Origin of the sequence: Micromonospora jinlongensis, from assembly GCF_013410645.1 — a bacterium.
In the GTDB taxonomy this organism is placed as follows: Bacteria; Actinomycetota; Actinomycetes; order Mycobacteriales; family Micromonosporaceae; genus Micromonospora; species Micromonospora zamorensis.
Genome location: NZ_JACCHK010000001.1, coordinates 1,368,918 through 1,424,962, shown reverse-complemented (window position 1 = coordinate 1,424,962; position 56,045 = coordinate 1,368,918). Strand labels below are relative to the sequence as shown.

Sequence of the window (56,045 nt, the reverse complement as noted above, 5' to 3'; positions counted from 1 at the left end):
GCTGGGCCGGCCCCGCGGTGCTCGGCGGCGCACCGGCCACCGGCTCGCTGCTGGTGGTCGACCCGTCGCGGCAGGCCGAACCGGCTGCCGTCGACGGGACCGTCGCCCGACTGCCGCTGGTCGGGGGCCCGGCGACACTGTGGACCGCCACCGCGCCCGACGCGCACACCCTGCGCGCCCACCTCGCCGTGTGACGCGAGCGCACCCGGCACGCCGGCGTCACTCGACCCCGGCACGTCGTGGGCTTTCGTGTTCGCCCATCCCGGCCCGGGACGGATCTGTGGCCCATATCCTCGGAAGGCCATGGCAACCGGGGCGACTGCCGTTCCCGCGACGGCTCACAGGAGGCCGTGATGAGTGGAAAAGATCGGCCCGAGGGCATCAGTCCGACGGCGGTGGAGGCGGCGCCGGGGCTGTGGCGTGTCGATCTTCAGAAACACGATCTCAGCATCCCGGGACGTGAGGTCGTCCAGAGTCGCGTGGAGTTCACACCGGACTCGCCGCCGTTCAAGCACTTCCACCCGGGCGAAGAGATCATCTGCGTGCTCCAGGGGTCTCTGGAGTACACGCTCGAAGGTCGGTCGCCGATGGTGTGCAACGTCGGTGATGCGCTGACCGTGCCGTACGGCGTCCACCACCAGGCCCGCAACGTCGGCGACGGTGTCGCCGTCGAACTGGCCACGTACGTCGTCGAGAAGGGCAAGCCGCTCCTCACCAGGGTGGACTGAGCCTCGTCACCGGTGTGGGCCGATCGCGTCGACGCGGCGGCGGGCCGGGTCGAGACGACCGATCAGGTCGGCGAGCTGAGCGGTCAGCTCGTCGACCTGTGGCACGCCCAGCTCGGCGAGGTTGGCCCGGACCCGCTCATCGAGGCGATCGTGCTCCCGACGGCCGCGGGCCGTGAGGTAGGCGCGGATCCGTCGACGGTCCATCGGGTCTATCCGGCGGAAGACGAGGTTACGGTCGACGAGCTGGTCGACCAGTTTGGTGAGGGTGCCGGGAGGCAGCGACGCCTCGGTCGACACCTCGCTCATCGGGTGGCCCTGGCCGTCGGCGAGCAGGCAGAGCACCCGCCATGCCTCGATGCTCAGCGCGTCCTCGGCGAGGACGGCGCCCAGCCGGCGAGAGAGCAGCCGTTCGGCGCGGGTGAGCGAGCGCAGCAGGTCGGCTGGCGCCCCGGGCACGTCTGACATGGAACTCCCTGGTCCGGTGGCCCTGCCATGGTAGCGAGTGTCCCGGTCCGTGGTGAGTTCTGGCCTTCGGTCGTGGGCCGGGCAATCATGTGCTCATGTCCGCGCCGGCACCGCCGTGGCTGACCGTCGACCGTGCCGTGGTCAGCATCGCGTTGGTCTACCCGATGCGCGGGCCGGCCGGCATGTTCGGCCCCACCTGCGAGCTGTGCGCGCAGCTCGCGGTCGAGGAGATCAACCGGTGTGGTGGTGTGCTGGGCCGGGAGGTGCGGCTGGTGCCGGTCGACGGCGGCGCACCGCCGGCCGAGGTGGCCGCCGAGGTCGAGGCGTTGGTGTCGGTGGGGGCGGTGCAGGGGGTGACGGGGTGGCACATCTCGTCGGTGCGCCAGGCGCTGGCGCCCCGCGTCGCGCACCGGGTGCCGTACGTCTACACCGCACTCTACGAGGGTGGTGAACGCACCGAGGGGGTCTTCCTGACCAGCGAGACGCCGGATGCCCAACTGTGGCCCGCGATGCGGCTGCTCGCGGGGGAGCAGGGGGTGCGTCGCTGGTTTGTGGTCGGCAACGACTACGTGTGGCCGCGCCGTACCGCGCGGGCGGCCCAGCGGTACGCGTTGCGCGGCGGTGGCCAGGTGGTGGGCCTGCACTTCCTGCCGTTGGACACGCACGACTTCACCGAGGTGCTGCGCCGCATCGAGCACAGCGACGCCGACGGTGTGCTGATGCTGCTGGTCGGTGCGGACGCGGTGCGGTTCAACCGGGCGTTCGCCCGATCCGGCCTGGATCAGCGGTGCCTGCGGCTGAGCACGCTGATGGACGAGAACATGCTGCTCGCCAGCGGTGCCGGTGCGACCCGGCGGCTGTACAGCACGGCGGGCTTCTTCGCCGGGCTGGTCACCCAGGAGAACCTCGACTTCCACGGCGAGTTCGTCCGTCGCTTCGGGGTGGAGGCACCACCGTTGGGCAGCCTGGGGGAGTCCTGCTACGAGGGCGTGATGCTGCTCGCCGCGCTGATCGGCCAGGCCCGCACCCTCGACGTGCGGGCCATCGAGACGGCCGCTGACACGGTGGCCTACCAGGGGCCACGCGGGCGGTTGCGGTTACGCCAACGGCACGTCCGCCAGCGCATCTACCTGGCCGAGGCCGACGGCCTCGACTTCACAGTGCTCGCCCAGCTCTGAAACCAGGCGCGCCGGCCCGCCCACCTGGACCCTTGACAGCGCCACCCGATCCCGTCCTAAGATGCTTCCTGGGTGAAGTATCTGGCCTCGGGTCAGATGTCACCACTGTGTCCCCACCATCGACGGAATTGTCCGTCGACCATTGTGGTGACACCAATTCTGCGTCTTTCCGAACGGCCGGCACCGTTTCCTCCCCAACGGTGCCGGCCGTTTTTTCGTGCGCATCGGATCGACCGCGCGGAAACAGTCAATTAAGGGCCGGGAAACATGAGCGCAATCATGTCGGTCGACGCTTTCGGTGCCCATGTCCGAGCCGGTGCCCCGAGCGGCGTCCACCCGTCGACCTCGGCATCGCCCACGTCAGCTCCACCGGACCGCACCGACCGTCCTTTCGCCACCTAGTGCACCGCAGGGAGAGTAGATGTCACCATTCCGGGGCCGCCGCATCCTGGCGGGCGCCATGACCCTGATCGCCGCGGCCGCGATGACCGCGTGCGGCAGCAAGACCACCGACGAGGGCGGCGCGACCGGCGTCACCGCCGACGTCTCCGGCGACACCGTCAAGGTGGGGCTGCTCAACTCGCTCTCCGGCACCATGGCGATCAGCGAGGTCACCGTCCGCGACTCCATCATGCTCGCCGTCGAGGAGATCAACGCGGCCGGTGGCGTCCTCGGCAGGAAGATCCAGCCGGTTGGCGAGGACGGCGCATCGGACTGGCCGACCTTCGCGGAAAAGGCCGAGAAGCTCATCTCCGAGGACCGGGTCGCCGCCGTCTTCGGCTGCTGGACGTCGGCCAGTCGCAAGGCGGTCAAGCCGGTGTTCGAGAAGAACAAGGCGTTGCTGTTCTACCCGGTGCAGTACGAGGGCCTCGAACAGTCGCCCTACATCTTCTACACGGGTGCGACCACCAACCAGCAGATCGTTCCCGGGCTCGACTACCTCAAGGCGCAGGGTGCGAAGTCGGTCTATCTGGTCGGCAGTGACTACGTCTTTCCCCGCACCGCGAACAAAATCATCAAGGCGTACGCCACCGCGAACGGGATGACAGTGCTCGGTGAGGATTACGCCCCACTCGGATCCACCGAGTTCGGCACCATCGTCAACAAGGTCAAGTCGTCCGGCGCCGACGCCGTCTTCAACACGCTCAACGGCGACAGCAACGTGGCCTTCTTCAAGGAGTACAAGTCGGCCGGCCTGACCGCCGCTGCGATGCCGGTGGTGTCCGTCTCGATCGCCGAGGAGGAGGTCAAGGGCATCGGCACCCAGTACCTGGAGGGTCAGCTGACCGCCTGGAACTACTACCAGACCACCCCGGGGGCGGCGAACTCGAAGTTCGTGGCCGCGTACAAGGCGAAGTTCGGCGCGGACAAGCCGACCAGCGACCCGATGGAGGCCGCGTACGTCGGCGTGTACCTCTGGAAGGCCATGGTCGAGAAGGCCGGCGCCTTCGACGTGGAGAAGGTCCGAGCCGCCTCGGACGGCATCACCTTCGACGCGCCGGAGGGCCTGGTCACGGTGGACGGGAAGACCCAGCACATCGCCAAGACCGCCCGGATCGGCAAGATCGGCGCCGACGGTCTGATCACGGAGGTGTGGAACTCCGGCAAGCCGGTGCAGCCGGACCCGTACCTCAAGACCTATCCGTGGGCGAGCGGCCTGAGCTGACGACGCCGGCCCGGGCGGGCTGCGCGGTGACGCGCCCCGCCCGGGCCACCCGACCAGCAGTTCGGAGTACCCACCGTGGCAGTCCTCTTCGGTCAACTCTTCACCGGCATCAGCATCGGCGCGGTGCTGCTGCTCATCGCGCTCGGCCTCGCGCTGACCTTCGGCCAGATGAACGTGATCAACATGGCGCACGGCGAGTTCATCATGGCCGGGGCGTACACCACCTACGTCCTGCAGCAGAGCATCTCCGGGGCCGGCTGGTCGCTGGTTGTCGCGCTACCGGTGGCGTTCGTGGTCGCCGGCACGATGGGCGCGCTGCTGGAGATGCTGCTCATCCGCCGGCTGTACGCCCGACCACTGGACACCCTGCTGGTCACCTGGGGTGTGTCGCTGATGCTGCAACAACTGGCCCGCGACGTTTTCGGCAGCCCGAACGTGCAGACCCGCGCGCCGGAGCTGCTGACCGGCAACGTGGCGCTCCCCGGTGGGCTGACCATCGCCAACAACCGGCTGTTCATCCTGGCCCTGGCGCTGGCCGCCGTCGCGGCGCTCACCCTGGCGCTGCGGCTCACCCCGCTCGGGCGTCGCATCCGCGCGGTCGTGCAGAACCGCGACCTCGCGGCGGTGTCCGGCATCGCCACCTCCCGGGTCGACCGGACCACCTTCTTCGTCGGCTCCGGCCTGGCCGGGCTCGCCGGTGTGGCGCTCACCCTGCTGGGCCCGATCGGTCCGACCATGGGCACCAATCTGATCATCGACGCCTTCCTGGTCGTCGTGGTCGGCGGGATCGGCCAGCTCAAGGGCAGCGTGATCGTCGCCTTCGCCCTCGGCGTGCTCCAGGCCACCGGGGAATACCTCACCACCCTCAGCGTCGCCAAGGTGATCGTGTTCGTGGCGATCGTCGCGTTCCTCCAGTGGCGGCCACAGGGCCTGTTCACGCTGCGGACCAGGAGCCTCGCATGACCGCCGTCACCCCCGCGCCGCCCGACACCGCCGTCGACCCGGCACCCGTCAGCGCCGTACCGCCGAGGCGGCCCGCGAGCCGATCGCGACTGCGGACGGCGGCCGGCTTCGCGTTCGGCGCGGCGCTGCTGTTCGCCGTCGCGCCGCTGGTCTTGTCGGACTTCCGGCTGTCCCTGCTCGCCAAGTATCTCTGCGTCGCCATGGTCGCGGTCGGCATCGGGATCGCCTGGGGTCGGGGCGGCATGCTCACCCTCGGCCAGGGCGTCTTCTTCGGCCTCGGCGGCTACGCGATGGCCATGCACCTCAAGCTCGCCGACGCGGGCCCGGCCGGGATGCCGGACTTCATGCAGCTGTACGGGCAGCTCGACGAACTGCCGCTGTGGTGGAGGCCGTTCGCCAGCCCGTGGTTAGCGCTGCCCGCGACGGTGCTGCTGCCGATGGCGGTCGCCTTCGGGCTCGGCTCGCTGGTGTTCCGCCGCCGCGTGCGCGGCGCGTACTTCGCCATCCTCAGTCAGGCCCTCGCCGCCGCGATGGTGATCCTGCTGATCGGCCAGCAGGGCACCACGGGCGGGACCAACGGGCTCACCGACATCAAGGGCTTCTTTGGCTACGACCTGGACGACCCGGTCAACCAGCGGATGGTCTACTTCATCATCGCCGGCACACTGCTGGCGTTGCTCGCGCTGACCCGTCAACTCATCCACAGCCGCTACGGCGAGCTGCTGGTGGCGGTCCGCGACGGCGAGGAGCGGGTCCGCTTCCTCGGCTATGACCCGGCCTCGGTCAAGCTGGTCGCGTACGTGGTCGCGGCCGGGATGGCCGGCCTGGCCGGGGCGCTGTTCGTGCCCGCGGTGGGCATCATCTCGCCCGCGCTGATCGGTATCGTCCCGTCGATCGAGTTCGTCATCGGCGTCGCGGTGGGTGGTCGGGCCACAGTGCTCGGGCCGGTGCTCGGCGCGGTGGCGGTGGCCTGGGCGCGTACCGCCCTCTCGGAGCGGTTCCCGGGCACCTGGACGTACCTTCAGGGGTTGCTCTTCGTGGTCGTGGTGGCGTTCCTTCCCGGCGGCCTGGCGTCGCTGTGGGCGCTGGCACGTCGCCGCGACGGCAGCACGGCGCCGGCCCGGCGCGGGTGGTTGCCACCGGCCCGACGACGCGGCGCGCGGGGGACGGAGGTGCCGGCGGCATGAGCGACGACCGGCTGAACGGCTTGTCCGTCCGTGACGTGCGGGTCAGCTTCGACGGTTTCACCGCCGTCGACGGCGTCTCGTTGGAGGTGCCCGCCGGTGACATCCGGTTCCTGATCGGGCCCAACGGAGCCGGCAAGACCACGCTGGTCGACGCGATCACCGGCCTGGTCCGGGCCACCGGCTCGGTCCGCTTCGGCGCCGACGAGCTGCTGGGCCGTCCGGTGCACCGGATCAGCCGGCTGGGCATCGGGCGTACGTTCCAGACGTCCTCCGTCTTCGAGGAGCTGTCGGTGCTGCAGAACCTCGACATCGCGGCCGGCGCCCGGCGTGGCTGGGCGACCCTGGCCCGCCGCCGTCGCGGCGTCCCCGACGAGGTGGCCGCGGCGCTGGAGACCATCGGTCTGGCCGAACGGGCCGAGCACCTCGCCGGGACGCTCGCGCACGGGCAGAAGCAGTGGCTGGAGATCGGGATGCTGCTGGTGCAGGACGCGCGGCTACTGCTGCTCGACGAGCCGGTCGCCGGCATGAGCCACGAGGAACGCGACGCCACCGGGGCCCTGCTGGAGACGGTGAGCAGGGACCGCACCGTCGTGGTGATCGAGCACGACATGGACTTCCTGCGCCGGTTCGCGCGCAGCGTCACCGTGCTGCACGCCGGCCGGGTGCTCAGCGAGGGCACCGTGGCGCAGGTCCAGGCGGACCCGCGCGTGCAGGAGGTCTATCTTGGCCACCCGGTCGACGCCGGGTCGGCCCCCACCGGTCTGGAGGCATGATGCTGACGCTGCGCGGGGTGCACGCCGGGTACGGGCGCAGCCAGGTGCTGCACGGGGTCGACCTCACCGTCCCGCCCGACGGGGTCGCCGCGGTCCTCGGGCACAACGGCGCTGGCAAGAGCACAGTGCTGCGGGTCGCGGCCGGCCTGCTGCGCCCGAGCGCCGGCACCGTCGAGCTGGACGGCGAGAACGTCACCCGCCTCGGGCCGCACGAGCGGGTGGCGCGGGGGATGGCGTACGTCCCGCAGGGGCAGCAGTGCTTCCCGCACCTGACCGCCGCGGAGAACCTGCGGCTGGTCGCCGACGGTCGACGCGACGGGGCGGTGGCGACCGCTGAGGTGCTGGACCTCTTTCCGGCGCTGCGCCCGCTGCTGCGACGCCGGGCCGGACTGCTGTCCGGCGGTCAGCGCCAGCAACTGGCCATCGCCCGTGCGCTGATCACCCGGCCGAGGCTGCTGATGCTCGACGAGCCGACCGAGGGCATCCAGCCGTCGGTGGTCGCGGAGATCCAGGAACGGATCGTCGAGTTGACCAGGCAGTCCGGGTTCAGCGTGCTGCTCGTGGAGCAGCATCTGGGCTTCGCGCTGCGGGTGGCGAGCCGCTACCAGGTGCTGGAATCCGGCCGGGTCACCTCGCAGGGGGACGGTGGTGTCACGGCGGAACGGGACGTCCGGGCGGCCCTGGCCGTCTGACCCGCGACCACCCGTTCAGGGTTGGAGACGGGTGAGGAAGTCGCGGACCAGCCGGACCACCTCGTCGAGGTGCGTTTCGAGCAGCCAGTGCCCGCCGTCGAGCAGGTGGAGCTCGGCATCCGGCAGATCCCGTCGGTAGGCGTGGGCCGCGCCCGCCGGCATGTACCCGTCGTGCGGTCCCCACACGATCAGCGTGGGCGGCCGGTGAGTCCGCAGGTACTCCTGCTGGCGGGGGAACCAGGCGACGGTGGTGCCCTGGTCGGTGAGGAGCCGTAGCCAGGCCTCCCGCCGGCGCGGATCCGTGACCAGCGCACCGGAGAGCCGCCACAGGTCGGGGCTCACCCGGTCGGTCAGCCGGTCCGGCAGCTCGCCCAGGAACTCGCGCCGGAAGCCCTCCTCGCTGATCGCCGCGGCCAGCTGCTCCCGGCCCTCGTCGGTCGGGTCGCGCCAGAACCGCTTCAGCGGCTCGTACTTGGGCCCGTGCTGGTCGGGGTAGATGTCCCCGTTCTGGATCACGAGACCGGCGACCCGCTGCGGCGCGGTCATCGCGAGGCGGAGCCCGAACTGGCTGCCGTAGTCCTGAAGGTAGATCACGTAGCGGGTCAGCCCCAGCGTGTCGACGAAGCGTCGGAGCAGGTCGGCGTGAGCGTCGAAGGTGTACGCGAACCGGTCGGGGCCGGGCAGGTCGCTGTAGCCGAAGCCGGGGTAGTCGGGCGCGATCACGCGCCACCGGTCGGACAACGCGGGCAGCAGGTGGCGGAACTGGAACGACGACGACGGGTAACCGTGCGGCAGTAGCACCACCGGCGCGTCGGCGGGGCCGGCCTCCCGATAGAAGATCGCGATGCCGTCGACGTCGACCGTCCGGTGTCGTACGGCGTTCTCGGCCATGACCTCTCCTGACCCAGTTACGGGGTGGACTTCTCGACCGTGCCAGAAGTCCGGCCGTCGCGGTGTGGCATTGCGGTCAGGTCGTCGGCGCGGGCCCGGTCGAGTCGCGGACGACCAGCAGGTGCCCGGTGGGACGGCGGCGGGGGCGGGCCGAGCGGGGCTTCAGGGCGAGGGTGAGCGCCGTGCGGCCCATCTCGGTCATCGGCAGGCGGATGGTGGTGAGGCTGGGCGCGAGGTCGGCCGCCACGGAGACGTCGTCGAAGCCGACCACGGACATCCGCGCGGGCACCGGCACGCGGCGGGACCGCAGCGTGGACAGCACGCCCATGGCCATCACGTCGTTGAGCGCGATGATCGCCGTCGTCTCGGGATGTTCGTTGAGGATCTGCTCGGCGGCGGCGCGCCCACCGCCGCGGGTGAAGTCGCTGTGCACGACGACGAGGTCGGCGGGGGACCGCCCGCGCTGCCGCAGGGCCGACGACACCCCGGCCAGCCGGTCCGCGACCGTGGTGAGCCCGGCGCTGCCCGCGGCGACCGCGATCCGCCGGTGACCGAGATCCATCAGGTGCTGGGCGAGGGCGTGGCCGCCGGCCTCGTTGTCCGGTAGGACGGCGTCGACGCCGAGCGCGTGCCGACCGATGGCGGCGGCCCGTCCGCCGTGGTCCTGGAACGCGGCCAGTTCGGCGCGGGCCGCGCTCTCCATGCGTGGGTCGTCGTAACCGGAACCGCTGATCAGGACGATGCCGACCCGCTGGGCGATCAGGTGGCGCAGCTGTTGCAGCTCGTAGCCGGGGTCGCGGCCGGACTGGCAGATCTGCACCAGCAGCCCCTGCTCGGCGGCGAGTTGGATGACCCCGGCGGCGATCTCGGCGAAGTACGGGTCGTCGACCTGGTGGACGATCAGCCCCACCGTTGAGCTGGCCCCGCCGGCCAGGGTGCGAGCGTACGGGTTGGCGACGTAGCCCAGCTCACGCGCGATCTGCCGGATCCGGTCGGCCACCTCGGCGCTGACTCCCTCGCGACCGGCGAGGGCTCGGGATGCGGTAGCCAGCGAGACGGCGGCGTGTTCGGCGACGTCCACGAGGCGCGGCCGCTGGTTGGTCCTGGGCATCCGCAACCCTCCGGAAACATCCATGTCACCCGATCTATTGCGAGCGCCATTCATCGGAGCCTAGGGTACGTAAGCGCTTACGTAAGCGCTTACGTGACCGGCATGCCGCGAAGCGAGGTGACAGCCATGTCCAGGGCCCGCCAAGCCGCCGTGTCCCTCCTGGCGATCGGCGCACTGACCGGCGCCGCTGCGCCACCCGCGCAGGCGGACCGGAGCATCCCGCACGACGTCCACCCGGCGCTGCGCGCACACCTGGTCGCCGCGTACGACTTCGACCACCCGGTGCCCGGAGATCCCGCGTTGGAACGCGACCAGGGCCGCTCCGGAACCGAGATCGAGCTGATCAACGGCGGTGCCGCCATGCGGGTGCCGGACCGCGCCTACCGGGGCAGTCGCAACGCGGTGCAGACCCGGCAGGTCGCCCCCGACGTCGCCGGCAACGACGACTGGAAGGCCGGCACCTGGTCGGCCAGCGGGGTGCGGACGCTGCGCGCCTTCAGCGCCACCGCGGGCACCACCGTGATGGGCTGGTTCAAGCTCAACATGGACAGCCCGCTGCCCAACTCCGCCACCGCCGACCCCGCCGACCGGTACAACGCGATCGGGCTGGCCGGGGTGCTGACCGGCGACTCCGACGGCCACGGCGTGCGGGCCCTGCTGGAGCTGATCGACGTCGACGGGGAACTGCGCCTCGTCGCGCTCGGGCGGCGACTCGACGGCGGCAACTCGCAGACCTTCGCCGCCAACCAGGACTGGCGCGAGCTGTTGCCCGTGGGGGAGTGGGTGCACCTCGCCGCCACCTTCGACTTCGACACCGGCGGCCTCGCCCTCTACCGCAACGGCGAGCCGGTGGACGGCTTCTACACCCGCACCGACGACCCGTGGCTGGTGTCCGGGCCGGGCCCACACCTCACCACGGCCTCCGACCCGCGCGGCATCAAGATCGGCGGGAGCTTCCCCCAGGACACCCTGGAGCGCAACCCGTGCGACTGCCGCATGGACGGCCTGATGTTCCTCGACAGTGTGGTCTCCGCGAGCGACGTGCGGAGGCAGTACCACCACCTGGCCCGCTGACCACCCTCGGCACCGTCCCACCGAGAAGGAGACACGCGTGCGCACCCTGCACCGCCGCGCCGGCACAGTCCGCCGGCACACAGTGAGGGCCGGCCTCACCGCCCTCGTGCTGATCCTGTCCACACTGGTCGCCGCGCCCGCGCGGGCCGCCGACGCGGTCGACGACCCGATTCCCGAGATGCCGGTCCAGTCCCGGATCGGGCTGGTCCTGCGCGAGTACGCCAGCTTCCCGCAGTCGTACCCCACGCCCGCCCCGACCGATGCGCGGCTCATGCGGACCGCCCGGATCAACACGGTGATGGAGCTGCCCGACGGCTCCGGCCGGCGGGCGGTGCCGGACCTCAACGGCAACCTCTACCTGGTCGAGGGCGGTGTGCCGCACGTCTACCTGGACGTGGCGGCGACGTTCGCGCCGCAGTTCTTCTCCGGTCGTGGGCTGGGCCAGGGCTTCGGCTACGTCGCCTTCCACCCGGAGTTCGGCGTCAACGGCCGGTTCTACACCATCCACACCGAGTTGGCGTCCACGACGACCGCCACACCCGATTACGCCCAACCCAACTCGCTCTTCCACGGTGTCATCACCGAGTGGACGGCGACAGATCCAACCGCCGCCACCTTCGCCGGCTCGCACCGCGAGGTGCTGCGCATCGGCTTCGGTGGCCAGGTGCACGGCATTCAGGAGATCAACTTCAACCCCACGGCCAAGCGCCACGACCGCGACTACGGCCTGCTGTACCTTGCGGTCGGCGACGGTGGCCAGGGCGCCCGCAACATCGACCCGCAGAATCTGGCGCTGCCGCACGGCAAGCTGTTGCGGATCGACCCCCGGGGCACCAACTCCGCCAACGGGCGCTACGGCATCCCACAGGGGAACCCGTTCGTCGGCCAGACCGGCGCGCTCGGAGAGATCTACGCCGTTGGTTTCCGTGACCCGCACCGGTTCAGCTGGGACCGGGCGACCGGCCGGATGTACCTCGGACACATCGGTGAGCACGCCGTCGAGGCGATCTACGAGGTCCGCGCCGGCGACAACTTCGGCTGGAGTGAGCGCGAGGGCTCCTTCGTCTTCGACAAGGCCGCCACGAGCCCCTGCGACCGCCTGCTCCCACTGCCCGCCGACGACGACCGGTACGGCTACACGTATCCCGTTGCCGCGTACGACCATGACCCCGCCCCGGGCTGGAACTGCACCGACGACGTCGGTGTCGCGGTGGCCGGCGGGTTCGTCTACCGGGGGCGCACGCTGCCCGCGCTGCGCGGCAAGTACGTCTTCGGTGACCTGGTCGACGGCCGGGTGCTCTACACCGAGGCGAACGAGATGCGCCGTGGCCACGGACTGGCCCCGATCCACCAACTCGCGCTCTTCGACGCGGCGGGCGGCCCGGTCCGGATGCGGGACCTCTCCGGACCCGGCGCGCCCGGCGACCCCAACCGGGTGGACCTGCGCTTCGGCACCGACGCCGCCGGTGAGCTCTACCTCGTCGCGAAGGCCAACGGGAAGATCTGGAAGGTGACCGGCACGAGGGAGTTCGCCAGCGGCGACGTCGGCGACACCACGGTGCGCCGCACCGCCGGGGCGTCGAACTGGGCACCGGTGACCCCGGCGAAGTGGCAGTTCACCCGCGACCAGGTCATCCTCGCCGAGGCCGGGGAGAGCCGGCCGGGTCCGCGCCGGCCATTCGAGTACGCCGTGCTGACCGCCGGCCCGGCGTGGTCGTCGGTGCAGGTCGACGCCCGGGTACGGCTCGACACGCCGGTGGAGGTCAGCAACCGCGACGTGATCATTGTCTTCGGTTGGCGCTCGGACACCGAGTTCTACTACGCCCACCTCTCCACCGACAACACCATCTATCCGCACAACGGCATCTTCAAGGTCGACAACGCCGACCGGGAGCGCATCGACCACCAGTGGAACGGCCGCTCCCGGGGCGCCAACCCGGCGATCACCGACGCCAACTGGCACCGCGTCCGGGTGGTGCACCTGCCGTCCACCGGCGAGATCGCCGTCTACGTCGACGGAAACCGAGACCCGCTGATGACCGCGACGGACACCACGTTCGGTTCGGGGCGGGTGGGCTTCGGCTCGTTCGACAACGTCGGCCGGGTACGGAACCTGACCGTGACCGGCACGCCGGCCTGAGCCGTGCCGCGGCGGGGACGGCGACACATTCGCCGCCGTCCCCGCCGGGTCATCCGTCGACCTGCCCCGGACGACCCGATCCGCTTCGTAGACTTCCTGCCATGCCGGAGATCGTCGAGTTGCTGGCCTCGCCCGTGCACCGTTTCCTGGGCCGACCCGCCGACGGCCCGGCCCCGGCCCCGCCCGGTGAGCTGGTCGACGCGGTCCGGATCCGGGCCGGCCTCGGCATCGTCGGCGACCGGTACTTCGGCCAGCAGGCACACCGCGACGCCAGCGTCACCGTCATCGCCCAGGAGTCGCTGCCGGTCGGCATCGGCCTGGCGGAGGTCCGGCGCAACATCCTCACCACCGGGATCGCCGTGGACGAGCTGATCGGCAGGGTGCTGGTGCTGGACTCCGGCAACGGCCCGGTCAGCCTGCGGGTCAACCGGGCGGCCCGGCCCTGCGCCTGGATGGACGTCACCGTCGGCCCGGGAGCGTGGAAGGCGCTGCGCACCACCGGTGGCATCCGCTGCACGCCCCTCAACGACGGCACCCTGCGCGTCGGCCCGGTCGACGCGGTCGTCAGCTGAGGAAAGGGCTCGACGCCAGCGGCTTGGGCGGGCATGGTGTGCGTCGACCTGACCGGCGTCGTCGCCGAGCAGCCACGCCCGTTGGTGTTCGCCACCGTGAGCGCCGCCTCACCACCAGATCCTGGACAGTTTCCGTGACGTCCTGACGGAACTGTCCAAGATCTGCGACTCAGACCGACCTGCGCGCCGCCGGTCGAGAACTCAATGAGCTGGTGGTGTCGGCCCGGTTGGCGGATTCGGCGAGGTGACGCCCCGGCGAGCTGCCGCGTGGTAGAACCAATCCGCACATCGGCTCGCAGGTCTGCGGGCAGCCGGGAGCTTTGCCGGACAGGACCTCATCCGAACAGAGGTGGTGCAGTGAATCCCGAGCTGCGGCAGCTCATCGAGGAGCTGCGAGCCGATCTGGCCGACCAGCCGGCGAGCCTGGCGTACGCCGAGTTCGGCGAGGGCGCCGCCATCGATGTCGTGCCGGCGAGCCTCCCGGCCGACCTGCGCGATCTCCTGCTGGTGGCCGACGGGCTGCGGGCGGGTCGGCTCGAGCTGGCGTCCACGTCGACCCTCGCCGGGATCCAGTACCACCTCGACTACGCGCCCGACTTCTCCACCATCCCCGAGGACCGGGCTGGCTGGCTGGTGGTGGGCACCCGCAGCGACGAGCCGATCTTCATGGACCGTGGCACGGGAGCCATCTGGTACTTCCCGCCCAACGGCACCGAGTGGTTCATGTCCGACGCGTTCGAGGAGCTGGCCCCCGACCTCGGATCCTTCGTGGACTACTACCTGCTCGGCCCGGGCTACGCCGACCTGACCCCGGCGGACGACAGGTGGTTCGCGTTCCTCGACGAGCAGGGCCTGCTCGACGACGAGGACGAGGACCTGAGCTGAGTCAGACCGGGCTGATGTGTGCGGCGAGGACCCGCCAGCCGTGCGGGTCGTCGTGGACCCAGGTCCGGGTGTAACGCAGGCGAGCGGCGAACGGCGCCCCCTCGAACACACCGGACACCCGGCCCAGGAAGAACGTCACCCCGGTCTTTCCGACGACGAGCAGGTCCAGCTCCTCCTCGACCAGCTCGTGCACCACCGAACGGCGGTCCCGGTGCGCGGCCAGGTCGTCCTGCTTGGTGCCCGGACGGCCGTCCGGGCCGATGGCTATCAGCTGGTCGACCAGCAACTGATCGAGAGCATCGACGTCGCCGGCCCGTTGGGCGGCCTGCAGGGTGCGTTCGGCATCGAGCAGCTCTGCCTCGCGTGCGCTGTCCGGCATCGTGCCGTCCTCCCGGTCGGGTCCGACCCGGGGTCACCGTCCACCCGGGCTGTCCGCATTGTGGCAGGCGACGCGGCCCGAGCGGGCATGGATCGCCGCCCGGCTCACAGGCTCAGGCGAATCCGTACGACGGTCTCCCCGGGTCCGGTGAGCACGGCGACCTCATCGCAGACCTGCTCCACGATCGCCAGCCCCCGGCCCCGGATCGAGTCGGTGGACGGCATTCCCTGGCCGAACTCCCGCGCCGGCCCCCGGTCGACGACGTCGCAGAACAACTGGCCGGACTCGGCCCAGAGCAGGACCCGCCCGCCGCCGGTGGTGTGCTGCAAGGTGTTGCTGGCCAGCTCGCTGACCGCGAGTGTCAGCAGCTCCACCCGATGCGGTGGCAGGCCCCGGGCCAGCGCCCCGGCGCTGACGAACGCGCGCAGCGCTCGCACGTCGGTCGCCACCTGGTACGCCATGGTGTCCGTGACATGGGCGGGGGTGCTCTGCTCGACCACGGTGTCGCGCCGCTCGGCCGGCATCAGCCCCCCGGCCGCGGGTCGCCGGTCAGTGTCACCACGATCCGCCCGGGTGCCGTGGACGTGTTCGCCTCGACGTGCGCCATCGGACACCAGCAACCCTTTTCCGTAGCGACAGCCGTTGTCGCCACATCATGTCATCCGCCGACCCCTGGGCCGTCTCGTCCGTTCGGCGGTTGATCACGCGCGGGCCGGGCCGACCAGGCATCCGGCACCGGGCGGTCGGGCCGCTGCGTCGGCGCCCGAGCAGCAGCCGCTGCTACGGGCGGATGTCGAGGGCACCGATCAGGTTGTCGCGCAGCGTGAACCGGTACCGCAGCTCGATCGGGCTGCCGGGGAAGTCGCCGGAGACCCGGGTGAGGGCCAGGTACGAGTCGCCCGCCTCGGGTGTGACACGTACCGGTTCGGCGGTGTAGGAGTAGGCATCCATCGTCTTCTGCCGCCACGCGCGGATGGAGGCCCGTCCGTCGTACAGCCGGTCCTCGTCGGCGACGCTCGCGGTGTCCGCGAAGCAGGCGACGAAGGCGTCCAGGTCCCGGTCGTTGATGGCCCGGAAGTACCGGTCGATCACGTCGGGTAGGTCGACGGCCATCTGCTCCTCCTGCGGCACGGGCCGCCGTCGGGCAGCCGTCGGGTTCCCGGTCCGACCTCACCGTACGAGACTCCGACGGCGCCGCGCGGAGCAACCACCAGACCCGTCCCGCTCCGGCCGCCGGGTTTGCCGTGGACGGGCCCGGGTAGCCACGCATCTCCGAAACGAAGGGCGGGGGAATGGCCGAGCTGGGGTTCGTCGACAAGGTCGCGGCACGGGCGGGCGTCCCGCCGGAGCAGGCGCGCCCACTGACCGAGGCCGTTCTGCGGACCCTCACCGAGCGGCTCAGCGGCGGTGAGGCGGGCGCGTTGGCCCCCCACCTGGCCGACGAGTTGAGCCCATTGCTGGTCAAGGCCGCGGAGCCACCGGAGGCGTTCGGCTACGACGAGTTCCTCCGCCGGGTCGCCGACCGTGCCGGGATCGACCGTCCGGCCGCCGAGCGGGGCACCCGGGCGGTTCTCCAGACCATGCACCGGGTGGTCGGGCACCGGGAGTTCGAGGACGCCCTGGCCCAGCTCCCATCGGAACTCCGCGCCCTGGCGCAGCCGCTGCCGCACGGTCCCTGACCGACGGCAGTCCGCACCGCCGCGCTGGCGCTGTACGCCCGGCGCTGGTGACGCTGCGCCAAACGGTCCGGGGCGCGGCCCGACCGGGAGGTCGGACCACGCCCCTCGTCCGACGTCAGCCGGTTACCCCGCCACTGACCACCCACTTCTGGTGGGCGCCGCCCGAATACGTGCCGAGCTGGATCTGGGTGCGGTCGGCGCTGCTACCGCCTGCGGCCTCCAGGACCTTGCCGGACTGCGGGTTGCGGATCGACCCGTCGGCCTGCGGCTGCCAGACCTGCGCGCCGCTGCCGTTGCAGGTCCAGAGCTGGACCTTCGTGCCGTTGGCGGTGCCGCCGTTGTCCACGTCCAGGCACTTGCCCAGCACCCGGTACGTGTCACCGACCTTCGTCCACGACTGCGCGGTGGTGCCGTTGCAGGTCCAGAGTTGGATCTTCGTGCCGTCGGCGGTGCCCGCGTTGTCGACGTCCAGGCACTTGCCACCGACGCCGGTGATGGTCCCACCGGTCGGCGGCGGGGGGCTGCCCGGGATCGAGTTGAGCGTGTACCACGCCTCGGTGCTCCACAGGGACTGGCCGCTGGTGGAGGTGAACGGGCGCGGTGACCGCAGGTGCACCACCCTGCCGGCCTTGCGTCCGGGCACCGTGAGGCTGACCTTCTTGCCGTCCGACGAGAGGGTGGCCGAGGTGACGGTCAGCGTCTCCTCGTCGATCTTCGGACCGCCGTAGTTCGAGGTCGCCACGTACCGCCACTGCTTGAGCTTGTACCGCGCGGCCAGGTCGGTGGCGGTCGCCGTCGACACGGGCTGGGTGTACTCGACCTCGAAGCCGGTCGTGGTGGCGCGCATGGCGAGCATCTCGAACGTGGTGGCGGTGTTCGGGGTGAGCTTCTGCAGGCCGTACGACAGCTTGCCGGTCTGGCCCCAGTTGCCGCCCGCGCCGAGCCCGCCGACGTAGATCGCGCCGTCCGGGCCGATGTTCACCTCGGAGACGCCCGCCTCCAGGCCCTGGGTGAGCCGGAACAGGGCGCCCTGGTACTCGCCGTTGACCTTCTCCACGGAGGCCCGTTGGAGGCCGCCGTACGTCACGTCGCCGATGACGAACTGGCCGGCGTAGCGGCCGGTGGTCAGGTACAGCGGGGTGCTGGGCGAGTTGGCGATCTCGTTCTGGGGCATCCAGAGCACCGGCGGGGTGACCGGGTTGGTGTCGAACGGACCGGCCGGGTTCGTGTAGTGGTTGAAGAACCGGCCCTGCTTGACGTGCACCAACTTCGACGAGGGCAGCCAGCCGCCCTGGTTGTCGGTGACGAAGATGCCGCCCTCCGGGCCCCAGCCGATGCCGTGCGGGGTGCGCAGCCCGCCGGCGACGTAGCTGACCGCGCCGGTGTCCTTGTTGATTTTGAGGGTGCTGCCCCGGTTGGCGGCGGGCTGCGGGTTGGTGGTGGCGCCGCCGGAGTTGATCGACACCGACAGGTTCAGGTAGAAGAACCCGTCGGCGTAGAGCAGGCCGAACGCGAACTCGTGGAAGTTGCCCCCGTACGGCCAGGTGGCGACGGTCTCCAGGCGCTCGGCCACCTCGTCGCCGCCGGTGTTGACCAGCCGGGTCAGCCGCTGCTTCTCCGAGACGTAGACCACCCCGTCGACGATCTTCAGCCCCATCGGCTCCTTCAGCCCGCCGGCGATCTTCTTGGTGGTCACGGCGCCCGGAGTGGTCGCGCCGCCGGTGTTGCCGAGGATCCAGACCTCACCGTCCTGGGACGTGCCGGACTGGTCGCTGCCGCCCCAGGTGGAGACAACCAGCCGCCCGTCGGCCAACCAGTCCATCCCGGTGACCTTCGGCTGGAAGCCGCTGGGCCGCAGGTTGGTCAGCGTGTAGCCCGGGTGCACCCCGGTCAGTGGCAGGCCGTCGCCGGGAGTGTCGGCGATGCCCTCGCATTCCTTGCGTCCCGGTGCGGTCACCCGGACGACGCCCGCGTCGGTGCTCAGCGCCGAGTTCGGTACGACCACGAAGGACGACGAGCCGGGCGTCTTCCATTCCAGGGTGATCTGCTGCCCGCCGCCGCGTTCGAAGTGGTCGATGCGCAGCGGGTGCAGCCCGGCGGTGAGGGTGACGGTGCCCTCCTTGGGTGGGGTCGCGCCGTGCAACCCGTCGTGGTCGATCACCACCGTGTTGTCGATCGCCAGCTTGGACCCGTCGTCGCTGCTGAGCCGGAACGTGTAGCTGCCGGCCTGGGTGGTGGTGATGTTGCCGAGCACCTGCGAGACGAAGTTGTCCTCGAAGCCGAAGTCGGCCGCCGAGGTCCAGTTGATGGTGGACATCAGCTTGTCCACGTTCGGGGTCTGCGCGGGTTTGAGTGTGCAGAGCGTGGAGAGCGGCACCTGCACGTCGAAGACGCGCAGCGTGACACCCGGTTCCTGCGCGGGTGCGGCGGTGGCCGGAGCGGCCCAGAGGCCGGCGGTGAGGACGAGTGCGAGCGCACCCAGTGCGGGTTTGTGGAGTCGGCGTAGCAGGCGTGTGCCCATCGTTCCTCCAGGAGGCGGTGGAGTGTCCGACGGCCGGCGCGGAGCAGCGGTGAGGATGGCCGTCGGCCCGGGTCCGTAACGTCCTCGACGCCGACGAGTGACGTTGCGGAAACACGGGGTGGATGGATCGAGACATTAAGGCGTTTCGATTGGACTGTCCATGGCTTCGCCTCGATGCATCAAAAGTTCTTCGTGTCCGTGCGAAAGTTCGCGATGGTACGCGAAGAATGTCGGCTGCGGCCGACTATCGCCGTCCGCCTCGGGATCGGCCGCCCGCCCGGTTGCCGGGCTTGCGGGCCGTGTTCGCCACCTTGCGCGCTTCGGGCGCCTTGCCCGCCCTGCCGATGGGTCGGCGGCTCGCGCTGACGGCCCCCCGCGCGACCGGTCGACGGCGGGCCGCCACCAGCACGATCGCGGAGACCACGACGACGATGAGGGCCGGGACCAGCCATGCCGGGAACCCGCCGTCCCGCTGATCGTCCGTGGCGCCAGCCGGATCGGTCGCCGGGGCGCCAGTGGCGTCCGCCGGGCCGCCAGTCGCCCCGGGGCTCGCCGGCCCCTCGCCCTCGGCCTGGGCGAGCAGTGTCGCGTCCGGCCCCGCCGTGGGCACCACCCAACCGGCCGGCGCCCGCGTACTCGGCCCCTGGTAGTCGAAGGTGACGTTGCCCCGCACCGCCTCACCGTCCGAGGCGACGGAGAGGTAGCTGGCGGTGTAGCGACCCTTCGCCGGCCAGTGGGCGACGGTCACCATGGCCGGGAAGCCGGTGTGGTAGAGCCGTGGCTCGAACACACCGTTGACCATGAAGTACTCCTGGACCGGCTTGTCCAGGCGCTTCGGCTCGCCGAACGACCAACCGTTGTCCACTCGCGACCCGTCCGGCCCGGTGACGGTGAAGTGGGCGTTCGAGGCCGGTTTCTCGGTGAAGTACAACCCCAACTGTGTCAGCGGCTCGCGCACGACGGTGCCGGTCAGCGGGGTGCTGGTCGCCAACTGGCCGTGCGCGGACGCCGGTGCGACCGGCAGCAACAGCGACACCACCACCGTCGCGGCCAGGGCCGACAGGGTGCGGCTCAGGATGTGACGCATAGTGACGAGCCTCGATCGCATTGGTTCATCATGGTCATATCCCCGCCGCCGAACAAGACGTACAGTTCTCCTCCCCGACGATCAACCCGACACCCGTCCCCCTCGCGTCGTTCGGAGTCCGCCCGTGTCCGTCCGTACCCCCGCCGGCCGCACTACCGCCGCCCTCGCCGCCACCGCCCTCACCGCCCTGCTCCTCGTCGGGTGCGGCCAGGACGACGATCCCTCCGTCGCCACCCCCTCGGCGGCATCGACGTCCGCCGCGCCGCCGAGCGTCACCGCGTCGACCCCGACGGCCGGTGCCACCCCGAGCGCCGCCGCCAGCACCCCGGCCGTGGACCGGGAGATCACCGTGACGATCGCGAAGCGGCGGGTCGATCCGCCGACCGGACGAATCACCGTGGGTAAGGGCGAGCTGATCCGGATCACTGTCACCTCCGACGTGTCCGACGAACTGCACGTGCACGGCTACGACCTGGGCGCTCGATTGCCGGCCGGCACTCCCGGGTTGGTGGAGTTCCGGGCCGACAAGACCGGGCTGTTCGAGGTGGAGACGCACGAGACCGAGCTGGTGCTCTTCCAGCTCGTCGTCCGCTGAGCGACATGACCGCCGCTCCCACGCTGCTGGCACACGGGGTCGGTGGTCGCCAGGACCTGCCGATCACGCTGCCGCAGCTCGTCGTCGCCGCCGCGCTGACCCTCGTCGTCACGTTCCTCGCCCTGGGCCTGCTCTGGCGTGAGCCGCGACTCGACCGGGACGCGACCGGGGGCCGACCGGTGCCGGGATGGCTCGCCCGAATCGTCGACGCGCCCGCCTTCCGGTGGGTGCTGCGGGTGCTCGGTCTGCTCGCAGCCGCCTGGTTCTGCCTGGGTCTGCTGGGCGGGCCGGACACCGCGAACAACCCGACGGCCGGCGCGCTCTACGTGCTGCTCTGGGTCGGGCTGGCACCGCTGTCGCTGCTGCTCGGCCCGGTCTGGCGAACGGTCAACCCGCTTCGTACGGTGCACCTGCTGGCGGCGCTGGCCGCCCGGCGCGACCCGCACCGAGGGCTCCGTCAGCTACCGGCCGGCGTGGGGTGGTGGCCGGCCGCCACCACCCTGTTCGGCTTCGTCTGGCTGGAACTGGTCGCACCCGATCGCGCCACCCTGCCGGTCATCACCGCCTGGCTCGCCGCGTACGCGGTGGTCATGCTGGCCGGCGCTGCGGTGTTCGGGGCCGGCTGGTTCGACCACGCCGACCCGTTCGAGGCGTACAGCGCCCTGATCGGTCAGCTCGCCCCGATCGGCCGGGCCGCCGACGGCGTGCTGGTGTGGCGCAACCCGCTCGACGGGATCGCCGGGCTGCGGCCCCGCCCGGGACTCGTCGCCGTGGTGATCGTGCTGCTCGGCTCCACCATGTACGACAGTCTCTCCAACGCGCCCGGCTGGCTGCGGTTCAGCCAGGAGAACGGCCTGCACCCGGCGGTCACCGGCAGCGCCGGGCTGACCCTGGTTGTCGCCGCCGTGGCGGTGGCGTACCTCGCCGCCACCGGAGCCGCCGCGCGCATCGGTCGCGCCGACCCGGCCGACGCCCGGGGCGTGCCGGGCGAGATCGCCCACTCGATCGTGCCGATCGCGGTGGGCTACGTGGTGGCGCACTACTACTCGCTGCTGATCCTGGAAGGCCAGCGCACCGTCGCGCTGCTCTCCGACCCGTTGGGCACCGGCGCCAACTGGCTCGGCACCGCCGGCTGGGAGCCGCACACCGGGCTGGTCACGCCGTCCGGGGTGGCCACCCTCCAGATCACCGTCATCATCCTCGGGCACCTGCTCGGCACGCTGCTCGCCCACGACCGCGCCCTGTACCTGTTCCCCCGGGCCCGGGCGGTGGCCGGCCAACTGCCGCTACTGGCGCTCATGGTCGCGTATACCGTCGCCGGTCTGCTGCTGCTCTACGCGGGGTAGTCCCGCCTGGTTCCGACCCGTGCGTCATGATGGCCCGTGGACTCCGATCTTCAGCGCTACCTCGATGACCTGGTCGCCGCCGCCCGTGACGTCCTCGGGGCCGACCTGGTCGGCGCGTACGCGGCCGGCTCGGTGGGGCTCGGCGCGTACCAGGCAGGCCGCAGCGACGTGGACGTGGCGCTGGTCAGCGCCGGTCCGCTCACCGAGACCGCCAAGCGGGCGCTGGTGGCGCGGCTGCGGCACGAGGCGCTGCCCTGCCCGGCGCGAGGGCTGGAGCTGGTCGCCTACGACCGGGCAGTGGCCGCCTCGGGCACCCCGGAACCCGGTTTCGAGGTCGAAATCAACACCGGGGCCGGCATGCCGTTCCGGTGCACCCTCGACCCGGCCGACCGGCCCGCCGCCGACGGCCGCTTCTGGTACGGGCTGGATCGCAGCATCCTGCACCAGAGCGGGCTGCCGCTGCTCGGGCCGCCAGCGGGGGAGGCCTTCGCCGACCTCACACCGGCCGATCTGCGTCGACTGCTCGTCGAGGCGCTGTCCTGGTGGCTGGCCCTGCCGACACCACCGGGCGACCAGCCCGCGCCCGGCACGGAGGACGCGGTGCTCGGCGCGTGCCGGTCGCTGGTGCGGCACCGCGACGGCGTCTGGCTCGCGAAGGTTGCGGCCGGCCAACGACTTGTCGACGCCGGTTACCGGGCCGAGGTGATCGGCCAGGCGATCGCCGCGCGGCACGGCGGGCCGCCGCCCACCGGGGCGCAGGCACGAGCCTTCCAACAACGGGTACGCGACGAGATCGCCGCCGCGTAGCCGGCCCGGTGCCGACGTGAAGACGGTCAGCGGACCGGGCTGGGCTGCAACGAGGCGAAGAGCAGGTTGAGACCCTCGGTCATGGTCGGGTGGGTGATGACCGCGTCGCGCAGGGCGGTCCACGGCATCCCGGCGAGCATGGCCAACTGCACCGAGGTGATCACCTCACCGGCCTCGGCGCCGAGCAGCGCCGCGCCGAGGATCCGGTCTGTGCTGGCGTCGATGACCGCCTTCCACATGCCCTTGGTCTGGCGCAGGGTGCGCGCCCGGGGGATCGCGGCGACCGGCAGGTGAGCGACCTGGACGTCGTACCCGGCGCGGCGTGCCTCGGTCTCGGTGAGCCCGACCCGGGCCAGCTCCGGGGTGGTGAAGACGGTGTACGGGATCAACCGGTCGGCGGTACTGCGCTGTCCACCCGCGAGGTTCGCCCGGATGATCCGGTAGTCGTCCAGCGAGACGTGGGTGAACTGCGGGCTGCCGGCGACGTCTCCGGCGGCCCAGGTCCGCTCGGCGCTGGTCTGCAGGTGCTCGTCGACCTCCACGAAGCCCCGTTCGCTGAGGCGTACGCCGGCGGCGGCCAGGCCGAGCCCGTCGGTGACCGGTGCCCGACCGGCCGCCACCAGCACGTCGTCCCCGGTCACCAGGCTGCCGTCGTCCAGCGTCACTCGGACCGTGCCGTCGACGTCGCGGTCGACCCGGGCGACCGCGACGCCCACCCGGACGTCGATGCCGTCGTCGACGAAGACGCGCATCACCGCGTCACTCACGTCGGGGTCCTCGCGGGTGAGCAGTCGCGGACCGCCCTCGATCAGCGTCACCGCGCTGCCGAACGACGCGAACATCTGCGCGAACTCCACCCCGACCGTGCCGCCGCCGAGCACCACCAGCCGGCCCGGCAGCCGGTCCAGGTGCAGCAGGCTGTCGCTGGTCAGCACCCCGGCCTCGGCCATCCCGGGCACCGAGGGCAGATGCGGACGCGTACCCGTGTTGATCACCATGTCGTCGCCGCGTAACAGCCGCTCACCGCCGTCGGCGAGCGACACCCGTACGGTCCGGGGGCCGACGAACCTCGCCTCACCGATCACCAGGTGCAGACCGGAGTCGAGGAACTGCTGCCGGTTGGCCGCGACCATCCCCTCGACGACGTCCTGCTTGTGCGCGCGCAACAGGTCCACGTCGACCCGGCCGCCCTCCACCACCAGGCCGAGCGCGGACGCGTCACGCAGCAGGCGGGCCGCCCGCGCGCTGGTCACCAGCGCCTTCGTCGGGATGCACGCGACGTTGATGCAGCTGCCGCCGATCATGCCGCGTTCGACCATGGCGACCCGCTGCCCGGACCGGGCGACGTCCATGCTCAACGTTTTCCCGGCCTTGCCGCCGCCCACGACGAGCAGGTCGAACTCCTCCGGTCGGTCGGTCACCGGGTGCTCCTCTCGGTCGCCGGCGGGCCGGCGGCCACCGCTGGTGCGCGGCGGCCAGCCCAGCCTGCCAGCTGCACGGAAGACGCCGGCTCGGTTCGGCCCAGAATCCCCCCGGGCCGACCGCCGTCGAGGTCGTCCCGGGCCGTGCGGGATCGCGTGCGCCGGGGACGACCGTCACCGGGGTCAGTGCCGGGCGGCGCCGTTCTCGCTGACCGGCTGCCCGAAGGCCAGGAACGGCACGGGCGTCGGGGCGTCGGGGCGGGTGAAGATCCGCTCGGCCTCGTCCGCGGGAGCTTCCGCGGGAGCCGGCCGCTCGGCGGGCGTGTTCACCTGCTCGTCGAGGTTGGTGGGTCGGTGCGAGCGCTCGGCGTCAGACTGCTCACTCCCGGACTGATCGCCGGCGGACTCGTCGTCACCAGGCCGGTCGCCCTCGTTTCGCACCTCAGCGGCCCGCTCGGCGGGGGAGCGGTCGGCGCTGGGTCGATCGAAACCGGAACGGGAACCCACCATCGGGTACTCGGCGGTCTCCGTACCCCCGGCGGCCGCGGCCATCACCGCGGCGGCGGCGAGGTCGGCCACCCGCTTCGCCTCCCGCTGCACCCGGGCGCGGACCTCCTTGGCGTGCCGCTCGGCGGAGTCCCCGGCCCGTCGGGCCTCCTCCAGCCGGGCGCTCTCGGCGGTGAGGTCCCGGCGGACCTCACTGAGTCGCTGCTGCATCCTCGACAGCTCGTTTTCCAGCGTCTCGCCCTCCTCGCGGATCTCGGCGAGCTGCTGACGGCCGGTCTCCAGCTCGGTGTGCAGCGCGGTGGCCTCCTGCTGGCGCTCCTCGATCTCCTGCTGGAGGGCGGTGAGCTGCTGCTGGTGGCTGGCGGCCTGCTCGTCGGCGCGGTTGCGCAGCTCGGTCACGTGCTGCTGCGCTTCGGCCAGCAGCGCGGCGATCTGCTGCTCGGTCGCGTTGCTCTGCTCGGCGAGCTCCTGCTCAGCGGCGGCCTGCTGCTCGGCGATGTCCCGCTCGGCGGCGGTCCGCCGTTCGTTGACCTCGCGCTCCACGTTGGCCTGCCACTGGGCCATCTCCTGCTGGTTCTTCGCGCGGGCCGACTGGAGTTCCTGCTGGATCTGGGTGCGGGCCGACTTCATCAACGCGTCGGCGGCGACCCGCGTCTGGTTGAGCTGCTGCGCGCTCTGTTCGGTGATCCGCTTCGCCTCGTGCTGGGCACGCTCGTGGGCGGCCTCACCGTCGGCGCGCAACTGCTCCGCGTGCTCGCGGATCGCGGTCAGCTCGGCCTCGGCCAGGGTGCGCCGCTCCTCGTGCGCCTGCTCCTGCTCGGTACGCCGGGTCGCCAGCTCCTCGGCCAGGTCCTGGCGTGCCTGCGCGGCCCGCTCACGGGTGTCGGCGAGGATCCGCTCCGACTCGCTGCGCAGCTCGTTCGCCCGATCGGTGGCCGACTCAATGATCATTGCGGCCTGCTTGTCGGCGAGTGTCATGATCTCGGCGACCATCGGCCCCAGATCGTGGATCGTCGCGCGGTCCACCTGCACCGGTTGCTCCTGAAGTTCGGCCAGTTCGGTACGCAGTCGCTGCACCTCGGCGGTCAGTTCACGGACCCGAACGGCGGAACGCCCGTGCTCCCCACTGAGCATCGCGATCTGACCGTCGAGCTGCTCCAGGTGTCGGTCCACCTGGCGTTTGTCGTAGCCGCGCAGGGTGAGCTCGAAGTGTGGCCGCGAGGCCGCATCGTCGCGTCCTGCGCGCGGCTCAGCGCCAATGGACATGCACCATCCTCCGTACGATCGGGGGGCGTGAGGGTCGGCGGTCGCCTGCCCCGCGGGCCATCAGTGTCGCGCAACGCTACCGCCGAGCCGACCTCATGCGAAGTCCCGCCCCACCACCTCTCACATCTCCGCCCCCGCCCACCCCCCGACCACGCCCCGCCCGCGTCGATCATGGAGTTGTGGTGGGTGACAAAGGTCGTGGACCATCACCATTCCGGCACCACAACTCCATGATCGACGGGGTGGACTTCGGCGGTCTAGCGGCGGCGCGCTACGAGGACCGCGTCGTGGATTGTTATCTGCTGGCCGTTCTCGTCGGTGGCTGCGCGGGGGCGGGCCTCGGCCGTCAGCACCTCCCAGTCAGACGGGTCCAGGGTGGCGGCCACGTCCTCCGCGGTGAACATCATGTCCGGCATGTGCATCCGGCGCGCCGTCGTCCACAGATCCGACGGGTGGTGACCAACGATCAGCAGAACTCCGCCCGGCGCCACCGCCGCGGCCAACCTTGCGAACAACTCCTGTCGCTGCACCGGCGGCAGGTGTATGAACTGCGCCGACACCAGGTCGTACGCCTCGTCGGCGGGCGGCTTGTCGCGCAGGTCGGCGTGCGTGAACTCGATCCGAGCACCGACGCCGGCGGTGTCGGCGTGCGCGGCGGCCCGGTCCAGCGCGGTGGTGGAGATGTCCACCGCCGTCACCTGCCAGCCGCGCTCAGCCAGCCACACCGCGTCGGCGCCCTCCCCGCTGCCCACGTCCAGCGCGCGCCCCGGGGGCAGGTCCGCGACCTCGGCGACCAACTGCGGGTTCGGCCGACCACTCCAGACCGACGGCCGGGACTGGTAGCGCTCCTCCCACGCCGGTTCCTCGAACGCGGTGGCCACCACCTGGCGGTAGGCGGTGACCGCAGCCCGGGTCTCCTCGGCGATCAGGTCGGCGTTGATCGCCGCGCCGGCGGTGAGGCCGGCCGCGGCAGACGTGATCACCTGGCCACGGATGTCGGCCACGTTGCCCGCCACCCAGACACCCGGGACGCTCGTCGCGCCGGTGGGGTCGGCCGGGATCTGGGCGCCGATGACGTGCTCGCCCATCGTCACCTCCTCCGGGGCCAGGCCCAACCCCACCAGCAGGCCGGATCGGGGGGCCAGCCGCGTCGCGACCACCACCGCGTCGAGCGCGACCATCCGGCCGTCGGCCAGCCGTACGCCGGTCAGCGCGTCCCCGGTCACCTCGACCTCGGCGACCGGGCCCGGGACCACCGCGATGCCTCGGGCGGCGAGCCGCTCGGCGGCCTCCGCGTCCGGTGCGGGGACGTCGTGCAGCAGGAGCAGCACATGGGGACTCCACTGTCGCCACATCTCGGCCTGGTGCACGGCGAACGGCCCGGTCGCCAGGATGCCGATCCGCCGGTCGCGGACCTCCCAGCCGTGGCAGTACGGGCAGTGCAGCACATCGCGTCCCCACCGCTGGGCCAGACCGGGCACGTCGGGCAGTTCGTCGGTCAACCCGGTGGTCACCAACAGCCGACGGGCGCGCACCGAAGCCCCGCCGTCGAGGCCGAGCCGGAACCCGTCGTCGTCCCGGGTCACCTCCTGCACCCGCCCGGTGTGGAAATGCCCGCCGTACCCGGCGACCTCGGCCCGCCCGACCTCGAGCAGCTCGCCCGGCGGCGTCCCCTCCCGGCCCAGGTAGTTGTGCACCCGGTCGGCCGGCGCGTTGCGCGGCTCACCGGAGTCGATCACCAGCACCGACCGGCGGGCCCGGCTCAACGCCAGGGCTCCGCTGAGCCCCGCAGCGCCGCCGCCCACCACCACCACGTCGTATGTCTCGTCCACCGGTATCTCCCTCTGACTCTGTCGGCTGAGCCCACCATGCGTCGCCACCGGCCAGGTGGCAACTATCCTTGCCGTTATGGCAAACGAGGACACCGCCGCGCTGGCGGCCGTCGGACCCCGGCTGCGTGCCCTGCGCAACCAACGCGCGATCACGCTGACCCAGCTCGCCGACCTCACCGGCATCTCGGTGAGCACCCTGTCCCGGCTGGAATCCGGCAGCCGCCGACCCACCCTGGAGCTACTGCTCCCGCTGGCCCGCGCCTACCAGGTGGCGCTGGACGAACTGGTCGACGCCCCGGCCACCGGCGACCCTCGCGTACGCCCCAAACCGATCGTCATCCACGGCATCACGTTCCTGCCGCTGACCCGCCGACCGGGCGGCCTGCAGGCGTTCAAACAGATCTTCCCGCCGGACCCCTCCGCCGGGGAGCGAACCCCGCAGACCCACGAGGGGTACGAGTGGCTCTACGTGCTCTCCGGCCGGTTGCGCCTGCTGCTCGGCGACCGCGACCTCATGCTGACCCCCGGCGAGGTGGCCGAGTTCGACACCCGGGTCCCGCACCTCGTCCTCAACCCCGGCCCCGGCACCGCCGAGGCCCTCAGTCTCTTCGGGCCGCAGGGGGAGCGGCTGCACGTCCGGGCCCGCCCCGCCACCGCCGAGAAGCGGTAGTCGCCGGCTGAGGCGCTGGCCCGGCTGGTGGCAGCCCGGGCGGCAGCGGACTTCCGACCATGGTCCGCGCCACCGGACCGGTGATCACCGGCGACGCGGTGTGATCAGTCCCGACTCGTACGCCCACACGACCAGCTGGGCGCGGTCGCGGCAGTGCAGCTTCGCCATCGCCCGGTTGACGTGTGTCTTCGCCGTCAACGGACTGATCACCATTCGCAGGGCGATCTCGTCGTTACCCAGCCCTCGGGCGACGAGTTCGACGATCTCCTGTTCGCGCGCGGTCAGCACCTCGCGCCCGGCCGCCGGCTCGGCCGGCGGTGGGCCGGCCACGAACTCGCTGATGAGCGTACGTGTGACGGCTGGGGCGAGTAGCGCGTCGCCGCGAGCCACGACGGCAACGGCCTGTAGCAGGTCGGCGGGGTCGGCGTCCTTGAGGAGGAAACCGCTGGCGCCCGCGCGGAGTGCGGCGAACACGTAGGAGTCGAGCCCGTAGTTGGTGAGGATGAGGACGCGGACCGCGGCGAGGTCGGGATCAGCGGCGATGCGCCGGGTGGCCTCAAGACCGTCGAGCCCCGGCATCTGCACGTCCATGAGCACGACGTCCGGCCGTAGGCGTCGCGACAGCTGGACGGCCGACGTGCCGTCGGTGGCCTCGCCGACGACCTCCAGGTCGTCCTCGGCGTCGAGGAGTGCCCGGAATCCGGCCCGCATCAGAGCCTGGTCGTCGACGAGCAGGACGCGAATCATGGTGGGCCGTCCAGGGGGAACGTCGCCCGTACCGTGAATCCGTGGTCGTCGCGGGCGGCGGCCCGCAGCGTGCCGCCCAGCCCGGTCACCCGTTCCCGCATGCCGCGCAGGCCCACGCCGGGCGTCGTCGTCCGGTCCGGCGACGCCTGGCCGTCGTCGGCGACCGAGACGGTCAGCTGTGCCGGGGCGTACTCGACGAGAATCTGCGCGGTGGCGGGACCGGCGTGGCGGGCCACGTTGGTCAGGGCCTCCTGGACGACGCGGTATCCGGCCTGGTCGACCTCGGCGGGCAGGTCCCGGGGCCGACCGGTGACGGTCACCTGCACCGGTACGCCGGCCGCCCGCGTCCGCTCGGCAAGCTCGTCCACCCGGGCCAGTCCGACGGGGTCTCCGTCGGTGGGGGAGCGGAGAACGTCGAGCGTCGTGCGCAGTTCCCGCATCGCGGCGCCGCTGGCCTCCTGGATCGCCAGCAACGTGGCCGACGGTTCCTCGCCGTGCTTGCGGGCCAGGTGCACGGCGATCCCGGCCTGGACCTTGATCACCGAGATGCTGTGGGTCAGCGAGTCGTGCAGATCCCGGGCGATGCGCAGGCGCTCCTCCCCGGCACGACGCAACGCCATCTCCTCGCGGGTGCGTTCGGCCTCGATCGCCCGTTGTTCGACCTGTTCCAGGTACGCCCGACGCTGCCGGGCGACGAGCCCGGCGACGTTGGCCGCCACAAACCAGCCCAGCAGGAGGGCGGTCCGCTCGACGATCAGCTGGCCGGGCCGGTCGGCGGGCGCGACCGAGATGTCGCGGGCCAGGAAGCCGCCGAGGAAGACCAGACTGGCCGAAACGGTGGCCGATCGGTGCCCCCGCCAGGCGGCGACGTACGCCACGCCGAGGACGGGGAACGCCGCGGACACCCCGGGGTGCACCCGGACGTGCAGGGCCAGCATGGCGGCGGTCACCACGCCCAACGCCACCACCGGGTGACGCCGGCACACCGCCAGGGCCGCCGCCATGGCCAGGACCAGGAAGACGTCGACCACTCGCACCGGAGCGGCGTCCGGCGCGAGCGCGGCATTGCCGAGCAGGAGGCCACCGAGGGCGAGGCCGCTGAGGGCGTACGGCAGGTCGCGACGCATGGTCGCACTGTAGAACGGGCCGCCAGCAGCGAGCATCCACCGCCCGCGGTAGGTGGGCGTACCGCGAGCGCGGTATCGGCGGCCAGCCAAGTGTCTGCGGTGGCACGACGCTTTTCCGACCCCTCGGGTCAAGCATCGAGCCCATGACATACCGCTTCTTCACCCCCGCTCCAACGAATGCGGCGACCGGTCTGACCGGCGAGGTCTACCGGCAGCTGCGAGACGAGTTCCTCGGGCCGGCGCCCACCTTCCGGGCGCTCGCGGCCGTGCCGGAGGTGCTGGCCGCCACCTGGTCGCTGCTGCGCGAGGCCCTGCTCGCCGGGGACGGGTCCCGGGTCGACCGCGAGATCGTCGCGTCGTCGGTGTCCCGGGCCAACCGCTGCCGGTTCTGCGTCGACGCCCACGTGATGCTGCTGCACGCGCTGGGTGAGCACGAGGTGGCCGAGGTCATTGCCCGTGGCGGGACGCCGTCCGAGCCGAGGCACGCTGAGCTCGTCGCCTGGGCGGAGGCGAGCCGCAGCCCGATGGCCGCCGGCTGGACCAGTCGGTACGGCCCCGAGGTCACCGGCACCCTGCTCGTCTTCCATTTCATCAACCGGGTCGTCTCGGCGCTGCTCGACCCCGATCTGCTGCCCGGCGGCCTGCAACGCTCCTCAGTGGTGCGGTCGGTCGGGGGCCGGCTCTACGCCAGGACGGCCCGGGGACCGAGGCAACCCGGCCGCAGCCTCCCGCTGGTCGACGTCGGTACGGCCGAACCACCGCCCTGGGCGGGGGAGAGCCCGGTCGGCGTCGCGTACGCGGCCCTGAGGAACGCCGCCACCCAGGGCGGGGACCTGCTGGGCGACGTGGCGCGCCAGACCGTGACGGCAACCGTGCGCTGGGAGGACGGCCGCTACCCCGCCCGGCCCTCGGACTGGGCCGTCGACCTGGTCCGGGACGTACCCGGCACGGACCGCGTCGGGACCCGGATCGCGTTGCTGGCGGCGTTCGCACCCAGCGCGATCAGCGTGGGCGACGTGGCCCTCTGGCGGCTCTCCCATCCCGCCGACGCCGACCTCGTGCGGCTCGTCGCCTTCGGGGCGATCACGGCCACCGACCACGTCGCCCGGGCCCTGACCTCGGCGCACCTCTAGGAGGTCACCATGCGCAAGGCATTCGTCATCGCCAGCATCCTGTTGCTCGTCTCGTTCGCCCTGCAGTTCGTCTTCGCCGCCGTGGGCGGGTTCACGAAACCCGCCGGCGAGGGCGCGTACGCGCTGCACAGCGTCAACGGCATGGCGGTCATCCCCGTTCTCACTCTGCTCACCGCGCTGTTCGCCGCGCTGGCGAAGGCGCCGGGCCGGATCATCGGCCTGGCGGCCCTACCCATCGGGCTCGTCGTCGTGCAGGCGCTCCTCGCCATGCTCGCGAACGCGTCCACCGACGCCGCCGGCGTCAGCACGCCGCTTGGCCTGACCATCGCCGGGCTGCACGCGGTCAACGGAATCGTCGCGGTGCACGTCGTGGTCGGCGTGGTGAGGGCCGCGCGACAGCTGGACCGACCGGAACTTGTCGCCGCCGCACCCGTGACCGTTCGCGAGGGGGAGCCGGCATGACGACCGGCTCGCTGCTCGCGGCCGACCTCGTGATCGCGGTCCTGGCCGCCGGCGGGTGGCTGGGCGGCGGTGCCGCGTCCGCCGCCCGGCGTCGCCCGCTCGCGCTGGGGCTGGCGGCCTTCGCGCTGCTCGCCACGCTCGCCCGCGCGGTCACGATCACCGCGCTCGCCCGCACCGGCTGGTGGTTCGCGGCGGAGAAGGTCCTCATCGCCGTCCCACTGTCGATCGCGGCGGTGGCCGTCGCCGGGCCGCGGTTGCTGCGGGCCGCGGGCGACATCCGGTCCGTCGCGGTCGGGCTCCTCTTCGCCGGGTACGCGCAGAGCAGCGCCCTGCTCGTGACGCTCCTGCACGGCTACCCGGCGTCGGCGGGTGTGGGACTGCTGGCGGTCGCCGGGGTGCTGGCGGCAACGGCGGTCTCGTGGCTCGCCATCGGAGCGCGCCCGTCCCGGACGGTGTCCCGGGCGGCCCTCGGGGTGGCGGTCGCGGCGCTGGTCACCGGAACCGGGCTGGTCGTCGCCCCGGCCACCGCGCCCGGCGTACCCCACGATCATGAATATGGGGATGCGCGGACCGTCGGCGAACCGACCAGGCGGTTCACCCTGACGGCCGCGACCGCCACGGTGCGGGCGGGCGGCCGGGACGTCGCGGCGTGGGCGTTCAACGCGCAGGTCCCCGGGCCGGAGCTGACGGCCACCGTCGGCGACGTCATCGAGGTGACCCTGCGCAACCGGGACATCGCCAAGGGCGTCACGCTGCACTGGCACGGGTACGACGTGCCGAACAGCCAGGACGGGGTGCCCGGAGTGACCCAGGCGGCGGTCCGGCCCGGGCAGGAGTTCGTCTACCGGTTCCGTGCCGATCAGGTCGGCACGTACTGGTACCACACGCACTCGGTCTCCGACGTCGGCGTGCGGATGGGCCTCTACGGTGTCCTGGTGGTGCGCCCGACGCCGGTGACCGGCGTCGACGTCACCGTGCCGGTGCACACCCTGGCCGGCGTCGCGCTACCCGAGCCGCGAACGGAGCCGGTCGAGGCGGGGGTGCCCGTGCGGCTGAGGCTGATCAACACCGACAGCACGACGCACCGGTATGCGCTGGCCGGCACTCCGTTCCGGGTCTCCGCGATCGACGGATCCGACCTGCACGGCCCGACCCCGCTCGTGGACACCGCCGTGCTGATCCCGGCCGGGGGACGCTACGACCTGGTGTTCACCGCGCCCGCCACGCCGGTCGCCCTGTTCGTCGATGGTCGGGCCGTCTACTCGACCGGACCGGTCTCGGCGGCCACCACCGCCTGGCCGGTGTTGGATCCGCTCACCTACGGCGGCGCCTCTGTGGTGCCGTGGTCCCGGTTCGACCGGGAGTTCACCCTCGTTCTCGACCGCGGCCTGGACCTGCGTGGACTGCTCCCGCGATACGCCCACACCGTCAACGGCGCGGCCGACCCGGACATCCCACCGCAGGTCGTACGCCTCGGTGACGCCGTGAAGTTCACGATCGTCAACCGGTCCCAGATCGTGCACCCGTGGCATCTGCACGGCCATCACGTCCTGGTGCTGGCCCGCAACGGCCGGCGGGCAGCGGGCAGTCCGTTGTGGTTGGACTCGTTCGACGTACGCCCCGGCGACGTGTGGGAGGTGGCGTTCCGGGCCGACAACCCAGGCGTGTGGGCCAATCACTGCCACAACCTGGCGCACGCCGAAGCCGGGATGACGCTGCACCTGATGTACGCGTGAGGGAGCCTCCGGCGCGATGCCGGAGGCTCCCTGGTGTTGTGCCCGGTCAGTTGAGGGCGTAGATCTCCGCGGCGGTGGTCCACGGGTTGCCGTTGACCTCGCTCAGGGCGCGCAGCCGCAGGTACTGCCCGGTCTTCGCGGTGAACCGGACCTCCTTCTGGCTGGCGTTGTTGGCGAAGGTGCCGGTGGCCACGGCCGTTCCCCAGTTGACGCCGTCAGTGCTGACGTAGACCTCGTACTGGCCGATGCGCCCGTTGGCGGCGCCGCCACCGCCGTCCTGCCGGGGCAGGTAGCGGATTCCGGAGACGGAGTAGCTCGCACCGAGATTGATCTGAATCTCGTGGGGCATCGGGGCGTTGCCACCGGTGTACCTGGTGTGCCAGATCGTGCTGAGGTTGCCGTCGAAGGCGTTGGTGGCCGCCCCGTTCTCGGCGGCGGTCTCCTGGCTGTCCGTGTACTTCAGCGACCAGCCGGTCCGGGGGATGACGCCGGCGCTGGGCACGCAGGCCGTGCTCAGCTGGTGCGCGCCCCGGTCGGGACGGCATCCCTGGGTGACGGCGCCACCGAAGTAGTCGCGGCTGCCCGGGGCGGTCATGACCTGGCCACTCGCCAGTGCCGGGGAGCCGGCACGGAGCCGGTAGCCGCCAGCGTCACTGATCGAGGTGGCGGTGCCCGGAGCGACGAACAGCGGGTCGGCCGTGATCTTGTTCGGGTCGGTGGGCTCGCCCGCCGGGTGCTGGCCGTAGAACACGTTGGAGTCGAACAGCAGCCCCCCGGCGTTGTAGCTGGCCTGGGTCGTGGTCACGTAGAAGATGTTGTTGTAGAACTCGGCGTTGGCGCCCGTCGAGCCGTTGCTGTTGTTGATGATCTGGGCCGCCTGGCCAACGTAGAAGACGTTGTTGTAGATCTTCGTGTTGGTGAGCTTGCCGCAGACCAGGTCGAAGATCTGGCCACGGTCGTTCTGGCTGATGTTGTAGCGCACGATGTTGTCGCTGGTGGTCGAACCCCCACCGTTGCAGAGCAGGATGAAGCCGCCCTCGTTGTCGTGGCTGTAGTTGTACTGGTAGATGGTGCGGATGTTGCCCTCGTCCAGGTCGAAGCCCTGCCCGTCACAGGTGCTCCGGCCGCCGCTGACCTCGTTGAACTGGAACAGCGCGTCGTTGATGTTCCAGCCCCAGATGCCGGCGGCGCACTGGGCGGGCTCACGGACCCGGAAGCCGTCGACCCGGTTGTTCTCCACCAGGGCGCTCTGGGTGTGGTGCACGTCGATGGCGTCGCCACCGATGTCGGTGACCGTGTTGCCGCGTACGACGACCCGGGTCTGCGGAAGCCAGTTGCCGCAGGTGGAGCCGCAGTTCGGGTTGGCCAGTTCAGGCCGGACCATCCAGCGGGTCCAGAAGTGGATGCCGTAGCGGTCGACGGTGGCGATCGAGTTGTTGTTGATCAACACGTCGTCGAACTTCGTCTGCGTGGTGTAGCCGAGGACCTCGAAGAAGATGCCGGCGCTGGCGTCGTCATCCTTCTTGGTCTGGTTGCCGTTGACGTCGTGGACGCTGAGCCCGGTCACCCGGTAGTAGGTGCCGGTGCCGGAGTTCTCGCGGATGATGTGCACGCCACGGCGGGTGGCGATCGCCGACCCCTTGTTGGAGATGTCCAGGTTGCGGATCTCCCAGTACTGCTGGTTGTAGAGCTTCACGACGTCGACGACCGCGCCGTTGCCGGCCAGCACCGGCTTGGCGCCGCTGCCGTACGCGTCGATGATGATCGGTGCGCCGGCCGCGCCGGAACCCTTGGGGAAGAGTTGCTGGTTGGCGCAGGTCGTGCCGCGCCGGATCAGGATCTGGTCTCCGGCGGCGAATGTCTTCGCGTTCACCGGCGTGAAGCTGTTCCAGGGGCTGGCCTGGGTGCCGCTGCCCGAAGTGCTCGCGGAGCAGTCGACGTAGTAGTTCGTTGCGGCTGCCGCGGCGGGGGGCGCGGCGACCAGTATTGCGGTGGCTAGCGTGGTCAAAGCCACCAACGAGGACCTGAACAAACGCATCGGAAGTCCTAACCATGGGGGGTGGTGGGGAACAGTTCACTTCCTTGGAGCTGTCCTGCGCGTACGACCGGGGTAGCGCCAGCGACGGGCCCGGGGGACCGCGGGCTCGTCGGCCGGCGCCGGTCCGGGTCACCGGAACTTTCTGTTGTAGTCCGCGAGGAGACCGATCAGGACGGCGAGCGCCACGAGCATGATCGCGAGGTGGCCCCACCCGACCGTGGGCCGGACGACCACCACGGTGACGACGCAGACGAGCGCGATCAGCAGCCGGGCGACGACGAGCAGAGTTGCACGCGTGGATTCCTTCATGACATCCCTTTCTCGGGCCTCAGCCCTTGACGCCGCCGGCGGCCATGCCCTGGATCAGGCGGCGCTGGATCAGCGCGTACAGAAGCAGCACCGGCACGATGACGATGACCATGCCGGCGTAGAGCCGCCCGGGGTCCGCGGCCGCCTTCTGCGCGGCCATCAGGTTGAGCAGGCCGACCTGCAACGTCTTGCCCTCACCGGGCAGCAGCGTCAGCGCGATGACGAAGTCGTTCCAGTACGCCAGGAAGTTGAACAGGATCACCGTGGTGACCGCCGGCCGGGCCATTGGCAGCATCACCCGCGTCATGATCCGGAACCGGGACGCGCCGTCCAGCAGCGCCGCCTCCTCGAACTCCGCTGGAATCGAGCGAAAGTACGCGGTCAGCAGATAGATCGTGAACGGGATCGAGGTCGCCGCGTAGACCAGCGAGAGCATCGCCGGGTTGTCGAGGAAGAACCCGTCCGGGAACACGTCGACCAGCGCGCGGTCCCAGTCGACCAGCATCAGGAAGATCGGCACCACGATGTAGTTGACGTTGACGAACAGCCCGGCCAGCAGTGCCACCTCGACGATGCCCTTGCCGCGGAACTCGTACCGGGCGACGACGTACGCCGCCGGCACCGAGACCGCCAGCACGAGGACCAGGCCGAGGAGCGTGACCAGGACCGACGTGGCGAAGTAGCGGCCCATCTGCGCGCCGCCGAACGCGTCGACGTAGTTCTGCAGGTGCAGGCCCTCGGGCAGGGTCCAGGGGCTGCCGAAGAACTCGCTCTTGCGTTTGAGCGAGGCCATCAGCACCCAGCCGACCGGGATCACGATGAGCAGGGTGATCCCACCGACGAGCAGGTGGGTGAGGCCACGGCCGGGCCGTGGACCGGATTTGTTGATCGTGGTCATGGGAGTGTCCTCTAGAACTGGAGGGGCTCACGCCGGGTCGCGCGGCTCACCAGGAGCGACACGAGGAACGAGAATGCGAAGATCACGACGCCGATGGCCATGCCGTAGCCGTAGGCCGAGTTGGTGTATGCCTGCTTGTACATGTAGCTGAGCAGCACCTCGGAGGCGCCGTCCGGGCCGCCGCCGGTCATCGCACGAACCAGCACGAAGCTGAGGTTGACCGCGCTGAGGATGAAGAACGTCAACGTCGTGCGCAGGTTCTGCCAGATCAGCGGCAGCGTGACGGCGAAGAACTGCCGGCCGGCCGAGGCGCCGTCGAGCGCCGAGGCCTCGTACAACTCCTCCGGAATGCTCGCCATGCTCGACATGTAGATGACCATGTAGTAGCCCAGCGACTGCCACAGCATCGCGGTCGCGACCGAATAGAGCACCAGCTTCTGGTCGCCCAGCCACACCTGTTGGAAGCCGTCCAGCGAGAGCAGTCGGAGTGTGCCGTTGAGCAGGCCGTTCTCCTGGTCGTAGACGGCCGAGAAGATGGCCGCGATGACCACGACCGAGAGCACGTTCGGGATGTAGAGCACGAACCGGTAGAAGGTGTGGCCGCGCAGCTTCTGCCGGGTCATGACGGCCGCGAGGAACAGGCCCATCCCCATCGTCACCACGGTCACGACCACGAGCAGCGCGACGGTGTTCTGAAACGCGCGCAGGAACTGCTCGTCGTCGACGAGCTTGGCGAAGTTGTCCAGGCCGACGAACCGCATCTGCGCCGAGAAGCCGCTCCAGCTGTAGAGCGACATCCGGAACACGTTGACGGTCGGCCAGATCATGAACAGCGCGAACAGTGCCAGCGCCGGGAGCAGGCACGCGGCGACGAACCGACCGTCGCCGCGCCGGCCGCGTGCGGCGGAGCCACGCGCTGACGCCGGGGATCTGCTGGGCGTACGCCTGCTGGTGCCCGTGGGTGGTGGAGTGAGGGTCGTCGTCACCGTGACCAGTCCTTGGTTCTCGCGGGGGAAGGGATCGGCGGCAGCCCGGTTCCGGGCTGCCGCCGGGGCGTCACTTGCCCGCTTGCCGCAGCTTCTCGCTGGCGTCGTTCAGCGCGGTCTGCCACTGGTCCACGGTCTTGTCGCCGCTGATGATGCTGTTCGCGGTGTCGAAGAGCGTGCCCTTGATGTTCACGCCCTCGACCGGCGCGGTGCTGGCGAAGCCGCCAACCAGAGCGGTGACGTTCGGGTCCTCGTAGAGCTGGTAGAACGGGGCGATCTCGGCGGGAAGCGTCGAGGCGACGCCCTTGACCGGCTGGATCGCGTTGGACTTGGCGAAGATGCCGGTCGCCTCGTCGGAGTAGAGGTACGCGACGAAGTCCTTCGCGGCGTCCTTGTTCTGGGCTCCGCTCGGAACCCAGGCCGACTCGACGATCGTGGTCAGGTAGCGCTTGCCTCCCGCGGTGACCGCCGGCAGCGGAGCCATCGCCCACTCGAACCCGTTCGCGCGCGGCGCGTCCTTCATCTCACCGACGACCCACGTGCCGTTCGGCATGAACAGCGTCTTGTTGTCGAGCAGCGACTGCTGGTTCTTGGTGAAGTCCTGCTCGTTCGCGTACCCCACCGTGGTCTTCGCCGCGTAGCTCAGCAGCTTGGTGGTGATGTCCAGGACCTGCCGGGCCTGGGGGGTCTTCCAGACGCCGTCGGAGTAGGTCATGACGTCCTTGTAGAACTGGTCACCGCCCACGTCGGCGAGCAGCGCGAAGAAGAACGAGTCGAGGTAGCCCGCGGTCGGGTAGGTGAACAGCGCGATGCCCTGGGCCTTGGCGGTGTCGCCGAGCTTGAACATGTCGTCCCAGGTGGCGGGGACCTGCCAGCCCTTCTGCGCGAAGAGGCCCTTGTTGTAGACCAGGCCGGTCGGCGCGTAGAACGTCGGCATCAGGTAGGTCTTGTCGTCGTTGTACGGGTTCGTGCTGAGGTTGCCGACGATCCCGTCGGCGAGCTTGGCCCGCACCGTGGTCTGCTCGCCCGGCACGGTCATGTCCAGGACGCCGGTGAGGTCCTCCAGCGCCTTGTCCTTGACCAGCGTCTCGGCGAGCGCGGCCTTGCGGCCCTGGGGCAGCACCACGACGTCCGGGAACTTGCCGGCCTTCATGTTCGGGCTGATCTCGTCCTCAAGGGTCTTGGAGAGCTGCAGCTGCACGTCGACATCGGGGTGCTTGGCCTTGTACGCCTCGACGACCTGGACGTACATGTCCCGGCCGTAGCCGCCTTCGAAGGCCGCGACCTTCAGGGTCTTCTTGCCGTCGGCGTTGTCGTCGCCTCCGGAACAGCCCGCGATCAGGCTGAGCGCTGTCGTCGCGACGACAGCTAGGACGAGGGGTTTTCTCAACATGGGGGTGGTCCTCCGTGGGCGGTACGCACAACGGTGCGGGAGTGATCGGCGTGCAGGAGGCGCGGTCCGCTAGATCACCGGGCGGGCCGTGCGTTGTTACTGTGGCACCCGTAACATGAGTCGTCAAGAACGAGGTGCCGACGGCACGACGGTCAGTGGGACCGCGGCGCCGCAGTGGACTCCCGAACGACCAGGGTCGCCGGGGTCAGTGATTCGCCCTCCGCGTCGGTGCCGAGCAGGAGTGCGACAGCGGCCGCCCCGGAGCGGTAGAAGTCCTGCCGGACGGTGGTGAGCGGCGGGTGGCAGTAGGCGGCCAGCTCGATGTCGTCCACGCTCACGATCGACACGTCCTGCGGCACCGACCGTCCGCGCTCGCGCAGCGCCTTGATCACGCCGAAGGCCATCTCGTCGCTGGCCACGAAGACGGCGGTGACCTCGGGAATCATTGCGAGAATCTGCCCCTGGCGGTAGCCCGACTCGGGCGACCAGTCACCCTCCAGCGGTGGTGGCGCGTCGATCCCGGCGGCGGCCAGGCACTCCTGCCAGCCCTGCCGACGCTGCCGGGCCTCGATCCACTCGTCCGGCCCGGCCACGTGCCACACCTGGCGGTGCCCCGCGTCCAGCAGGTGCTGGGTGGCCGTACGCCCCGCCTCGTGCTGGTCGATGCCCAGCACCCGCGCCTCGGTGGTGCGCGAGCCATCCACCGTGACGGTCGGGATGTCGCGGGTGATGTCCTCCATCCGTTGGGTCACGGAGATCAGCGGGACCGCGATGATGATGCCGTCGACGCCCTGGTCGGAGAGCTTGAGCAGGGATTTCTCCATCAACGCGGTGTCCAGCTCGGCGAGGGTCGCGATGCTCACCGAGTAACCCGCCTGACCGGCCGCCGCCTCCACCCCGGCGGTCACCGCCGAGCGCGAGTAGTAGCCGCCGGCCTGCAGCAGGACCAGGCCGAGGGTGAAGCTCCGCCCCGAGGACAGCAGCCGGGGAGCACCGTTGTACCGGTATTTGAGCTGCTCGACCGCGTTGAGCACGCGACGGCGGGTCTCCGCGTTGACGTTCGGCGAGTCGCGCAGCGTGCGCGAGACCGTCTGCGCCGATACACCGGCGGCACGTGCCACGTCAGCCATGCTCGGCTGCCTGCCACGCATTGTCGCCTCGGTCATCCGCCCCGCCCTCCTGAGAACCCGGTACGGCGGCATCCTAGCGCCATTGTTATGGATGGCACGGGTAACATAGGCTTCCGCCATGATCGAGACGACCCGGCCGGGCAGCACACTGACACCGTCGATTAGGCCATCGCCCGCGCTCGGCTGGAGCGACCGTCAGCTCCACCGGCACGGCGTCCCACACCGCATCCTCTCCGGCGCCCTGCACTACTTCCGGGTCCACCCGGAGCTGTGGCGCGACCGGATCCGGCGGCTGGCCGACCTCGGTCTCAACACCCTCGACACGTACGTGCCCTGGAACTTCCACCAGCCGCACGCGGACCGCGCGCCCCGCTTCGACGGCTGGCACGACCTTGAGGCGTTCGTCGCGCTCGTCGGCGAAGAGGGCCTCGACGTCGTCCTGCGGCCCGGCCCGTACATCTGCGCGGAGTGGTCCAACGGTGGCCTGCCGGCCTGGCTCACCGCCCGCGACGTGGTCCTGCGCAGCTCCGACCCGGCGTTCACCGGGCCGGTCGAGCGTTGGTTCGACGAGCTGATTCCCCGCATCGCGCGGCAGCAGACGCAGGCCGGCGGGCCGGTCGTGGCGGTGCAGGTCGAGAACGAGTACGGCAGCTACGGCGACGACGAGGCGTACCTGCGCTGGATTCGCACGGCCCTGCTCGACCGCGGCATCACCGAGCTGCTGTTCACCGCGGACGGCCCCACCGAACTGATGCACGACGCCGGGACGGTGCCCGGAACTCTGGCCGCGGCCACCCTCGGCTCGAAGCCCGAGGCCGCCCGTAGCCTGTTCGCCCAGCGCCGGCCCGACGAACCGTTCGTGGTCGCCGAGTACTGGAACGGCTGGTTCGACCACTGGGGCGAGCGGCACCACGTCCGCGCGGTGGACAGCGCCGTCAAGACCCTCGACGCCATCATCGGCGAGGGGGGAAGCGTCAGCCTCTACATGGCGCACGGCGGCACCAACTTCGGCCTGTGGGCCGGCGCCAACGCGGACCGAGGCCGGCTGCAGCCCACCATCACCAGCTACGACTCCGACGCGCCAATCGCCGAGGACGGCACGCTGACCGCCAAGTTCCACGCCATGCGCGCGGCCCTCGGCGCGACCGGGCAGCTGCGAGTTTCCGAGCGGATGCCGGTGCTCCCGCCGGCACAGGTGCCGCTGACCCACCGCGCCGACCTGATCGCCGGCCTGCGTGCCGTGCCCACCCCGGAGTCGACCGGCGCACGGCCGGCCACCTTCGAGCAGCTCGGCCTGGACGCCGGGATGGTGCTGCTCACCGCCCACCCGAGGATCCCCACGGGTGACCACGTCATCATCCTGACCGACGTACGCGACCGGGCGGTCGTCCTCGTCGACGGTGTACCGATCGGTGTCGCCGACTCCGAGCATTCGGAGCTGCCGATCCGCGGCACCGGTGCGGCGGTGCGCCTGGAGATCCTGGTGGAGAACCTCGGCCGGATCAACTACGGCCCGCTGGTCGGTCAGCACAAGGGCCTGCTCGGGCCGGTGCTCGTCGACCGCCGGATCGTGCACGGCTGGACCAGCTCGCCGATCGCCCTGTCCGAGTGGACACCGGACGACCTGCGCCTCGCGACCGGTGCAGGACCGGCCAGCACCGGTGCGGGCTTCGCGGTCGCGACAGTGCACATCGACGAGCCGGCCGACACCTTCCTGGCCCTGCCCGGCTCGGTGCACGGCCTGGTCTGGGTCAACGGGTTCCTGCTGGGCCGCTACTGGGACATCGGCCCGCAGGTGACGCTCTACTGCCCCGCGCCACTGCTGCGCGCCGGCGAGAACACGGTTGTCGTGCTGGAGACCGACCGGCTCGGCCCGGTCCTGGAGCTGCGCGACCGGCCCGAGCTGGGCCCCACCGAGGAATACGTGGAGGAGTTCGACTGATCGTCTGACCGGGCCCCGGTCGCCCGCCGTGCGAGCGGTCGTCCGGGGCCCGACAGGCCGGTCAGGCGTGCTTGCCGCGGCGACGCTTCAGCAGGAGGAATCCCAGGCCGGCCGCCAGCAGGGCGGCACCGCCGCCGGCGGCGAGCGGCAAGGTGGTCGAGCGGTCGCCGACGGCGGTGAGCCCATCGGAGCCGAGCTCGGTGACCGGCTCCGAGTCGTCGGTCTCGGCCTCCGTGCCGGTGGCCGCGCTCGCACTGGGGGTGGGGGTGGGGGTGGCGGCGCTGGGGGTCGGGGTCGGGGACTTCGAGGGGCTCGCGTCGACGGCGGCGAGCGAGTCACCGTTGAGCGCGACCTTGACCTTTGCCTGGCCACCGCCGGAGGAGACGACGGCGACGGACACCTTGTTCGCCTTGTCCGTCAGTTTGGTGATGGCGTCCGTATTGCTCGGTGCGTTGTTGCCGGCCGTCTTGTTCTCCACCGTGGTGTCGATGAGTGACGACGCACCGTAGGAGCCCTTGGGAACGCGGTAGGCGTGGACGCCCTCGATCTTCGCGTCGAAGTTACCGGCCGCGTGGCGGTACTCGATGACGAGCCGGTCGCCGCCCAGCGCGATGTCCAGGGCGCGGGTGCCACTGCCCTTGCCGTGCAGGGAGCGCAGCGTGTAGGTCCCCGACTTGGTGACCTTGAGAGACGCCCCGCCGGAGAGCCATCCCGCTCTGATCAACTCGGGCGCGGAGAAGCCGGACGCCCAGCCGCCACCGCCCATGATGGTCTTGGAACTACCGCCGTCCGACTTGCAGGCACCCAGGTTGCCGCCGGTGCACAGGAAGCGGCCCTGGTGGCCGAAGCCCAGGTTGTGCCCCAGTTCGTGGCCGACGACGTCGATGCCACTGGCGGTGCCGTACAGGTTGATCCAGGTGGTCGGGCCGGGCAAGGTGGCAAGGCCGGCCCAGGGGCAATCGGTCTTCTGTGCCGGAAAGACGATCGAGAGGCTCTCGTAGTCCTTGCCCGCGACCAAGCCCCGCTTGGTGAGTTCCTCCCGGGTCATCTGGTTGATCTTGCCCTGGGGGCAACCGGCGGCGCTGAGGTCCAGCTTGATCGGGCCGAGGAACTGTTCCGGGACGGCGGGCACCACCGTGTACTGCCCGCGCGACACCTCCGACAGGAAAGACGCGGCCGAGTCGCTCTTCGCTCCGAAGTAGGTGTCCGGCGTGGACGCCTTCACCTTGTCCGGAAACTGGAAGGAAGCGTCGTTGAACTCCACCATAACGGGGAGGATCTTCCGCTTCACCGGAGCGGCGGCCGCGGGGGTGCCGGGGAGCGTGGCGGTGGCCAGCACGGCGATGCCTGTGGCCAGAGCGATGCGGCCGAGGGCAGACAGCTTCATGGGGTCCTATTCCTTGAGGGGGATGCCGGGCGGCCAGGGACGCCGATGTCCGTGGCCGCCCGGCAGCGTCGGGCCGCGTGGGGCTGAAGCGGCCGATGACGAGGGGATTCCTTCCGGCCCCGTGCGGGTTCGTGGCCGCGGTCGGGGTCGGGTCGCCGCACCAGACCAATGGGGTGGGCGGGAGCGGCTACAAGGACGATGGGAGAGAAAGAGTCAGGAGCAGCCAAAGCTGCCGCATGCACCACATCCTATGACATCCTATGTCCGATGTCGTATGACCGTAGGGTGCATCGATGGGTCAGTCAAGCCGGCGGGCGACGGCGGCTATCGTGCAGCTCGTGACGCACGAACGTGAGCTCGTCTCGCCTGTCGACCTGTGCCAACGGGACGGGCGGCTGAATCCCGCGGCGGTGGGCTGGACCCGTCGCCCGCTGCACACCGCGAATCTGCGCGGCTGGGGCCGGACCAAGCGGTGGGAGTACTGGGGCATCGTGACGCCGCGGCACATCGTCGGGCTGGTCGCCTCGTCGCTGGACTACGCCGGTGTGCACAGCGTCTACGTGCTCGACCGGGACAGCGGCACCGAGACGAAGGCCGACGTGGTGGTGCCGCTGGCGCGCGGGACGGTGCTACCGCCGCACAGCGGCGTGGGCGAGGTTCGTGCACAGGGTGGAGGCCTGGCGATCCGGATCGCCCAGCGCCCGGACGGCACCGCCATCTCGGCGAGCGCCCCCGGAGTGCGGCTGGAGGTGGACGTGCCGTTGCCGGCCGGTCACGAGTCGCTCGGCGTGGTCGTGCCGTGGAGCCCTACGCGATTCCAGTACACGGTCAAGGACGTCGGCCGCCCTGTCCTCGGCACGCTGGAACTGCACGGCCAGACGTACGAGATCGGTGGGCCGGACGCGTTCGCCGTGCTGGACCACGGTCGCGGCAGGTGGCCGTACTCGATCACGTGGAACTGGGCCGCCGGTGCGGCGCCGGGACGGGCGATCCAGCTCGGCGGTCAGTGGACCGACGGCACCGGGGTCACCGAGAACGGCCTGTTCGTCGACGGCCGGCTGCACAAGATCGGCGAGGAACTGCGCTGGACCTACGACCGGTCGGACTGGCTTCGCCCGTGGCGGATCAGCGGGGAACGGGTCGAGGCCGAGTTCCAGCCGTTCCACGAGAAGGTGGCCCGCACCAACCTGGGTGTCGTCGCGAACGAGACGCACCAGTGTTTCGGGCACTTCTCCGGCTGGGCGAAGACGGACGACGGGATGACGGTGAGCCTCGACGGGCTCGTCGGCTGGGCCGAGGAGGCGCGCAACCGCTGGTAGCGGTACCGGCCAAGTGCTCACTCAGCCCATCACCGCACCACGTCGAACTGTGGACACCTCCGCTCCGTGTTTATGATCGACAACCCGGGAGGGGCACGGAAGCCTGGCCGCTCGGTGCGGCCTCAAGTAAGAGGTGAGGTGCGCGACGGTGAACCGCGAGGCGTACGCCTGCTGGGTGCGTGAGCCCGGCGCGGCCGAGATCCGGCCTGTCACGCTGCCCGCTCCGGGGCCCGACGAGGTGCTGGTCCGGGCCCGGTACTCGGGGGTCAGCCGGGGCACCGAGACGCTGGTCTTCGCCGGCCGGGTGCCCGCCGACCAGCACGCCGCCATGCGTGCGCCCTTTCAGGATGGTGACTTCCCCGGCCCGGTGAAGTACGGCTACCTCAGTGTCGGCGTGGTCGAGCAGGGCCCGCCGGACCTGCTCGGGCGCACGGTCTTCTGCCTGCACCCGCACCAGAGCGCGTACGTCGTGCCGGCCAGCGCCGTGGTGCCCGTGCCGGACGGGGTGCCTCCGGCCCGGGCGGTGCTCGCCGGCACGGTGGAGACCGCGGTCAACGCGCTGTGGGACGCGGCGCCGCTGGTCGGCGACCGGGTCACCGTCGTGGGTGCGGGCATGGTGGGCTGCTGTGTCGCCGCGCTGCTCGCCCGCTTTCCCGGCGTGCACGTCGAGCTGGTCGACACCGACGCCCGGCGGGCCGGGGTGGCCGGCGCGCTCGGCGTCGAGTTCGCCCAACCGGACGACGCGACCGGCGACCGGGACCTCGTGGTGCACGCCAGCGCCACCGGCGCCGGCCTGCAACGCTCGCTGGACCTGCTCGCGCCGGAGGGCACTGTCATCGAGCTGAGCTGGTACGGCGACCGCCAGGTGCAGGTGTCGCTGGGTGGGGCGTTCCACTCCGGCCGGCTGAGCGTACGCAGCAGTCAGGTCGGCATGGTCGCGCCCGCCCGGCGGGGACGGCGCAGCTACGCCGACCGGCTGGCGCTCGCCCTCGACCTGCTCGACGACCCGGCCTTCGACGCCCTGATCACCGGCGCGTCCCGGTTCGCGGAGCTGCCCGACGTTCTTGCCAGACTGAGCACGGGCGACCTGCCCGCGCTCTGCCACCTCATCACCTATGACGACGGGGAGTGACCGTGTTCAGCGTGACCGTTCGGGATCACATGATGATCGCCCACAGTTTCTCAGGCGACGTGTTCGGCCCGGCCCAGCGTCTGCACGGGGCCACCTTCGTGGTGGACGCGACGTTCCGTAGGCCCGACCTGGACGCCGACGGCATCGTGGTCGACATCGGCCTGGCCACCGAGCAGCTGCGGGCCGTGCTGGGCGAGCTGACCTACCGCAACCTCGACGACGAGCCGGCCTTCGCCGGGGTGAACACCACCACCGAGGTGTTGGCCCGCACCATCGCGGACCGGCTGGTCGAGCGGGTCCATGCCGGTGACCTGGGCGCGGGGGCACGCGACCTCACCGGCATCACCGTCACGCTGCACGAGTCGCACATCGCCTGGGCGAGCTACGAGCGGTCGCTGTGATCGATGCCGGTCGGACGGCGTCCACCGGCGGGTCGGACACGACCTTCCGTACGGTGCACGTCGTCCTGCCCGGTGACATCGACGACGTGGCCACTCCCAGCGGCGGCAACACGTACGACCGGCGCGTCTGCGCGGGGCTCGGCGAGCACGGCTGGTCGGTGCGCGAGCACCCGGTGCCCGGCGCGTGGCCGGACCCCGGCCCGGTCGACCGGGCGAACCTGGCCGAGCTGCTCGACGCCACGCCCGACGACGCCGTGGTGCTGCTCGACGGTCTGATCGCGTCGGCAGTGCCGGACCTGCTCGCCCCGCATGCCCGCCGGCTGCGCCTTGTCGTCCTCGTGCACCTGCCGTTCGACGACGAGGCGGAGGCCCGGGCGCTGACCACCGCCCGGGCCGTCGTCACCACCAGCGACTGGACCCGCCGTCACCTGGTGACGCGCCATCCGGCGCTCGCCGACCGGATTCGGGCGGCGCCTCCCGGGGTGCGCCCGGCACCGCCGGCGCACGGCTCGGTCACCGGCGACCGGCTGCTCTGCGTCGCGGCCGTCACCCACCACAAGGGGCACGACGTGCTGGTCGACGCGCTGTCCACGCTGGTCGGTCTGCGCTGGTCGATGGTGTGCGCGGGCACCCTGGTCCGGGAGCCGGACCTCGTGCGTCGGCTGCGGGAACGGCTCACCGGCGCCGGCCTCACGGAGCGGGTGCGACTTGCCGGTCCGCTGACCGGAGCGGCGCTGGACGCCGCGTACGCCGACGCCGACCTGCTGGTCCTGCCGTCGCGGGGCGAGACGTACGGAATGGTCGTCACCGAGGCGCTGGCGCGCGGCCTGCCGGTGCTGACCACCGAGGTCGGCGGGTTGCCGGAGGCGCTCGGCCACGCGCCCGGCGGTGACCGGCCGGGCCTGCTCGTCGCCCCGGACGACCCCGCCGCGCTGGCCAACGCGTTGACCCGCTGGCTGACCGACGACCCGCTGCGGGCCCGACTGCGGCGTGCCGCTCTGGCCCGGCGCGACACCCTGACCGACTGGCCGGTGACCACCGCGTTGCTGGCCGCCGCGCTGGAGGAGGTGGCGGGATGACCGTCGAGGAGACCCTGCCGTTCGCCGACTGGCTGCGACTGCGGGAGCCGGCCGACGCGGCGGCGCGTGCCGAGGACCTGCTGGACGCCGTTCGCCCCCGACTGGCCGGTGACGCCCCGACGGTGATCCACGACCTGGGCAGCGGCACCGGCTCGATGAGCCGCTGGGTGGCACCCCGCCTGCCCGGCCCGCAGCACTGGGTGCTGCATGACCGGGACGCCGACCTGCTGGCCCGCGCCGCCGAGGGCATGGCCGGGGTGACCGCCGCCGACGGCGCCCCGGTCACCGTGAGCACCCGCTGCGGTGACCTCACCCGGCTGAGCGCCGCCGACCTGGCCGATGCTTCCCTGTTCACAGCGTCCGCGCTGCTGGACATGCTCAGCGCCGACGAGATCGACCGGGTGGTGGCCGCCTGCGTGGGCCGGCCGACCCTCTTCGCCCTCTCGGTGACCGGGCGGGTCCGGTTCACCCCGGCCGACCCGCTGGACGCGGTGGTCGAGGCCGCGTTCAACGACCACCAACGGCGTACGGTCGGCGGCCGGCGGCTGCTCGGTCCGGACGCCGTCACCGCCACCGCCGCCGCGTTCGCCCGGCGGGGCGTGGAGGTGCGGGAACGGCCCAGCCCGTGGCGACTCGGCCCGGAGCACGCCGACCTGGCCGCCGAGTGGTTCCGGGGCTGGCTGGGCGCGGCCTGCGAGCAGCGTCCCGACCTGGCCACGCCGGCCGAGGCGTACGCCCGGCGTCGGCTGGCGGACGCGGCGGCCGGGCGGCTCACCGTCCTGGTCGAGCACAGTGACCTCCTCGCCGACGGATGAACCGTTCTCACCCTGGGTACGTGGACTAGGGCAAGTGGACGATCTTCAAGGGGAGGGCCGACGCCGATGTTCTGGGCCTGGGCACGAGTGGTCGGTGGGGTGGGTCTGCTCGCCGTCCTGTTGTGGCAGGTGGGCACCGGCCCGTTCCTCGCCGGGGTGCGGCTGATCGACGCGCCGGCGCTGGCTGCGGCGCTGGTCATCGGTGTGCTCACCACGGTCTGCGCGGCGTGGCGGTGGAGCCTGGTCGCCGGTGGCCTGGGCGTGCGGCTGCCGCTGGCGACCGCAGTGGCGCACTGCTACCGGGCCGTGTTCCTCAACGCCACCCTTCCCGGCGGGGTGCTCGGCGACGTGCACCGGGCGGTCCGCCACGGCCGGGACGCCGGTGACGTCAGCCGGGGCATCCGTGCGGTGGTCTGGGAGCGCACCGCCGGGCAGGTGGTGCTGGTCGGCGTCGCGCTGGTGGTGCTCGCGGCCTTCCCGTCCCCGGTGCGGCCGTACCTGCCCGTCGCCGCCGGGCTGCTGGTCGCGGGTGCGCTGGTCACCGTGCTGCTGGCCCGGGCCGTGCCGAACGCCGGCCCCTCGCGCTGGGCGCGGGCGATGCGCACCGCCGTGGCGGACGTGCGGTCCGGGCTGCTGGCCCGGCGCACCTGGCTCGGCGTGCTGATCGCCTCCGCGGTGATGGTCGCCGGTCACCTGGCCACCTTCCTGGTGGCGGCACGTACCGCCGGATCGGACGCCCCGCTGTCGCGACTGCTGCCGTTGACGCTGCTCGCCCTGCTCGCCATGGGCCTGCCGTTGAACGTCGCCGGCTTCGGCCCTCGCGAGGGGGTGGCCGCGTGGGTGTTCGGCGCGGCTGGCCTCAGCGCGGCCGAGGGCGTCGCCACCGCGACCGTCTACGGTGCACTGATCCTGGTCGCCAGCCTGCCCGGAGCCGCCGTGCTGCTGGCCCGGCGCAACCGAGTTCCGGCCGCCGCCCGGGAAGCCGCCCCCGTCGGCGGCTGTTGAGTCGGTTGTGAGACGTACGCGTCGCCGCGCGTCGGTGGCGCCGGACAGAGGAGTCCCATGCCCGAAGCATTGCCGGTCGCCACGATCCGCACGCAGGTCACGGTGCCATTGACGTTTCCCGACGGCTACTCCACGACGGTCCGGGTGTTCTCGTTCAAGGGCCTGGTGGACGGCCGGGAGCACCTCGCACTCGGTCTCGGCGACTGGGCGGGCGCGCTGGACCGGCTCGCCGCCGGGGGAGAGCCCCCGTTGGTCCGCCCGCACAGCGAGTGCCTGACCGGCGACGTGTTCGGCAGCCAACGCTGCGACTGCGGGCCGCAGTTGCGCGAGGCGGTGCAGCGGATCACCGAAGCCGGCGGTTTCCTGCTCTACCTGCGCCAGGAGGGTCGCGGCATCGGCCTGTACGCCAAACTCGACGCGTACGCGTTGCAGGACGCCGGGCTGGACACCTACCAGGCCAACGTGGCGTTGGGTCGGGGCGAGGACGAGCGGGACTACACCGCCGCCGCGCAGATGCTGGCCACGCTGGACGTGCCGCGGATCCGACTGCTCAGCAGCAACCCGGACAAGGCCGAGCAGCTGACGAGGCTGGGCGTGGACGTCGCCGAGCGGGTGCCCACCAGCGTGTTCCTCTCCCCGGCCAACGCCGACTACCTGGCGGCAAAGGCGGCCAAGGCGGCGGAGGCCGAGGCGGCGGAAGCGCTCACGAGTGGCACCTCCGACCGGGCTGGCCCCCGATGAGCTGCCGGCCGGAGCCCCCGCGACCGTACGTGCTGCTCAGTTGCGCGGCCTCGATCGACGGCTACATCGACGACGCCTCCGAGCAACGGTTGCTGCTGTCCAACGACGACGACCTGGACCGGGTCGACGGGGTCCGGGCCAGTTGCGACGCGATCCTGGTCGGCGCCGGCACCGTCCGCCGCGACGACCCGCGGCTGCTGGTGCGCTCGCCGAGTCGGCGGGCCGAGCGGGCCGCGTCCGGCCGACCCGAATCACCCACCAAGGTCACCCTGACCGCCCAGGGTGATCTCGATCCGACCGCCCGCTTCTTTACCGCCGGTGATTCGACCCGGCTCGTCTACTGCGCCACCGACGCGGTCGAGAAGACCCGGGAGCGCCTCGGTCGCCTGGCCACCGTCATCGACGCGGGCGAGCCGGTCGACCCTGGATGGCTGTTGACCGACCTGGCCGCGCGGGGCGTGCAGCGGCTGATGGTGGAGGGCGGCGGGACGGTGCACGCCCAGTTCCTCGCCGCCGGTCTCGCCGACGAGCTGCACCTGGTGGTCGCCCCGTTCTTCGTCGGCGACGGGCGGGCGCCCCGGTTCGTCGGCGAGGGTCGCTTCCCCTGGCACCCGGGCCGCCGCGCCCGGCTGGCCGAGGCCCGCCAGATCGGCGACGTGGTCCTGCTCCGCTACGCCCTCTCCGCGCGCTGCACCGACGTCCCGCCGGATTCGGCTGCTGATGACGCGGGCGGGTCCACGCACAGCGGCTGAATATCTGCTCGACCCAGGGCTCGGGCAGCGACAGAATCCTCGGATGTCCGTAACGTCCATTGCCCTCCTGCGCTGGCAGTTCGACCTGACGTGGGCGCTGTTCGAGTACCACCTCGAACGACTCGAAGCCGACGACTTCCTCTGGGAGCCGGCCCCGCACTGCTGGTCCGTCCGGCGAAGCGCCGAGGGCACCTGGACCCCGGACTGGGCCGACACCGAGCCCGACCCGATTCCGGTTCCGACGATCGGCTGGCTGACGTGGCACGTCGGCTGGTGGTGGACCGTCACCATGGATCATCTTCGAGGCCGATCACCGCGCGAGCGCGCAGACGTCGCATGGCCAGGCGCGGGCGAGCCGACCGTCAGCTGGCTGCGAGGGCTGCGCACCGAGTGGGTGGCTCTGCTCGACAGTCTCACCGGGGCCGACCTCGACAGCGTCGCCACGTTCCCGTGGCAGAACGAGACCGACCACACGGTCACGCACACGGTCGGCTGGGTCAACTCCGAGTTGATGAAGAACGTCGCAGAGATCGGCCAGCTCCGGCTGATGCGCGCGGCACAGACGATCTGATCGCCGGGTTTGCCCTCGTTGCCGCAGAGGATGACGGGAGGCCGATCGCTGCGGTTGTACGGGTCGTTCCCCGCGGTGACCGTCGGCCACCGCTCTCGGGGCGGGTGGGGTGATGAGCGATATGCCTCAGAGGTATGAATATGACTCTGAGGTATATCGCTGTTCGGTAGGTCGACCTGGTCGGCCGGCCGAGCGCACGCGGCGGCCGTCACGGCGCGCAGCCCCGACACCGACCTCGACACCTGGTTCCAGATCGGCTTGCGGTGGCTGCTCGACGGCCCGGCCTGCCTCGATAGGGTGGCCGGTGTGCCGCGACTCGTGCAGATCGCCCCGGACAACGTCGAAGCCGCATGCCGGGTGAGTGTGCGGCCGGACCAGGAAAAGTTCTCGTCCCCGGTCGCCTGGTCCCTCGCGGAGGCGTACGCGCAGCCCGAGGTCGCGTGGCCACGTCTGATCGTCGAGGGTGACGACATCGTCGGCTTCCTGATGGGCTTCTTCGACATCGTGTGGGACCCGGCCCGACCGGACGACCTGCGCTCGGGCCTGTGGCGGCTGAACATCGCCGCCGAGCACCAGGGCCGCGGGTACGGCCGCTTCGCGGTGGACGCCGTCCGTGCGGAAGCTCGCGGACGAGGGCACGACCGCGTCTTCACGACGTGGCATCCGGGTGCGGACGGCCCGGAGCAGTTCTACCTGAAGCTCGGCTTCCGCCCCACCGGGGAGAGCAGCGAAGGGGAGGTCGTCGGCGAACGTTCCACGCACTGAGCGGACGATCCCGACCGTCCCCTGACCGAGTGATCAGCACGGCGGCGGGGCCTGCGTACGATGCGGGGTCGAGTTCCCCTCGTCGCCGCGGAGGTATCGGGCAGATGGCAGGCCAGCACGAGGGTTTCGCCCTCGGCGTCGACCTTGGTACGTCCAACACGGTCGCGGTGCTGCGCTGGCCCGACGGGCGCACCCGCCCGCTGTTGATGGACGGTCAACCGCTCAGTCCCTCCGCTGTGTACGCCGCCCCGGACGGCACCCTGCACACCGGGTGGGACGCCCGGCGGTTGGCGCAGGCGGACCCGGCCCGGTTCGAGGCGAACCCGAAGCGCCGGGTGGACGAGCCGACCATTGTGCTCGGCGACCGCTCGTACCCGCCGGCCGACCTGCTCGCCGCGGTGCTGGCGTCGGTCGCGCGGGCCGCGGTGGGCACCGTCGGCTTCCTGCCCCCGGCCGTTCTCACCTGCCCGGCCGCCTGGGACGCGACGCGACGGCAGGTGCTCGCCGACGCCCTGCTGCTGGCGGGGTGGCCGCAGGTGGCCGAGCACACCCTGGCCGGGCCGACGCCGCCGGGCACCCGGCTGCTGCGGGAGCCGGTGGCCGCCGCCCGCTACTACACGCAGGTGCTGCATCGCCCGGTGCCGGTCGGCGGCGCGATCGCGGTGTTCGACTTCGGTGGCGGCACGCTCGACGTCGCGGTGCTGCGCAACGAGGGCGCCGACCCGTGGGGTGACTCCGGCTTCAGCGTGGTCGCCGACGGTGGCCTGCCCGACCTGGGCGGTCTGGACCTCGACGCCGCCCTGGTGCGGCGCGTCGGTGAGCTGGTCGGTGAACGGCACGCCGCGCAGTGGGCCCGGCTGACCCGGCCCGCCGACCCGGCGCAGCGCCGCGACCAGGTGCGGCTCTGGGACGAGGTACGGGGTGCGAAGGAGACGTTGTCCCGCTCCACTGTCGCGCCGGTCGCCGTGCCCGGGGTGGCCGAGACGGTCCAGCTGACCCGGGCGGACGTCGAGCGGGCGGCCACGCCGTTGCTGCGTCGGGCGGTGGAGCGGGCCCGGGAGGTGATCGCCGCGGCCGGTCTCAGCCCCGATCAGCTCGCCGGGCTGTTCCTCGTCGGCGGCTCGTCGCGGATCCCGCTGGTGGCCCGGATGCTGCACGCCGAGCTGGGGGTCGCCCCGACCGTGCTGGACCAGCCGGAGCTGCCGGTGGCCGAGGGCGCGCTGACCGACCTGCCGCTGCGCAAGCCGCTGCCCGCCCCGGCGTACGCGGGACCACCGCCCGCACCGGGCCCTGTGAGCCCGCCCGCACCTAGCCCCGTGAGCCCACCTCCCGCGCCGGCCGGAGCCGCCGCGCCGGTCGTACCGTCGCAGCCCTGGCCGGGGTCGACCCCGCCGGAGGGCCCGCCTCCCGGGCCGGGTTGGGCCGGAGCGGTCCCGAACCCGCCGGCGGGTGGGCCGCGCTGGCGGCGGGCGCGCTGGGTGGTGCTCGGCGCGGTGCTGGCCCTGGTCGGGGTGGGTGCCGCGGCGACGATCTACCTGACCCGTGACCGCTACCCCGATCTGGAGTTCGGGTCGCTGCGTGAACTGTCCCGGCCTCCGGCCGGGACCGAGCGGCCGGCCGGCATGTGGACGGCGATGCTCGGTGACCGGGCCTACCTCGGGTTCCCGCTGCCGGACGACCGGCTGGAGGTGGTGGCCGTCGACGCCGGCACCGGCGACGAGCTGTGGCGGAAGCAGACCGACGCGCGGGCCGACGACTGGGAGGCGATCATCGCCGTCCCGGGGGCGGTCGCGGTCCTCGCCGACGCGCCGGGCGACAGCACCCCGCGCCCGCTGGCCGTGCTCGACGCGCGTACGGGCGCACAGCGCTGGCAGCGGGCGGTCCGTGGTGACGACACCGTCCACTTCGCCGACGACACGGCGGTGGTCGTGGACCGGACCGCGGCCCAACTGGTCGGCCTGCGCCTGAGCAACGGCACCCAGAAGTGGACCCAGGCCAACCCCCGCGACCAGTACGACGGCAGCCGCACCGTGGTCCGGCCGGTGGGCACCGCGAAGGCGGCGGGCGGGCCGGCCTTCCTCGACGGCACGCCCCGCAACTCGTGGACGGGCAAGGGGCGGCGGCTCATCCAGGTCGGCGCGGACCGGTCGGTGCGGCTGCTCGACATGGCGTCCGGCAAGGTGCTGCGCCGGTGGGGCAGCGTCGCCGACCTGGACGACCTGGTGTTCGCGCACGAGGACCGCCTGTACGTGGCCGCCAACGACGGCGGGTACCAGCTGCTCTCGTACGACCTGGGTTCCGACGCGGCGCCAGTGGTGCTGCACCGGGCGGGCAACGACGACTACCGCCCGAAGGGGCTGGTGGCCTGCGGCGAGCGGCGGGCCTGCCTGTTGCAGGTGCCGAACAACGACGTCGCTCGCACCGAGGTGGTGGCGGCGACCGAGGGGGAACCCTCGATCCACTGGTCGGCGCCGGGCGTGACCGACCTGGTCCCGTTGGGTGAGCAGGTGCTCGCCCAACGGGAGTACCCGGACCCGACCGTCACCCTCTTCGACGCCGCCGGCAAGCCGGTGCTGTCCGACCGGGGCGGTGTGGCGGTCCGGCTGGACGAGGGCAACCTGCTGGTCTTCGCCAAGGCGCCCAGCGTGGTCGCGGACAACCGCGTACTGGCCGGTGTGTGGGCCGAGTCCGGTGAGGTGGACGAGTTGGGCGAGCTGAAGAACGTCCGCAGCGCGTCCTGTTCCTGGAACACCCACGTGATCGCGTGCGGCGCGGAGAAGGACTTCGTGCTCTACCGCTTCGCCGAAGACTGACCGAACGTCAGGCGCGCACGATGGTCGTGCCGTCGACGCGGACCGGGATCTCCGTCAGGCCCTTCGTGGCGGGGCCGCCCAGTCGGGCACCGTCGCCGGGGGAGAAGGTCGAGTTGTGCGCGGGGCAGGTGATCACCCCGTCGCGGGGTGCGCCGACCCGGACGCCCTGGTGCGGGCAGGTCGCGTCGTAGGCCTTGAAGGAGCCGGCTTCCGGCTGGACGACCAGCACGCCCTCGGCGACCGTGCCGCCACCGACCGGAACGTCCCCGGTGCGGGCCAGCACGGTGCCGGGCGCAGCGGACGCCGGACCGCCAGTCGCGCTGTCACCGGCGCCGCAGGCGCTCAGCAGCCCGGCGGCACCGAGAGCGCCCGCCCCGGTCAGCAGACCGCGCCGGCTCAGGCACCAGCGGTTGTCGCGCAGGAACTCCTGTCCGTCGTACACCGTCGTCACCTCTCCGTCGGCGGACCGGGACCGCCGTCGCCCGGTTGCTCGCCGGTTCAGCCTGCCGCACCCGGCTGAACGCGCGATGCGTCCCCGCTGAGCGGTGGCTGGGTGCGGTTGGTGGCCGAGGAGCCGGCTCGTACGATGCTCCGGTGAATCTTCGGGGTACGGTCCGCGCCGATCGTCCGCTGGTGGTGCTCGCCGTCGGGGAGGAGGCCCGCTACCTGCCACCCGACCTGCCGGTGCTGCTCACCGGCATGGGCAAGGTGAACGCCGCCAGCGCGGTGGCCGCGGTGCTGGCCGCCGGGCCACGACCCCGCCTGCTGCTCAACCTGGGCACGGCCGGGGCGTTGCGCCCCGGGTTGGCCGGCATCCACGAGGTCGCCACCGTCCTCCAGCACGACCTGGACACCGACCTGCTGCGCACGCTCACCGGCGAGACCTACGGGGCACCGCTGTCGCTGGCCACCGAGGGCGCGGTGCTGGC

54 protein-coding genes (2 of these 54 cut by a window edge) are annotated in these 56,045 nt (G+C 71.6%); 33 read left to right on the top strand and 21 right to left on the bottom strand.

Features of this window, described 5'->3' with window-relative positions:
• A protein-coding gene (locus tag HNR22_RS06065) for an urease accessory protein UreD (RefSeq protein WP_179779472.1) crosses the window boundary here: on the top strand, positions 1-194 show its 3' end. Its footprint begins 523 nt before the window's first position; 194 of the gene's 717 nt are visible here — the last part of the coding sequence; its start codon lies off the left edge, out of view; the stop codon is at positions 192-194.
• A gap of 159 nt (positions 195-353) precedes the next feature.
• Positions 354-728, top strand: a complete 375-nt coding sequence (locus tag HNR22_RS06060; protein ID WP_179779471.1) for a cupin domain-containing protein — start codon at positions 354-356, stop codon at positions 726-728.
• A gap of 6 nt (positions 729-734) precedes the next feature.
• Here the strand turns inward: HNR22_RS06060 and HNR22_RS06055 are convergent, their stop codons facing one another.
• Positions 735-1,193, bottom strand: coding sequence for a MarR family winged helix-turn-helix transcriptional regulator (locus HNR22_RS06055; RefSeq protein ID WP_179779470.1), 459 nt, complete (start codon positions 1,191-1,193; stop codon positions 735-737).
• A 95-nt stretch (positions 1,194-1,288) separates the two neighbouring features.
• Between HNR22_RS06055 and HNR22_RS06050 the strand changes: the two genes are divergently transcribed.
• From HNR22_RS06050 to urtE, 6 genes are all read left to right on the top strand, one after another.
• The gene (locus HNR22_RS06050; protein ID WP_179779469.1) at positions 1,289-2,371 is read left to right on the top strand and encodes a substrate-binding domain-containing protein; all 1,083 of its coding nucleotides are present in this window, start codon (positions 1,289-1,291) and stop codon (positions 2,369-2,371) included.
• Positions 2,372-2,792: 421 nt separating this feature from the next.
• Positions 2,793-4,037, top strand: a complete 1,245-nt coding sequence (gene urtA, locus HNR22_RS06045; RefSeq protein ID WP_179779468.1) for an urea ABC transporter substrate-binding protein — start codon at positions 2,793-2,795, stop codon at positions 4,035-4,037.
• Positions 4,038-4,112: 75 nt separating this feature from the next.
• A complete protein-coding gene (gene urtB, locus HNR22_RS06040; protein ID WP_179779467.1) occupies positions 4,113-5,000 on the top strand; it encodes an urea ABC transporter permease subunit UrtB in 888 nt (295 codons plus the stop codon).
• A complete protein-coding gene (gene urtC / locus HNR22_RS06035; protein ID WP_179779466.1) occupies positions 4,997-6,187 on the top strand; it encodes an urea ABC transporter permease subunit UrtC in 1,191 nt (396 codons plus the stop codon). The genes urtB and urtC overlap by 4 nt, the downstream gene beginning before the upstream one ends.
• On the top strand, positions 6,184-6,960 hold the full coding sequence (gene urtD, locus HNR22_RS06030; RefSeq protein ID WP_179779465.1) for an urea ABC transporter ATP-binding protein UrtD: 777 nt from the start codon (positions 6,184-6,186) through the stop codon (positions 6,958-6,960). Before urtC ends, urtD begins: the two co-directional genes overlap by 4 nt.
• Positions 6,960-7,652: an urea ABC transporter ATP-binding subunit UrtE gene (gene urtE, locus HNR22_RS06025; RefSeq protein ID WP_179779464.1), complete on the top strand. Its 693-nt coding sequence runs from the start codon at positions 6,960-6,962 to the stop codon at positions 7,650-7,652. The genes urtD and urtE overlap by 1 nt, the downstream gene beginning before the upstream one ends.
• Positions 7,653-7,667: 15 nt before the next feature.
• Here urtE and HNR22_RS06020 read toward each other — a convergent pair whose 3' ends face one another.
• Together HNR22_RS06020 and HNR22_RS06015 are read right to left on the bottom strand one after the other, a co-directional pair.
• Positions 7,668-8,543 carry an alpha/beta fold hydrolase gene (locus tag HNR22_RS06020; protein WP_179779463.1) on the bottom strand — a complete coding sequence of 292 codons (876 nt, stop codon included), beginning with the start codon at positions 8,541-8,543 and terminating at the stop codon, positions 7,668-7,670.
• A 76-nt stretch (positions 8,544-8,619) separates the two neighbouring features.
• Positions 8,620-9,654, bottom strand: coding sequence for a LacI family DNA-binding transcriptional regulator (locus HNR22_RS06015; RefSeq protein ID WP_179779462.1), 1,035 nt, complete (start codon positions 9,652-9,654; stop codon positions 8,620-8,622).
• 126 nt (positions 9,655-9,780) lie between these two features.
• Between HNR22_RS06015 and HNR22_RS06010 the strand changes: the two genes are divergently transcribed.
• The 4 genes from HNR22_RS06010 (at position 9,781) to HNR22_RS05995 (ending at position 14,325) form a co-directional block, all read left to right on the top strand.
• Positions 9,781-10,728: a LamG-like jellyroll fold domain-containing protein gene (locus HNR22_RS06010; RefSeq protein WP_218906205.1), complete on the top strand. Its 948-nt coding sequence runs from the start codon at positions 9,781-9,783 to the stop codon at positions 10,726-10,728.
• Between the two features lie 37 nt (positions 10,729-10,765).
• Positions 10,766-12,868 (top strand): PQQ-dependent sugar dehydrogenase, encoded by a 2,103-nt coding sequence (locus tag HNR22_RS06005; protein WP_179779460.1) that lies wholly within the window; start codon positions 10,766-10,768, stop codon positions 12,866-12,868.
• A gap of 101 nt (positions 12,869-12,969) precedes the next feature.
• Entirely contained in the window at positions 12,970-13,440 is a 471-nt protein-coding gene (locus HNR22_RS06000; protein WP_179779459.1) for a molybdenum cofactor biosysynthesis protein, read from the top strand.
• Between the two features lie 357 nt (positions 13,441-13,797).
• Positions 13,798-14,325, top strand: coding sequence for an SUKH-4 family immunity protein (locus HNR22_RS05995; protein ID WP_179779458.1), 528 nt, complete (start codon positions 13,798-13,800; stop codon positions 14,323-14,325).
• Position 14,326: 1 nt separating this feature from the next.
• Here HNR22_RS05995 and HNR22_RS05990 read toward each other — a convergent pair whose 3' ends face one another.
• The 3 genes from HNR22_RS05990 to HNR22_RS05980 all read right to left on the bottom strand — a co-directional run bounded on the left by HNR22_RS05990 (position 14,327) and on the right by HNR22_RS05980 (position 15,817).
• Complete coding sequence (locus HNR22_RS05990) at positions 14,327-14,704, bottom strand: nuclear transport factor 2 family protein (protein ID WP_179779457.1); 378 nt, start codon at positions 14,702-14,704, stop codon at positions 14,327-14,329.
• A gap of 104 nt (positions 14,705-14,808) precedes the next feature.
• Positions 14,809-15,228 carry an ATP-binding protein gene (locus HNR22_RS05985; protein ID WP_179779456.1) on the bottom strand — a complete coding sequence of 140 codons (420 nt, stop codon included), beginning with the start codon at positions 15,226-15,228 and terminating at the stop codon, positions 14,809-14,811.
• Positions 15,229-15,484: 256 nt separating this feature from the next.
• On the bottom strand, positions 15,485-15,817 hold the full coding sequence (locus HNR22_RS05980; protein ID WP_179779455.1) for a nuclear transport factor 2 family protein: 333 nt from the start codon (positions 15,815-15,817) through the stop codon (positions 15,485-15,487).
• A gap of 179 nt (positions 15,818-15,996) precedes the next feature.
• On the opposite strand from HNR22_RS05980, the gene HNR22_RS05975 reads away from it, so the two are divergent.
• Positions 15,997-16,383, top strand: a complete 387-nt coding sequence (locus tag HNR22_RS05975; protein WP_179779454.1) for a DUF2267 domain-containing protein — start codon at positions 15,997-15,999, stop codon at positions 16,381-16,383.
• A 115-nt stretch (positions 16,384-16,498) separates the two neighbouring features.
• Here the strand turns inward: HNR22_RS05975 and HNR22_RS05970 are convergent, their stop codons facing one another.
• Together HNR22_RS05970 and HNR22_RS30945 are read right to left on the bottom strand one after the other, a co-directional pair.
• Positions 16,499-18,904, bottom strand: a complete 2,406-nt coding sequence (locus tag HNR22_RS05970; RefSeq protein WP_179779453.1) for a ricin-type beta-trefoil lectin domain protein — start codon at positions 18,902-18,904, stop codon at positions 16,499-16,501.
• Between the two features lie 244 nt (positions 18,905-19,148).
• Positions 19,149-19,991 (bottom strand): copper resistance CopC family protein, encoded by an 843-nt coding sequence (locus HNR22_RS30945; RefSeq protein ID WP_218906201.1) that lies wholly within the window; start codon positions 19,989-19,991, stop codon positions 19,149-19,151.
• A gap of 124 nt (positions 19,992-20,115) precedes the next feature.
• Here HNR22_RS30945 and HNR22_RS05960 point away from each other — a divergent pair, with 124 nt between their 5' ends.
• The 3 genes from HNR22_RS05960 to HNR22_RS05950 are packed head-to-tail and all read left to right on the top strand — an operon-like array spanning position 20,116 to position 22,739.
• Entirely contained in the window at positions 20,116-20,586 is a 471-nt protein-coding gene (locus HNR22_RS05960; RefSeq protein ID WP_179779452.1) for a cupredoxin domain-containing protein, read from the top strand.
• Positions 20,587-20,591: 5 nt separating this feature from the next.
• Positions 20,592-21,932: a hypothetical protein gene (locus tag HNR22_RS05955; protein WP_179779451.1), complete on the top strand. Its 1,341-nt coding sequence runs from the start codon at positions 20,592-20,594 to the stop codon at positions 21,930-21,932.
• A gap of 36 nt (positions 21,933-21,968) precedes the next feature.
• On the top strand, positions 21,969-22,739 hold the full coding sequence (locus HNR22_RS05950; RefSeq protein ID WP_179779450.1) for a nucleotidyltransferase domain-containing protein: 771 nt from the start codon (positions 21,969-21,971) through the stop codon (positions 22,737-22,739).
• A 26-nt stretch (positions 22,740-22,765) separates the two neighbouring features.
• On the opposite strand, the gene HNR22_RS05945 is transcribed toward HNR22_RS05950, so the two are convergent.
• The 3 genes from HNR22_RS05945 to HNR22_RS05935 all read right to left on the bottom strand — a co-directional run bounded on the left by HNR22_RS05945 (position 22,766) and on the right by HNR22_RS05935 (position 27,771).
• Positions 22,766-24,160, bottom strand: coding sequence for an FAD-dependent oxidoreductase (locus tag HNR22_RS05945; RefSeq protein WP_179779449.1), 1,395 nt, complete (start codon positions 24,158-24,160; stop codon positions 22,766-22,768).
• A gap of 183 nt (positions 24,161-24,343) precedes the next feature.
• Positions 24,344-25,933: a DivIVA domain-containing protein gene (locus HNR22_RS05940; protein ID WP_179779448.1), complete on the bottom strand. Its 1,590-nt coding sequence runs from the start codon at positions 25,931-25,933 to the stop codon at positions 24,344-24,346.
• Between the two features lie 257 nt (positions 25,934-26,190).
• A complete protein-coding gene (locus HNR22_RS05935) occupies positions 26,191-27,771 on the bottom strand; it encodes an FAD-dependent oxidoreductase (protein WP_425488093.1) in 1,581 nt (526 codons plus the stop codon).
• Positions 27,772-27,841: 70 nt separating this feature from the next.
• Here HNR22_RS05935 and HNR22_RS05930 point away from each other — a divergent pair, with 70 nt between their 5' ends.
• Positions 27,842-28,435 carry a helix-turn-helix domain-containing protein gene (locus tag HNR22_RS05930; RefSeq protein ID WP_179779446.1) on the top strand — a complete coding sequence of 198 codons (594 nt, stop codon included), beginning with the start codon at positions 27,842-27,844 and terminating at the stop codon, positions 28,433-28,435.
• Between the two features lie 84 nt (positions 28,436-28,519).
• Here HNR22_RS05930 and HNR22_RS05925 read toward each other — a convergent pair whose 3' ends face one another.
• Both HNR22_RS05925 and HNR22_RS05920 read right to left on the bottom strand, forming a co-directional pair.
• The gene (locus HNR22_RS05925; RefSeq protein ID WP_179779445.1) at positions 28,520-29,182 is read right to left on the bottom strand and encodes a response regulator; all 663 of its coding nucleotides are present in this window, start codon (positions 29,180-29,182) and stop codon (positions 28,520-28,522) included.
• Positions 29,179-30,309 (bottom strand): sensor histidine kinase, encoded by a 1,131-nt coding sequence (locus HNR22_RS05920; protein ID WP_179779444.1) that lies wholly within the window; start codon positions 30,307-30,309, stop codon positions 29,179-29,181. Before HNR22_RS05920 ends, HNR22_RS05925 begins: the two co-directional genes overlap by 4 nt.
• Positions 30,310-30,452: 143 nt before the next feature.
• Between HNR22_RS05920 and HNR22_RS05915 the strand changes: the two genes are divergently transcribed.
• From HNR22_RS05915 to HNR22_RS05905, 3 genes are read left to right on the top strand one after another with little or no spacing between them, the layout of a single operon-like run.
• Complete coding sequence (locus tag HNR22_RS05915; RefSeq protein ID WP_179779443.1) at positions 30,453-31,442, top strand: carboxymuconolactone decarboxylase family protein; 990 nt, start codon at positions 30,453-30,455, stop codon at positions 31,440-31,442.
• 9 nt (positions 31,443-31,451) lie between these two features.
• Positions 31,452-31,904, top strand: coding sequence for a DUF6220 domain-containing protein (locus tag HNR22_RS05910; protein ID WP_179779442.1), 453 nt, complete (start codon positions 31,452-31,454; stop codon positions 31,902-31,904).
• On the top strand, positions 31,901-33,640 hold the full coding sequence (locus tag HNR22_RS05905; RefSeq protein ID WP_179779441.1) for a multicopper oxidase family protein: 1,740 nt from the start codon (positions 31,901-31,903) through the stop codon (positions 33,638-33,640). Before HNR22_RS05910 ends, HNR22_RS05905 begins: the two co-directional genes overlap by 4 nt.
• A gap of 46 nt (positions 33,641-33,686) precedes the next feature.
• Here the strand turns inward: HNR22_RS05905 and HNR22_RS05900 are convergent, their stop codons facing one another.
• The 6 genes from HNR22_RS05900 to HNR22_RS05875 form a co-directional block, all read right to left on the bottom strand.
• Entirely contained in the window at positions 33,687-35,654 is a 1,968-nt protein-coding gene (locus HNR22_RS05900) for a discoidin domain-containing protein (protein ID WP_179779440.1), read from the bottom strand.
• A gap of 153 nt (positions 35,655-35,807) precedes the next feature.
• Complete coding sequence (locus HNR22_RS05895) at positions 35,808-35,987, bottom strand: DUF6903 family protein (RefSeq protein WP_179779439.1); 180 nt, start codon at positions 35,985-35,987, stop codon at positions 35,808-35,810.
• 19 nt (positions 35,988-36,006) lie between these two features.
• A complete protein-coding gene (locus tag HNR22_RS05890; RefSeq protein WP_179779438.1) occupies positions 36,007-36,885 on the bottom strand; it encodes a carbohydrate ABC transporter permease in 879 nt (292 codons plus the stop codon).
• 11 nt (positions 36,886-36,896) lie between these two features.
• Positions 36,897-37,871: a carbohydrate ABC transporter permease gene (locus HNR22_RS05885; protein WP_343059700.1), complete on the bottom strand. Its 975-nt coding sequence runs from the start codon at positions 37,869-37,871 to the stop codon at positions 36,897-36,899.
• A gap of 70 nt (positions 37,872-37,941) precedes the next feature.
• Entirely contained in the window at positions 37,942-39,264 is a 1,323-nt protein-coding gene (locus tag HNR22_RS05880; RefSeq protein ID WP_179779437.1) for a carbohydrate ABC transporter substrate-binding protein, read from the bottom strand.
• Between the two features lie 152 nt (positions 39,265-39,416).
• A complete protein-coding gene (locus tag HNR22_RS05875; protein WP_179779436.1) occupies positions 39,417-40,394 on the bottom strand; it encodes a LacI family DNA-binding transcriptional regulator in 978 nt (325 codons plus the stop codon).
• Positions 40,395-40,512: 118 nt separating this feature from the next.
• Between HNR22_RS05875 and HNR22_RS05870 the strand changes: the two genes are divergently transcribed.
• Complete coding sequence (locus HNR22_RS05870) at positions 40,513-42,336, top strand: glycoside hydrolase family 35 protein (RefSeq protein ID WP_179779435.1); 1,824 nt, start codon at positions 40,513-40,515, stop codon at positions 42,334-42,336.
• Between the two features lie 61 nt (positions 42,337-42,397).
• Here the strand turns inward: HNR22_RS05870 and HNR22_RS05865 are convergent, their stop codons facing one another.
• Positions 42,398-43,723: a metallopeptidase domain-containing protein gene (locus HNR22_RS05865; RefSeq protein ID WP_179779434.1), complete on the bottom strand. Its 1,326-nt coding sequence runs from the start codon at positions 43,721-43,723 to the stop codon at positions 42,398-42,400.
• 338 nt (positions 43,724-44,061) lie between these two features.
• Here HNR22_RS05865 and HNR22_RS05860 point away from each other — a divergent pair, with 338 nt between their 5' ends.
• The 11 genes from HNR22_RS05860 to HNR22_RS05810 all read left to right on the top strand — a co-directional run bounded on the left by HNR22_RS05860 (position 44,062) and on the right by HNR22_RS05810 (position 55,116).
• On the top strand, positions 44,062-45,042 hold the full coding sequence (locus tag HNR22_RS05860; RefSeq protein ID WP_179779433.1) for a DUF2804 family protein: 981 nt from the start codon (positions 44,062-44,064) through the stop codon (positions 45,040-45,042).
• A 148-nt stretch (positions 45,043-45,190) separates the two neighbouring features.
• Complete coding sequence (locus HNR22_RS05855; protein ID WP_179779432.1) at positions 45,191-46,174, top strand: MDR/zinc-dependent alcohol dehydrogenase-like family protein; 984 nt, start codon at positions 45,191-45,193, stop codon at positions 46,172-46,174.
• Positions 46,175-46,176: 2 nt separating this feature from the next.
• Positions 46,177-46,575, top strand: a complete 399-nt coding sequence (locus HNR22_RS05850; protein WP_179779431.1) for a 6-carboxytetrahydropterin synthase — start codon at positions 46,177-46,179, stop codon at positions 46,573-46,575.
• Positions 46,575-47,654, top strand: coding sequence for a glycosyltransferase family 4 protein (locus HNR22_RS05845; protein WP_425488092.1), 1,080 nt, complete (start codon positions 46,575-46,577; stop codon positions 47,652-47,654). The genes HNR22_RS05850 and HNR22_RS05845 overlap by 1 nt, the downstream gene beginning before the upstream one ends.
• The gene (locus HNR22_RS05840) at positions 47,651-48,469 is read left to right on the top strand and encodes a small ribosomal subunit Rsm22 family protein (RefSeq protein ID WP_179779430.1); all 819 of its coding nucleotides are present in this window, start codon (positions 47,651-47,653) and stop codon (positions 48,467-48,469) included. Before HNR22_RS05845 ends, HNR22_RS05840 begins: the two co-directional genes overlap by 4 nt.
• Positions 48,470-48,535: 66 nt before the next feature.
• Complete coding sequence (locus tag HNR22_RS05835; protein ID WP_179779429.1) at positions 48,536-49,474, top strand: lysylphosphatidylglycerol synthase transmembrane domain-containing protein; 939 nt, start codon at positions 48,536-48,538, stop codon at positions 49,472-49,474.
• A 57-nt stretch (positions 49,475-49,531) separates the two neighbouring features.
• Complete coding sequence (locus HNR22_RS05830) at positions 49,532-50,215, top strand: GTP cyclohydrolase II (protein ID WP_141909708.1); 684 nt, start codon at positions 49,532-49,534, stop codon at positions 50,213-50,215.
• Positions 50,212-50,967 carry a RibD family protein gene (locus tag HNR22_RS05825; protein ID WP_179779428.1) on the top strand — a complete coding sequence of 252 codons (756 nt, stop codon included), beginning with the start codon at positions 50,212-50,214 and terminating at the stop codon, positions 50,965-50,967. Before HNR22_RS05830 ends, HNR22_RS05825 begins: the two co-directional genes overlap by 4 nt.
• A 43-nt stretch (positions 50,968-51,010) precedes the next feature.
• Positions 51,011-51,538 (top strand): DinB family protein, encoded by a 528-nt coding sequence (locus HNR22_RS05820; protein ID WP_179779427.1) that lies wholly within the window; start codon positions 51,011-51,013, stop codon positions 51,536-51,538.
• 306 nt (positions 51,539-51,844) lie between these two features.
• A complete protein-coding gene (locus HNR22_RS05815) occupies positions 51,845-52,303 on the top strand; it encodes a GNAT family N-acetyltransferase (protein WP_179779426.1) in 459 nt (152 codons plus the stop codon).
• 104 nt (positions 52,304-52,407) lie between these two features.
• Positions 52,408-55,116, top strand: coding sequence for an Hsp70 family protein (locus HNR22_RS05810; RefSeq protein ID WP_179779425.1), 2,709 nt, complete (start codon positions 52,408-52,410; stop codon positions 55,114-55,116).
• A gap of 7 nt (positions 55,117-55,123) precedes the next feature.
• Here HNR22_RS05810 and HNR22_RS05805 read toward each other — a convergent pair whose 3' ends face one another.
• Positions 55,124-55,558, bottom strand: a complete 435-nt coding sequence (locus tag HNR22_RS05805) for a Rieske (2Fe-2S) protein (RefSeq protein WP_343059698.1) — start codon at positions 55,556-55,558, stop codon at positions 55,124-55,126.
• A gap of 152 nt (positions 55,559-55,710) precedes the next feature.
• Between HNR22_RS05805 and HNR22_RS05800 the strand changes: the two genes are divergently transcribed.
• Positions 55,711-56,045: the 5' portion of a nucleosidase gene (locus tag HNR22_RS05800; protein WP_179779424.1), read on the top strand. 238 nt of this gene lie beyond the right edge of the window; the window shows 335 of its 573 coding nt (coding positions 1-335); it begins with the start codon at positions 55,711-55,713; the stop codon falls past the right edge of the window.

Excerpts from the sequence above, each read along its gene's own strand:
- HNR22_RS06060 (WP_179779471.1), top strand. The coding sequence starts at position 354 with ATGAGTGGAAAAGATCGGCCCGAGGGCATCAGTCCGACGGCGGTGGAG.
- HNR22_RS06055 (WP_179779470.1), bottom strand. The coding sequence starts at position 1,193 with ATGTCAGACGTGCCCGGGGCGCCAGCCGACCTGCTGCGCTCGCTCACC.
- HNR22_RS06050 (WP_179779469.1), top strand. The coding sequence starts at position 1,289 with ATGTCCGCGCCGGCACCGCCGTGGCTGACCGTCGACCGTGCCGTGGTC.
- urtA (WP_179779468.1), top strand. The coding sequence starts at position 2,793 with ATGTCACCATTCCGGGGCCGCCGCATCCTGGCGGGCGCCATGACCCTG.
- urtC (WP_179779466.1), top strand. The coding sequence starts at position 4,997 with ATGACCGCCGTCACCCCCGCGCCGCCCGACACCGCCGTCGACCCGGCA.
- urtD (WP_179779465.1), top strand. The coding sequence starts at position 6,184 with ATGAGCGACGACCGGCTGAACGGCTTGTCCGTCCGTGACGTGCGGGTC.
- urtE (WP_179779464.1), top strand. The coding sequence starts at position 6,960 with ATGCTGACGCTGCGCGGGGTGCACGCCGGGTACGGGCGCAGCCAGGTG.
- HNR22_RS06020 (WP_179779463.1), bottom strand. The coding sequence starts at position 8,543 with ATGGCCGAGAACGCCGTACGACACCGGACGGTCGACGTCGACGGCATC.
- HNR22_RS06015 (WP_179779462.1), bottom strand. The coding sequence starts at position 9,654 with ATGCCCAGGACCAACCAGCGGCCGCGCCTCGTGGACGTCGCCGAACAC.
- HNR22_RS06010 (WP_218906205.1), top strand. The coding sequence starts at position 9,781 with ATGTCCAGGGCCCGCCAAGCCGCCGTGTCCCTCCTGGCGATCGGCGCA.
- HNR22_RS06000 (WP_179779459.1), top strand. The coding sequence starts at position 12,970 with ATGCCGGAGATCGTCGAGTTGCTGGCCTCGCCCGTGCACCGTTTCCTG.
- HNR22_RS05990 (WP_179779457.1), bottom strand. The coding sequence starts at position 14,704 with ATGCCGGACAGCGCACGCGAGGCAGAGCTGCTCGATGCCGAACGCACC.
- HNR22_RS05985 (WP_179779456.1), bottom strand. The coding sequence starts at position 15,228 with ATGCCGGCCGAGCGGCGCGACACCGTGGTCGAGCAGAGCACCCCCGCC.
- HNR22_RS05980 (WP_179779455.1), bottom strand. The coding sequence starts at position 15,817 with ATGGCCGTCGACCTACCCGACGTGATCGACCGGTACTTCCGGGCCATC.
- HNR22_RS05975 (WP_179779454.1), top strand. The coding sequence starts at position 15,997 with ATGGCCGAGCTGGGGTTCGTCGACAAGGTCGCGGCACGGGCGGGCGTC.
- HNR22_RS05970 (WP_179779453.1), bottom strand. The coding sequence starts at position 18,904 with ATGGGCACACGCCTGCTACGCCGACTCCACAAACCCGCACTGGGTGCG.
- HNR22_RS30945 (WP_218906201.1), bottom strand. The coding sequence starts at position 19,991 with ATGCGTCACATCCTGAGCCGCACCCTGTCGGCCCTGGCCGCGACGGTG.
- HNR22_RS05955 (WP_179779451.1), top strand. The coding sequence starts at position 20,592 with ATGACCGCCGCTCCCACGCTGCTGGCACACGGGGTCGGTGGTCGCCAG.
- HNR22_RS05940 (WP_179779448.1), bottom strand. The coding sequence starts at position 25,933 with ATGTCCATTGGCGCTGAGCCGCGCGCAGGACGCGACGATGCGGCCTCG.
- HNR22_RS05930 (WP_179779446.1), top strand. The coding sequence starts at position 27,842 with ATGGCAAACGAGGACACCGCCGCGCTGGCGGCCGTCGGACCCCGGCTG.
- HNR22_RS05925 (WP_179779445.1), bottom strand. The coding sequence starts at position 29,182 with ATGATTCGCGTCCTGCTCGTCGACGACCAGGCTCTGATGCGGGCCGGA.
- HNR22_RS05920 (WP_179779444.1), bottom strand. The coding sequence starts at position 30,309 with ATGCGTCGCGACCTGCCGTACGCCCTCAGCGGCCTCGCCCTCGGTGGC.
- HNR22_RS05915 (WP_179779443.1), top strand. The coding sequence starts at position 30,453 with ATGACATACCGCTTCTTCACCCCCGCTCCAACGAATGCGGCGACCGGT.
- HNR22_RS05910 (WP_179779442.1), top strand. The coding sequence starts at position 31,452 with ATGCGCAAGGCATTCGTCATCGCCAGCATCCTGTTGCTCGTCTCGTTC.
- HNR22_RS05905 (WP_179779441.1), top strand. The coding sequence starts at position 31,901 with ATGACGACCGGCTCGCTGCTCGCGGCCGACCTCGTGATCGCGGTCCTG.
- HNR22_RS05895 (WP_179779439.1), bottom strand. The coding sequence starts at position 35,987 with ATGAAGGAATCCACGCGTGCAACTCTGCTCGTCGTCGCCCGGCTGCTG.
- HNR22_RS05890 (WP_179779438.1), bottom strand. The coding sequence starts at position 36,885 with ATGACCACGATCAACAAATCCGGTCCACGGCCCGGCCGTGGCCTCACC.
- HNR22_RS05880 (WP_179779437.1), bottom strand. The coding sequence starts at position 39,264 with ATGTTGAGAAAACCCCTCGTCCTAGCTGTCGTCGCGACGACAGCGCTC.
- HNR22_RS05875 (WP_179779436.1), bottom strand. The coding sequence starts at position 40,394 with ATGGCTGACGTGGCACGTGCCGCCGGTGTATCGGCGCAGACGGTCTCG.
- HNR22_RS05870 (WP_179779435.1), top strand. The coding sequence starts at position 40,513 with ATGATCGAGACGACCCGGCCGGGCAGCACACTGACACCGTCGATTAGG.
- HNR22_RS05865 (WP_179779434.1), bottom strand. The coding sequence starts at position 43,723 with ATGAAGCTGTCTGCCCTCGGCCGCATCGCTCTGGCCACAGGCATCGCC.
- HNR22_RS05840 (WP_179779430.1), top strand. The coding sequence starts at position 47,651 with ATGACCGTCGAGGAGACCCTGCCGTTCGCCGACTGGCTGCGACTGCGG.
- HNR22_RS05835 (WP_179779429.1), top strand. The coding sequence starts at position 48,536 with ATGTTCTGGGCCTGGGCACGAGTGGTCGGTGGGGTGGGTCTGCTCGCC.
- HNR22_RS05830 (WP_141909708.1), top strand. The coding sequence starts at position 49,532 with ATGCCCGAAGCATTGCCGGTCGCCACGATCCGCACGCAGGTCACGGTG.
- HNR22_RS05825 (WP_179779428.1), top strand. The coding sequence starts at position 50,212 with ATGAGCTGCCGGCCGGAGCCCCCGCGACCGTACGTGCTGCTCAGTTGC.
- HNR22_RS05820 (WP_179779427.1), top strand. The coding sequence starts at position 51,011 with ATGTCCGTAACGTCCATTGCCCTCCTGCGCTGGCAGTTCGACCTGACG.
- HNR22_RS05810 (WP_179779425.1), top strand. The coding sequence starts at position 52,408 with ATGGCAGGCCAGCACGAGGGTTTCGCCCTCGGCGTCGACCTTGGTACG.